Source organism: Streptomyces sp. NPDC034111, from assembly GCF_055575375.1.
Window position 1 is genome coordinate 57,672 of record NZ_JBVIST010000002.1, and the last position, 55,558, is coordinate 113,229.

At 71.6% G+C, this 55,558-nt stretch carries 54 protein-coding genes and 1 pseudogene (2 of these 55 only partly in view); 32 read left to right on the plus strand and 23 right to left on the minus strand.

Annotated elements, in window-relative coordinates:
- On the plus strand, window positions 1-449 hold the 3' end of the coding sequence (locus ACZ55A_RS05995) for a flavin monoamine oxidase family protein (protein WP_468834901.1). Its footprint begins 1,216 nt before the window's first position; 449 of the gene's 1,665 nt are visible here — the last part of the coding sequence; the start codon falls outside the window, past its left edge; its stop codon occupies window positions 447-449.
- A 114-nt stretch (window positions 450-563) separates the two neighbouring features.
- On the opposite strand, the gene ACZ55A_RS06000 is transcribed toward ACZ55A_RS05995, so the two are convergent.
- Window positions 564-2,285, minus strand: a complete 1,722-nt coding sequence (locus ACZ55A_RS06000; protein WP_468834904.1) for an acyl-CoA dehydrogenase family protein — start codon at window positions 2,283-2,285, stop codon at window positions 564-566.
- A gap of 277 nt (window positions 2,286-2,562) precedes the next feature.
- Window positions 2,563-4,104 (minus strand): hypothetical protein, encoded by a 1,542-nt coding sequence (locus ACZ55A_RS06005; RefSeq protein WP_468834907.1) that lies wholly within the window; start codon window positions 4,102-4,104, stop codon window positions 2,563-2,565.
- Window positions 4,105-4,294: 190 nt separating this feature from the next.
- Between ACZ55A_RS06005 and ACZ55A_RS06010 the strand changes: the two genes are divergently transcribed.
- Both ACZ55A_RS06010 and ACZ55A_RS06015 read left to right on the plus strand, forming a co-directional pair.
- Window positions 4,295-5,575: a PucR family transcriptional regulator gene (locus ACZ55A_RS06010; RefSeq protein ID WP_468834912.1), complete on the plus strand. Its 1,281-nt coding sequence runs from the start codon at window positions 4,295-4,297 to the stop codon at window positions 5,573-5,575.
- 310 nt (window positions 5,576-5,885) lie between these two features.
- On the plus strand, window positions 5,886-6,314 hold the full coding sequence (locus ACZ55A_RS06015) for a DUF779 domain-containing protein (RefSeq protein WP_468834917.1): 429 nt from the start codon (window positions 5,886-5,888) through the stop codon (window positions 6,312-6,314).
- Between the two features lie 168 nt (window positions 6,315-6,482).
- Here ACZ55A_RS06015 and ACZ55A_RS06020 read toward each other — a convergent pair whose 3' ends face one another.
- From ACZ55A_RS06020 to ACZ55A_RS06030, 3 genes are all read right to left on the minus strand, one after another.
- Complete coding sequence (locus ACZ55A_RS06020) at window positions 6,483-7,430, minus strand: hypothetical protein (RefSeq protein ID WP_468834920.1); 948 nt, start codon at window positions 7,428-7,430, stop codon at window positions 6,483-6,485.
- Window positions 7,431-7,617: 187 nt separating this feature from the next.
- Window positions 7,618-8,136 (minus strand): lytic polysaccharide monooxygenase auxiliary activity family 9 protein, encoded by a 519-nt coding sequence (locus tag ACZ55A_RS06025; protein ID WP_468834924.1) that lies wholly within the window; start codon window positions 8,134-8,136, stop codon window positions 7,618-7,620.
- Window positions 8,137-8,340: 204 nt separating this feature from the next.
- On the minus strand, window positions 8,341-9,348 hold the full coding sequence (locus tag ACZ55A_RS06030) for a LacI family DNA-binding transcriptional regulator (protein WP_468834927.1): 1,008 nt from the start codon (window positions 9,346-9,348) through the stop codon (window positions 8,341-8,343).
- A gap of 242 nt (window positions 9,349-9,590) precedes the next feature.
- On the opposite strand from ACZ55A_RS06030, the gene uriH reads away from it, so the two are divergent.
- Both uriH and uriT read left to right on the plus strand, forming a co-directional pair.
- The gene (gene uriH / locus ACZ55A_RS06035) at window positions 9,591-10,538 is read left to right on the plus strand and encodes a uridine-preferring nucleoside hydrolase UriH (RefSeq protein WP_468834930.1); all 948 of its coding nucleotides are present in this window, start codon (window positions 9,591-9,593) and stop codon (window positions 10,536-10,538) included.
- 38 nt (window positions 10,539-10,576) lie between these two features.
- A complete protein-coding gene (gene uriT / locus ACZ55A_RS06040) occupies window positions 10,577-12,040 on the plus strand; it encodes a uridine transporter UriT (RefSeq protein ID WP_468836567.1) in 1,464 nt (487 codons plus the stop codon).
- A gap of 76 nt (window positions 12,041-12,116) precedes the next feature.
- On the opposite strand, the gene ACZ55A_RS06045 is transcribed toward uriT, so the two are convergent.
- Together ACZ55A_RS06045 and ACZ55A_RS06050 are read right to left on the minus strand one after the other, a co-directional pair.
- Window positions 12,117-12,245, minus strand: a complete 129-nt coding sequence (locus ACZ55A_RS06045; protein ID WP_468834936.1) for an LPFR motif small protein — start codon at window positions 12,243-12,245, stop codon at window positions 12,117-12,119.
- 50 nt (window positions 12,246-12,295) lie between these two features.
- On the minus strand, window positions 12,296-13,438 hold the full coding sequence (locus ACZ55A_RS06050; RefSeq protein WP_468834942.1) for a baeRF2 domain-containing protein: 1,143 nt from the start codon (window positions 13,436-13,438) through the stop codon (window positions 12,296-12,298).
- A 278-nt stretch (window positions 13,439-13,716) separates the two neighbouring features.
- Here ACZ55A_RS06050 and ACZ55A_RS06055 point away from each other — a divergent pair, with 278 nt between their 5' ends.
- Together ACZ55A_RS06055 and ACZ55A_RS06060 are read left to right on the plus strand one after the other, a co-directional pair.
- Window positions 13,717-14,127, plus strand: coding sequence for a DUF2795 domain-containing protein (locus tag ACZ55A_RS06055; protein ID WP_468834946.1), 411 nt, complete (start codon window positions 13,717-13,719; stop codon window positions 14,125-14,127).
- 118 nt (window positions 14,128-14,245) lie between these two features.
- Window positions 14,246-14,725: a DUF5709 domain-containing protein gene (locus tag ACZ55A_RS06060; RefSeq protein WP_468834949.1), complete on the plus strand. Its 480-nt coding sequence runs from the start codon at window positions 14,246-14,248 to the stop codon at window positions 14,723-14,725.
- Between the two features lie 226 nt (window positions 14,726-14,951).
- On the opposite strand, the gene ligD is transcribed toward ACZ55A_RS06060, so the two are convergent.
- Both ligD and ACZ55A_RS06070 read right to left on the minus strand, forming a co-directional pair.
- Window positions 14,952-15,974: a non-homologous end-joining DNA ligase gene (gene ligD, locus ACZ55A_RS06065; protein ID WP_468834956.1), complete on the minus strand. Its 1,023-nt coding sequence runs from the start codon at window positions 15,972-15,974 to the stop codon at window positions 14,952-14,954.
- Window positions 15,971-16,600 carry a DNA polymerase ligase N-terminal domain-containing protein gene (locus ACZ55A_RS06070; RefSeq protein WP_468834960.1) on the minus strand — a complete coding sequence of 210 codons (630 nt, stop codon included), beginning with the start codon at window positions 16,598-16,600 and terminating at the stop codon, window positions 15,971-15,973. The genes ligD and ACZ55A_RS06070 overlap by 4 nt, the downstream gene beginning before the upstream one ends.
- A gap of 314 nt (window positions 16,601-16,914) precedes the next feature.
- On the opposite strand from ACZ55A_RS06070, the gene ACZ55A_RS06075 reads away from it, so the two are divergent.
- From ACZ55A_RS06075 to ACZ55A_RS06115, 9 genes and pseudogenes are all read left to right on the plus strand, one after another.
- On the plus strand, window positions 16,915-18,240 hold the full coding sequence (locus ACZ55A_RS06075; protein ID WP_468836569.1) for an NAD(P)/FAD-dependent oxidoreductase: 1,326 nt from the start codon (window positions 16,915-16,917) through the stop codon (window positions 18,238-18,240).
- A 176-nt stretch (window positions 18,241-18,416) separates the two neighbouring features.
- A pseudogene (locus tag ACZ55A_RS06080) lies at window positions 18,417-18,858 on the plus strand (Ku protein).
- A 122-nt stretch (window positions 18,859-18,980) separates the two neighbouring features.
- Complete coding sequence (locus tag ACZ55A_RS06085; protein ID WP_468834963.1) at window positions 18,981-19,154, plus strand: hypothetical protein; 174 nt, start codon at window positions 18,981-18,983, stop codon at window positions 19,152-19,154.
- Window positions 19,155-19,495: 341 nt separating this feature from the next.
- Window positions 19,496-20,704: a glycosyltransferase gene (locus ACZ55A_RS06090; protein ID WP_468836571.1), complete on the plus strand. Its 1,209-nt coding sequence runs from the start codon at window positions 19,496-19,498 to the stop codon at window positions 20,702-20,704.
- 228 nt (window positions 20,705-20,932) lie between these two features.
- Entirely contained in the window at window positions 20,933-21,208 is a 276-nt protein-coding gene (locus ACZ55A_RS06095) for a hypothetical protein (protein ID WP_468834966.1), read from the plus strand.
- Between the two features lie 43 nt (window positions 21,209-21,251).
- Window positions 21,252-21,617, plus strand: coding sequence for a DUF6479 family protein (locus tag ACZ55A_RS06100; RefSeq protein WP_468834969.1), 366 nt, complete (start codon window positions 21,252-21,254; stop codon window positions 21,615-21,617).
- Window positions 21,595-21,963, plus strand: a complete 369-nt coding sequence (locus ACZ55A_RS06105; RefSeq protein WP_468834972.1) for a low affinity iron permease family protein — start codon at window positions 21,595-21,597, stop codon at window positions 21,961-21,963. The genes ACZ55A_RS06100 and ACZ55A_RS06105 overlap by 23 nt, the downstream gene beginning before the upstream one ends.
- A gap of 70 nt (window positions 21,964-22,033) precedes the next feature.
- Window positions 22,034-22,678 carry a diguanylate cyclase gene (locus ACZ55A_RS06110; RefSeq protein ID WP_468834975.1) on the plus strand — a complete coding sequence of 215 codons (645 nt, stop codon included), beginning with the start codon at window positions 22,034-22,036 and terminating at the stop codon, window positions 22,676-22,678.
- A 59-nt stretch (window positions 22,679-22,737) separates the two neighbouring features.
- Window positions 22,738-23,712, plus strand: coding sequence for an SMP-30/gluconolactonase/LRE family protein (locus ACZ55A_RS06115; RefSeq protein WP_468836573.1), 975 nt, complete (start codon window positions 22,738-22,740; stop codon window positions 23,710-23,712).
- 74 nt (window positions 23,713-23,786) lie between these two features.
- Here ACZ55A_RS06115 and ACZ55A_RS06120 read toward each other — a convergent pair whose 3' ends face one another.
- A complete protein-coding gene (locus ACZ55A_RS06120; protein ID WP_468834978.1) occupies window positions 23,787-24,200 on the minus strand; it encodes an Asp23/Gls24 family envelope stress response protein in 414 nt (137 codons plus the stop codon).
- A 616-nt stretch (window positions 24,201-24,816) separates the two neighbouring features.
- Between ACZ55A_RS06120 and ACZ55A_RS06125 the strand changes: the two genes are divergently transcribed.
- Window positions 24,817-25,422, plus strand: coding sequence for a TetR/AcrR family transcriptional regulator (locus tag ACZ55A_RS06125; RefSeq protein WP_468834980.1), 606 nt, complete (start codon window positions 24,817-24,819; stop codon window positions 25,420-25,422).
- 34 nt (window positions 25,423-25,456) lie between these two features.
- On the opposite strand, the gene ACZ55A_RS06130 is transcribed toward ACZ55A_RS06125, so the two are convergent.
- Window positions 25,457-26,941: an LVIVD repeat-containing protein gene (locus ACZ55A_RS06130; protein WP_468834983.1), complete on the minus strand. Its 1,485-nt coding sequence runs from the start codon at window positions 26,939-26,941 to the stop codon at window positions 25,457-25,459.
- A 278-nt stretch (window positions 26,942-27,219) separates the two neighbouring features.
- On the opposite strand from ACZ55A_RS06130, the gene ACZ55A_RS06135 reads away from it, so the two are divergent.
- Entirely contained in the window at window positions 27,220-27,819 is a 600-nt protein-coding gene (locus ACZ55A_RS06135; protein WP_468836575.1) for a DUF305 domain-containing protein, read from the plus strand.
- 53 nt (window positions 27,820-27,872) lie between these two features.
- Here ACZ55A_RS06135 and ACZ55A_RS06140 read toward each other — a convergent pair whose 3' ends face one another.
- Window positions 27,873-28,910, minus strand: a complete 1,038-nt coding sequence (locus tag ACZ55A_RS06140) for a DUF6214 family protein (protein WP_468834986.1) — start codon at window positions 28,908-28,910, stop codon at window positions 27,873-27,875.
- Window positions 28,911-29,045: 135 nt separating this feature from the next.
- On the opposite strand from ACZ55A_RS06140, the gene ACZ55A_RS06145 reads away from it, so the two are divergent.
- A complete protein-coding gene (locus tag ACZ55A_RS06145) occupies window positions 29,046-30,416 on the plus strand; it encodes an FAD-dependent oxidoreductase (protein ID WP_468834989.1) in 1,371 nt (456 codons plus the stop codon).
- 61 nt (window positions 30,417-30,477) lie between these two features.
- Here ACZ55A_RS06145 and ACZ55A_RS06150 read toward each other — a convergent pair whose 3' ends face one another.
- Complete coding sequence (locus tag ACZ55A_RS06150; protein ID WP_468834992.1) at window positions 30,478-30,849, minus strand: ArsR/SmtB family transcription factor; 372 nt, start codon at window positions 30,847-30,849, stop codon at window positions 30,478-30,480.
- Window positions 30,850-31,025: 176 nt separating this feature from the next.
- Between ACZ55A_RS06150 and ACZ55A_RS06155 the strand changes: the two genes are divergently transcribed.
- From ACZ55A_RS06155 to ACZ55A_RS06185, 7 genes are all read left to right on the plus strand, one after another.
- The gene (locus tag ACZ55A_RS06155) at window positions 31,026-32,129 is read left to right on the plus strand and encodes an NADH:flavin oxidoreductase/NADH oxidase (protein ID WP_468834995.1); all 1,104 of its coding nucleotides are present in this window, start codon (window positions 31,026-31,028) and stop codon (window positions 32,127-32,129) included.
- Between the two features lie 160 nt (window positions 32,130-32,289).
- Window positions 32,290-33,375 carry a WD40/YVTN/BNR-like repeat-containing protein gene (locus ACZ55A_RS06160; RefSeq protein ID WP_468834998.1) on the plus strand — a complete coding sequence of 362 codons (1,086 nt, stop codon included), beginning with the start codon at window positions 32,290-32,292 and terminating at the stop codon, window positions 33,373-33,375.
- Window positions 33,376-33,484: 109 nt separating this feature from the next.
- A complete protein-coding gene (locus ACZ55A_RS06165; protein WP_468835001.1) occupies window positions 33,485-34,162 on the plus strand; it encodes a uracil-DNA glycosylase in 678 nt (225 codons plus the stop codon).
- 23 nt (window positions 34,163-34,185) lie between these two features.
- Window positions 34,186-35,286, plus strand: a complete 1,101-nt coding sequence (locus tag ACZ55A_RS06170; RefSeq protein ID WP_468835004.1) for an LURP-one-related family protein — start codon at window positions 34,186-34,188, stop codon at window positions 35,284-35,286.
- The gene (locus ACZ55A_RS06175) at window positions 35,267-36,298 is read left to right on the plus strand and encodes an N-acetylglucosamine kinase (protein WP_468835007.1); all 1,032 of its coding nucleotides are present in this window, start codon (window positions 35,267-35,269) and stop codon (window positions 36,296-36,298) included. Before ACZ55A_RS06170 ends, ACZ55A_RS06175 begins: the two co-directional genes overlap by 20 nt.
- 93 nt (window positions 36,299-36,391) lie before the next feature.
- The gene (locus ACZ55A_RS06180) at window positions 36,392-37,348 is read left to right on the plus strand and encodes a sirohydrochlorin chelatase (protein ID WP_468835011.1); all 957 of its coding nucleotides are present in this window, start codon (window positions 36,392-36,394) and stop codon (window positions 37,346-37,348) included.
- Window positions 37,349-37,595: 247 nt separating this feature from the next.
- Complete coding sequence (locus tag ACZ55A_RS06185) at window positions 37,596-37,937, plus strand: nuclear transport factor 2 family protein (RefSeq protein ID WP_468835015.1); 342 nt, start codon at window positions 37,596-37,598, stop codon at window positions 37,935-37,937.
- Window positions 37,938-37,954: 17 nt separating this feature from the next.
- On the opposite strand, the gene ACZ55A_RS06190 is transcribed toward ACZ55A_RS06185, so the two are convergent.
- The 3 genes from ACZ55A_RS06190 to ACZ55A_RS06200 all read right to left on the minus strand — a co-directional run bounded on the left by ACZ55A_RS06190 (window position 37,955) and on the right by ACZ55A_RS06200 (window position 41,380).
- Entirely contained in the window at window positions 37,955-39,004 is a 1,050-nt protein-coding gene (locus ACZ55A_RS06190) for a lactonase family protein (RefSeq protein ID WP_468835020.1), read from the minus strand.
- Between the two features lie 121 nt (window positions 39,005-39,125).
- Window positions 39,126-40,634 (minus strand): FUSC family protein, encoded by a 1,509-nt coding sequence (locus tag ACZ55A_RS06195; protein WP_468835023.1) that lies wholly within the window; start codon window positions 40,632-40,634, stop codon window positions 39,126-39,128.
- A 233-nt stretch (window positions 40,635-40,867) separates the two neighbouring features.
- On the minus strand, window positions 40,868-41,380 hold the full coding sequence (locus ACZ55A_RS06200; protein WP_468835026.1) for a hypothetical protein: 513 nt from the start codon (window positions 41,378-41,380) through the stop codon (window positions 40,868-40,870).
- Window positions 41,381-41,595: 215 nt separating this feature from the next.
- Here ACZ55A_RS06200 and ACZ55A_RS06205 point away from each other — a divergent pair, with 215 nt between their 5' ends.
- On the plus strand, window positions 41,596-42,075 hold the full coding sequence (locus ACZ55A_RS06205; protein WP_468835029.1) for an Lrp/AsnC family transcriptional regulator: 480 nt from the start codon (window positions 41,596-41,598) through the stop codon (window positions 42,073-42,075).
- Window positions 42,076-42,151: 76 nt separating this feature from the next.
- Window positions 42,152-42,874, plus strand: coding sequence for an HAD family hydrolase (locus ACZ55A_RS06210; RefSeq protein ID WP_468835032.1), 723 nt, complete (start codon window positions 42,152-42,154; stop codon window positions 42,872-42,874).
- 68 nt (window positions 42,875-42,942) lie between these two features.
- Here the strand turns inward: ACZ55A_RS06210 and ACZ55A_RS06215 are convergent, their stop codons facing one another.
- Complete coding sequence (locus ACZ55A_RS06215; RefSeq protein WP_468835035.1) at window positions 42,943-44,025, minus strand: sugar ABC transporter substrate-binding protein; 1,083 nt, start codon at window positions 44,023-44,025, stop codon at window positions 42,943-42,945.
- A 248-nt stretch (window positions 44,026-44,273) separates the two neighbouring features.
- On the opposite strand from ACZ55A_RS06215, the gene ACZ55A_RS06220 reads away from it, so the two are divergent.
- The 3 genes from ACZ55A_RS06220 (at window position 44,274) to ACZ55A_RS06230 (ending at window position 47,496) form a co-directional block, all read left to right on the plus strand.
- Window positions 44,274-45,161 carry a phenylalanine 4-monooxygenase gene (locus ACZ55A_RS06220; protein ID WP_468835038.1) on the plus strand — a complete coding sequence of 296 codons (888 nt, stop codon included), beginning with the start codon at window positions 44,274-44,276 and terminating at the stop codon, window positions 45,159-45,161.
- Between the two features lie 131 nt (window positions 45,162-45,292).
- On the plus strand, window positions 45,293-46,462 hold the full coding sequence (locus ACZ55A_RS06225; RefSeq protein ID WP_468835041.1) for a lactate 2-monooxygenase: 1,170 nt from the start codon (window positions 45,293-45,295) through the stop codon (window positions 46,460-46,462).
- Window positions 46,463-46,527: 65 nt separating this feature from the next.
- Entirely contained in the window at window positions 46,528-47,496 is a 969-nt protein-coding gene (locus ACZ55A_RS06230; RefSeq protein ID WP_468835044.1) for a 2-hydroxyacid dehydrogenase, read from the plus strand.
- 75 nt (window positions 47,497-47,571) lie between these two features.
- Here ACZ55A_RS06230 and ACZ55A_RS06235 read toward each other — a convergent pair whose 3' ends face one another.
- Complete coding sequence (locus tag ACZ55A_RS06235) at window positions 47,572-48,531, minus strand: oxidoreductase (RefSeq protein ID WP_468835046.1); 960 nt, start codon at window positions 48,529-48,531, stop codon at window positions 47,572-47,574.
- 81 nt (window positions 48,532-48,612) lie between these two features.
- On the opposite strand from ACZ55A_RS06235, the gene ACZ55A_RS06240 reads away from it, so the two are divergent.
- The gene (locus ACZ55A_RS06240) at window positions 48,613-49,281 is read left to right on the plus strand and encodes a TetR/AcrR family transcriptional regulator (RefSeq protein ID WP_468835049.1); all 669 of its coding nucleotides are present in this window, start codon (window positions 48,613-48,615) and stop codon (window positions 49,279-49,281) included.
- Between the two features lie 103 nt (window positions 49,282-49,384).
- On the opposite strand, the gene ACZ55A_RS06245 is transcribed toward ACZ55A_RS06240, so the two are convergent.
- The 5 genes from ACZ55A_RS06245 to ACZ55A_RS06265 form a co-directional block, all read right to left on the minus strand.
- Window positions 49,385-52,453, minus strand: coding sequence for a non-ribosomal peptide synthetase (locus ACZ55A_RS06245; protein ID WP_468835052.1), 3,069 nt, complete (start codon window positions 52,451-52,453; stop codon window positions 49,385-49,387).
- Between the two features lie 548 nt (window positions 52,454-53,001).
- Window positions 53,002-54,279, minus strand: coding sequence for a cytochrome P450 (locus tag ACZ55A_RS06250; RefSeq protein WP_468835054.1), 1,278 nt, complete (start codon window positions 54,277-54,279; stop codon window positions 53,002-53,004).
- The gene (locus ACZ55A_RS06255) at window positions 54,276-54,896 is read right to left on the minus strand and encodes a GTP-binding protein (protein WP_468835057.1); all 621 of its coding nucleotides are present in this window, start codon (window positions 54,894-54,896) and stop codon (window positions 54,276-54,278) included. The genes ACZ55A_RS06250 and ACZ55A_RS06255 overlap by 4 nt, the downstream gene beginning before the upstream one ends.
- Entirely contained in the window at window positions 54,877-55,230 is a 354-nt protein-coding gene (locus ACZ55A_RS06260; RefSeq protein WP_468835060.1) for a DUF742 domain-containing protein, read from the minus strand. Before ACZ55A_RS06260 ends, ACZ55A_RS06255 begins: the two co-directional genes overlap by 20 nt.
- Window positions 55,227-55,558, minus strand: partial view of a roadblock/LC7 domain-containing protein gene (locus ACZ55A_RS06265; RefSeq protein WP_468835062.1) — the 3' portion only. The gene runs 73 nt beyond the window's last position; the window shows 332 of its 405 coding nt (coding positions 74-405); its start codon lies off the right edge, out of view; its stop codon occupies window positions 55,227-55,229. Before ACZ55A_RS06265 ends, ACZ55A_RS06260 begins: the two co-directional genes overlap by 4 nt.

The window sequence follows — 55,558 nt, forward strand, 5'->3', positions numbered from 1 at the left end:
ATTTCTCGGACAAGGGGACGCTGACCGGCGCCTACAACTTCGGGAGCGCCGCCGACACCCTCGGGAAGCTGCCGCCGGCCAAGCGCCTGGAGTTGGCCCGCGAGGGTGCCGCACAGCTGCACCCGGAGTTCAAGGACCGCTCCGTCGTCCCCGACAAGAAGGGGCTCTCCATCGCCTGGCACAAGGTGCCGTACCAGCTGGGCGGTTGGGCGGCGTGGAAGCCCCAGAAGGAGGAGCACAAGAAGGCCTACAAGCAGCTCCTCCAGCCGGAGGGCACCGACGCGTTCTTCGTCACCGGCGATCAGATCTCGCCGCTGCCCGGCTGGCAGGAGGGCGCGATGATGTCGGCCCACTACGTCATCCAGCAGATCCAGGGCATCATGCCCCTGAGCGCACCCGAGGAGGTCGCCGTACCGGACTCGGTCGCCCTGACGCAGGGTCTGTTCTGAGGCCTCTGAGGTCTCCGAGCCGGTACCGAGTCCGTTCTGAGCGGTCCCCGCAGGGGCCGGGTCGGCGTCGGCCGGCCCGGCCCCTGCCCGTGTGTGGGGCCCGCTGTTCCCTCGTTACGGCGCCATCTCGTACGCCCCGGCCAGGGCCTCGACCCGCTCCCAGACGCGCGCCGAGCGGGCGTCGTCGACCACCGGGCGCCGGACCGCGCCCAGGGCCCAGCTCTGCTGGTCGGCGGTGGCGGAGTCCTTGCCGTGCAGCTCGACGGCGTGCGCGGAGAAGTCCCGTACGAGGACCGCGAACAGCTCGTCGAGCACATCCTGCTCCAGGCCGGTCAGCTGCGCCTGCTCCAGGATCAGCTGGCCGTGCACCACCAGCGCGAACAGCTGGCCGACGGCGAGCAGCAGGTCGAGATCGCGGCTCTGCTCCTCGTCGGGGGCGGCGGTGGTGACGAACTCGCACAGGGCGTCCGCCTGCTCGCGGAAGCGGGCGACATTGGGCACATGGGCGTAGCCGTCGTAGGCGGTGCGCCAGTCGTGGAAGCGGATGGCACCCAGACCGCGGGCCGGTCCCTGGCGGAAGAGGAACGCGTCGTCGGCGGCGTCGAGCCGGGTCGGCACCGGCGGGTACTCGGCCGGGTTCAGCAGGTGGTTGCCCATGAACTTGAGGATCAGCGCGAGATTGACGTGGACCGTGCCCTCCAGTTTCGGCAGGCCGCGGATCTCGGTGGCGGCCTGGGCGAAGTAGGTGTCCTTCTCGAAGCCCTTGGCGGCGATGACGTCCCACATGAGGTCGATGACCTTCTCGCCCTCGGTGGTCACCTTCATCTTCGTCATCGGGTTGAAGAGGAGGTAGCGGCGGTCGTCGGGGCCGGCGGAGCGGAAGTAGTCGACGGCGCGGTCGCTGAACAGCTTCATCCCGACGAGGCGGACATAGGCGTCGGTCAGCTCGCGGCGTACGTGCGGGAAGGCGGTGACCGGGCGGCCGTAGAGGATGCGGTTCTGCGCGTGGGTGACGGCCTCGTACATCGCGTGCTCGCAGATGCCGATCGCGCCGGTGCAGAGGTTGAACTTGCCGACGTTGACGGTGTTGAGGGCGGCGTCGAAGGCGGCCCGGCCGGTGTGCAGGATGTCGCCGGCGGCGACCGGGTAGTCCTCCAGACGGAACTCGCTGACGTACTTGGAAGAGTCGACGACGTTCTTCACCAGGTGGTACGCCGGGTGGCGGCTGTCGGCGGCGAAGAAGACATAGCCGTCCGGGCCCTCGACGTCGGTACGGCGGCCGAAGACGGAGACCAGCCCGGCGGCGTTGCCGTTGCCGATGTAGTACTTGGAGCCGCTGGCCCGGAAGCCGCCGTCGCCGTCGGGCTCCAGCAGCATGTCGGTGGAGTAGATGTCGGCGCCATGGGCCTTTTCGGACAGTCCGAAGGCGAACACCTCGCCCTGGGCGAGCAGTTCCGCCGCGCGGGCGCGCACATCGGCGTTGTCGCTCTGCCAGACCGGGCCGAGACCGAGGATGGTGACCTGCCAGGCGTACCAGTAGTCGAGCCCGTAGAACCCGAAGATCTCGTTGAGCGCGGCGATCCGGGCGGTGTCCCAGCGCTTGTCCTGCTGTCCGTCGGCGGCGGAGGCCGGCGTGAGGAAGGTCGCGAACAGCCCTTCCTTGGCGGAGAACGCGAGGAAGTCGGCCAGCCAGGCACGGGAGCGGTAGTCCTCGATCAGCCGGCGCTTGCCACGGTCCTCGAACCAGTCGACGGTGGCGCGCAACAGCCTGCGGGTCTCGGCATCGAAGTGTGCCGGGTCGTAGGTGCGCGGGTTGAACAGCAGCGGGTCGGCCACGGTGCTGCGCCTCTCTGGCTCGGGTGTTGAGGTTGTGGCGCGGAATCTTCACGGCGAGTGGTGCCGGACGCTCTCGAGCGCCATACCCCGATCCTTCTATGCAACGAGTTGCATAAACAAGGTGCGCCGCCCGGGTGAGACGTGGCTCACCCGGCCGTGCGACGACATCCGGTCACCGACCGGCCGGGTGAGCGCACACGGGTCCGCACCCTCCCGCCCGGACGGCGGGAGGGTGCGGTGACCGGCCGGCTTCTCCGGCCGTCGTGGAACCGCCGGCTCAGGCCGGCGGCAGCTTCCCGTGGCCGAAGAGCTTGCGCTCGTCGTGCAGGGCGAACGGTGTGGTCCTGAGGTCGACGATCTGGATGCCGAAGATCTTCAGTTGCAGCATCAGTTGCGTCTTCAGGTCGTAGCCCGCGCTGAGCGCCCACGCCGGGGCGCCGCCGCCGGTGGCCGCCGCGGCCCGTCCGGTGAGGTGGACGGAGAGGTCTCCGCCGACGCCCGCGGTGTCGTAGAGGAACACCTGGGCGTGCGCGCCGACGCTGGCCGTCGCGGAGGCCGCGCCCTCGACCCGGGGAGCGGCGCCCTTGGTCTGCTGGCGCGCCTCATGGAGCGGCTGCCAGCCGTGCCCGCGGTCGTACTTCGCGCCGACGGCGAACGAGCCGGAAGTGCGCTGGTCGGCGTCGAGCACGATGCGCCCGCCTGCGGTGAAGCGGTAGGTGAAGGTGACCTCGGTGCTGACGACGACGGGGACCGGGCCGACCCAGAAGACATGCCGGCCGGTGACCGCCGCGAGCGGCACCGCGACCTGTCCGGTGTCGGCGGTGCCGCGCACCTTGCCGTGCACCTGCCACCCGTAGGAGTACGAGCCGCCGAGCCCGACGGCCGCGCGCTCCGGCAGCAGGTTCAGCCCGCCGCGCTTGTCGTACTGGAAGATCAGCTCAGGCCGGAACGTCACCTCGCCGGAGAGCCGGGCGGGAGACTTACCGGTGGCTTCCACGCCCTTGGGCAGCGGCACATTGACGCCCAGCCGCAGGGTGGTGAGCCCCTTGCGCGCATCGGGCGGCAGCGTACTTCCCGGGGAGGTGGCGGCCGGGTGCTTCGTGCCGGTGAGCCCGCTGCGCGGCGCCCCGGAGGCGGAGGCCGACGGGCTCGGGGAGGCTCCGGCCGAGGCGTCCTGGCCGTCGCCGGCGGGCGTGCTCGGCCCGCCGGACGGTGCGCTCGCACCGTCGGACGGCGTGGCCGGGCCGGTGCCGCCCTGGCCCTGGCCGGCCGACGGGGTGCGCACGGAGACGCCGGACGAGAGCGGCTTGACGGTGAGTTCGCCGGCCCGCAGCGCCGCGCGCTGGTCGACCTTCCGGTCGCCGAGCAGCTCCGAGAGCGTGGCGGGGACGGTGGTCACCCGGACCTCGCCGCCACGGGAGCCGGTGACCTTGCCCACCTTGAACAGCGCGCCCGCGGGCGCGTGCCGGTTGGGCGCGGCGGCGATGACGTCCCCGGTGCGCACGGTCTTGCCGGCGGACGGCTTGAGCACCGCCTGCTTGCGCTGGACGTCGTACGACGAGAGCTGTACGGAGACCGAACGGCCGGAGCCGGCGGGCGCGCCGGACGGCTTGGCGACGACGGCGCCCTCCGGTCCGGAAGCTCCGGCACCGTCGTCCGGCACGCTGTCCGGGTCCGCGGATTCGGCGGCCCGTATACCGGCCGGGGACGAGCCGGGGTCGCCGGAGCCGGAGAGCAGGGCGTGGGCGCCGAGGGCCGCGGGGACGAGTACGCCGACCGCAGCGGCGGGCACCGCGATACGGCGCCAGGAAACAGCCATGGAATTCCTTGGGGTGCGGGGGGTCTTGGGGTGAAGCGGGGCCGCCCGCCGGCGCCACGGACGGATCCTGACGACGGCACACATGTCGTCCCGGATCGAACGTCTGTAGGGATTCGGGCGGCTTCCTCGTAGCATGGCGACGAATGATCGCTTTCGCCATGGGGAAAGACACCGAGTCGGGAGGGGACGGGTGGAGACTTCCACAAGGGTGCCGGGGGCCGTTGCCGCTCTGCACGCCGGGATCGACGCCCTCACCGACGAGGTCATCCACGCCCTCCGGGCGCAACTCCCCTCCTACGCGGCGGTGTCGGCGGACCAGCTCCGGCCGCGGGTGACCGCCTCGCTGCGCAACGGCCTGTCGCTGGTGCAGCGCTGGTCCGGCGAGCAGCAGCGGTCACCGCGGGACACCGGGGACGGCGGCGGCCCGGCGTACGACCTCCCGGCCACCCATCTCGACGAGGTGACCGCGCTGGCCCGCTCCGTGCCCGTCGAGGACATCATCTCGGCGTACCGGATCGGCTCGGACATCGTCTGGCGGCGGTTCGGCGAGGAGATGGCGGCCCGGCAGGGCACCGCCGAAGAGCTGCTGCCGATCGCCGAGACGCTCCGGGCCTGGGCGGCCGCCACCACCTTGCGCATCATCCGCAGCTGTCGCGCCGACCTCCAGCGAAGAACGGTGACCGACCGCCGGCGGGCGGCGCTGGTGCGCGCGCTGCTGCTCGGCGAGACGCGGTGGGGCGAGCACCGGGCCGACGGCCACGCCGATGCGGGGGAGCTGGACGGCGCCTACGACCACAGCGCGCTCCGCCTCCCGTTCCGGGCCCGGCTGCCCGGCCCTCCCGGGGCCGACGGCACGTACGGCGCCCCGCACCCCGCCCCACGGGTTCCCGGCAGCGACTCCACCGACGCCGCCCTCGCCCGCACCATCGATCTGCTGCGCCCCTGGCTCGCCCTGGACGCCTCCGGGAAGCCGCTGGTCACGACGGTGGACGGGGACGCGGCGGGGTTGCTGGCCGGGCGTCCGGAGGGACTGTGCCGGGGTCTGGTGGTGGGGCTGGGCGCCCCGGCGCCCGCGTCCGGGCTCGCCACGGAGTTCATCCGGGCCACCCAGGCCCTGCGCGCCGCGGTCGGCTCCGGCCTCGTCGGGGTGTTCACCCATGAGGAACTGGGGCTGCGGGCCACGGTCGTGGCGATGCCGGCCGTGGGCGAACAACTCGTACGGCTGCGCCTGGCTCCGCTGGCCGAACGGGGCGAGGACGGCAGCCAGTTGGAGGAGGCCGTGGCCGCCTACCTACGGCAGGGCATGCGTCTGGAGGCCGCCGCGCGCGTGCTGTACGTCCACCCCAATACGCTGCGCAACCGGCTCCGGCGCTTCGAGGAGATCACCGGAACCAACCTGCGCGACCCGGCCGATCTGGCCGAGGTGTGGTGGGCGCTGACCCACCGCAGGATCCACGGCCCGGCAAGCTGAGGCAAGCGCCTCCGGCCCCCTGCCGGTCACCGCGTGCCCGTAACGCCCCCACCGGGTCCGGCGGAACGAGGCTCCGCCCTCCGGGTGAACCGGCCCTGACGTGCAACCATCGTGCAACCTCCCGTCGGTTGACTGGGACATCGCCGCCCGGTCGGCCCGTTGGCCTTGCTCCGGGGGCCTCCTGGGCCGACCCGGCGGCATCCCGCACCATGCGTGCACGTTGCCGGTCAGGATTGGGGTCACAGGTGTACCGACAGCAGAGCGAAAGGCCGCAGATCAGCTGCCGCACGACGAAGCCGGGCCGCTGCTGATGGCGGGCGGCGACGGGTGGGACGCGGCCGCCGTGCACACGACGGCACCGGAGGCCGCCTCGCGGATCGGGCTCACCGCGGCGGCCACCGAACTGCTGCGCCTGCTGCGCGATCAGCACGGCCCGCTGATGTTCCACCAGTCGGGCGGCTGCTGTGACGGCAGCGCCCCCATGTGCTACCCCGCCGGGGAGTTCCGTACGGGATCGTCGGACGTGCTGCTGGCACGGCTGAGGGTGACCGGGGTGCCGGAGCCGGTGGACTTCTGGATGGCGGCGGACCAGTTCGCGCGCTGGCAGCACACCCATCTGACCGTCGATGTCGTACCGGGGCGGGGCAGCGGCTTCTCCCTGGAGGCGCCCGAGGGCGTCCGCTTCCTGATCCGCTCCCGGCTGCTGACCGACGAGGAACGGGCCCGGCTCGGAGACTGAGCGGCGGCGAGAACACGCACCGGGCAGTGGTGAGGCCCCACGCACGGGGGAGAGCGTGGGGCCTCACTTATAGAAACGGGTGCGGGACGCCGCAGGTTCCCCCACCGTGGAGATTCGGCAAGAAAATCTTGTGCGGACGGCGCGCGGCAGGTGCACGGTGCCCGGTGCTCAGGTCTCGTCCTGCACCAGCCGCTCCAGCAACCGCTGGAACTCCCCGTCCACCACCACCCGTAGCCCCTCACCGTCCGGCTCGCTCAACGGGGTCATCATGCCCCGGCGCCACCAGAACACCCGGGGGCTGATGGCGCCCGCCGCATCCTCGTGACCGGCCGCCGCGAACTGCGCCATGGCCTGCAACGCCGGGATGACCTGGGCGTCATGGATGCGGTGGAAGGCCAGCTGGTGCCGGAAGGGCAGGGCGACCAGCGCCCCGTCCGCGGTGAGCCCGGTGCCCATGATCCGCTGCACCAGCTCGTCGAGCACCAGCACCCGGCTCGCGGTGAAGAAGGAGTCGCCGAGCAGCACCTCGAACGCCGAGCCGTCGCCGCGCCGGACGGTCTCGTGCCCCTCGACGGGCAGTGCGCGCAGATTGTTCATCGCCCTGATCCGCAGTTCGGCCAGGTCACCGAAGTCGGTCAGCGAGTCCTCGCTCAGCATCTGCACCGCCTCGGGCAGATCGAGCGCAAGTACCTCCCGCAGCCCGGGCGCAGGCTCGCGTCCGTACCGGAAGGAGTCCGAGGCCGGCAGCGTCTCCTGGGCGACGACCCGGGGGTAGAGACAGGCCCGGATCTCGTCCTCGCTGAGGATCTCCAGAGGCTGCGGGCCGTCCATGGTCCGCAGCACCTTGCCGACGTGGTCCCGGATCAGCGCGGGCCAGCTGCGCTCACCGCGCCGGTCACGGTGGCAGACCGCAGCGAGGTTGCCGAGGCCGAACTGCCGGCCCGAGGAGTCGGTCACCACCCCCGGATACGCGATGACTTCCAGGCCCTGTTCCGCGAAGGCCTGCCGGACCTGTGATCTGAAGACGCCGCCCTCGCGCTCGGAGAAGAAGCTGAACTCCCCATCGCGTGCCAGGTCGCGGGAATCCCGCTTCGGTCCTCGGCGGAACAGGCCCATCACTTTCCTCCCGGCAGCGGCCACGATCAACGGCCTCGAATGGGCCCGATCGTAACGGGTGCGCCCCGCCGCCCTCGTCGCCCTGTTGAGGCTGCTCACCGCAGTGACCGGCCGGGGCGACGAGGTGGCGGGGACGGGACGGACGCGTTCGACGAGGGGACGGTCTGCGGGGCGGGCGGTCTGCCCCCTAGCCTCCGATGTTGACGTCGATGCAGGCGTAGAAGGCGTTCGCTGTATCGGCGACGTTCCAGACCGCGAGGATCTTCTGCTTGCCCGTGATGCCGCCGAAGTTGACGGTGTGCGTCACGGTCTCCGGGGGCCGCGCCCCGCCGTCGTTGAACTCGGCGACCTTCTTTCCGCCGACGAAGTACTGCCAGGTGCTGGTCGCATGACGGGCCGTCAGTCGCCAGCTGAAGGCCTGCGAGCTGCCGACCGGGGTGACCTTCCAGCCCTTCGCATCATCGTCGAGATCGGCGAACTGGCTGTTTCCGCCGCTGCAACTGGTCAGGCCCTTGGGGCCCTCGACGCTCTGTGGCTCCCACTTGATCGGACCGCACTCGACGGTGCCGGCCGCGCACTGCGCCTGACGACTGGGCGGCGAGGACACATAGCCGTGCGCACTGGCCGGGCTCGCCGGCATGGTGACGACGAGGAGCGGGGCGATACCCGCTCCGAGGGCAAGGGCCAGCCTTCTCTTCCTGTTCATGTCAACCCTTTCGCGAGGGGGGGTGGGGTGACGCGAGGGTGAGGGGATTGGTCTAGACTTTACTCTCTGACCGCGTACGGTCAAGAGGTCCGGCCAGCGGCACTCTCCTGCCGGGTGCTTCCCGGAACGGAGGGGCCTGGCCGAGCAGGCAAGCGATTTGACGGTCCGTCAGGCTACGTTGCCGGACCGGTGGACAGCGTCCGGTCAGTGCGCGGAGACCGTACCGGCGCGCACGCTGGAGGCCCGTACGACGAGCTCCGGCGTGAGGCGGACCGTGCGCCGGGACGCCGGTGGTTGCCGGGACAGCAGACGGGCGGCCTCGGCGGCCAGTTCGGCGAGCGGCTGGCGGACGGTGGTCAGCGCCGGGTCGGCCAGGCCGGCGAGCGGGATGTCGTCGAAGCCGGTGACCGCTACCTCGCCCGGGACGTCCGCGCCCAGTTGCCGCAGCCGTTGCAGGGCACCGGCCGCGATCAGGTCGTTGGCGCAGATCACGGCGTCCGGGCGGGACGGCCAGAGGTGGTCGACGGCGGCCCGGCCCCACTCCACCGAGAAGTCCCCGAGTGCGCTGCGCCCGGGAGCGGCGGGGTCGAGGGCGGCGGCTCCCGCCTCGTAGGCCGCGCGGCGCTCGACGGCCGCGGACGCGGTGCCGGCCGCCCCGATGAAGCAGGGCCGGCGGCGGCCGGTGGCGGCCAGATGCGCGAGGACCAGCGACATACCGGCCGCGTTGTCGACGGCCACCGAGTCGGCGACGCCCGGGCCGCAGCCGCGGTCGAGCAGGACCAGCGGCACGCGTTCGGCCGCGCTCGCCACCGCCTCCCGGCTGCGCCGTTCGTCGACCGGTATCAGCAGCAGCGCATCGACCTGCCGGGCGAGCAGTGCGTTGATCCGGGCCGCCTCGGTGACCGGGTCGTCGTCGCAGTCGGCGAGCAGCACCGCCCGGCCCTCGGCGTGCAGCGCGTGCTCCAGCTCGCGGACGAGCGAGGGGAAGAAGGGGTTGGTGATCTGCGGCAGCACGAGTCCTACGGTGCCGGTGGAGCGGCTGCGCAGCGCGCGGGCCACATGGTTGGGCCGGTAGCCCAGACGCTCGGCCGCCGCGCGGACGGTCCGGGCGGTCTCGGCGCCGACCGGGCGGGTGCCGGCGAGCACGCGGGAGACCGTGGCGATGGAGCAGCCGGACGCCAGCGCGACGTCCTTCAAGGTCACTTCGGCCACGGTGGTGCGCCCCTTTTGTCGAGCCGTACCGGATGAGGGCGGCAAACGTTATCACCGCTCACGGACCGTATCGGCGCCATGGCGCAACCGGTCGTACGCCGCACACTCCTTTGACATTCGACGGCACGGTGAGCGAAATTCTCGGAGAACGTTTTCCAGCGGCAGCAGCCCCCTGCGGCGCTCCCAGAGACTTCACCCGCACCCCCCGCACCACCGTTCCGCAGAGCAAAGGGGCTCTTCCGTTGGCCAGAAAGATCATCCTCGACTGCGACCCGGGGCATGACGATGCGATCGCCATGCTCCTGGCCCATGGCAATCCCGAGGTCGAGCTGGTCGCCGTGACGACCGTGGTCGGGAACGCGTCGGTCGAGAAGGTGACCCGCAATGCGCTGTCCGTGGCGCGGATCGCCGGGATCACCGGCGTGCCCTTCGCCGCCGGCTGCCCCCGCCCCCTCGTACGGGACATCGAGACGGCGCCGGACATCCACGGCGAGACGGGTCTGGACGGCCCTGACCTGCCCGAGCCGGTCCTTGAGCTGGACCGCCGGCACGCCGTGGACCTGATCATCGACACCGTGATGGCGCATGAGCCCGGTGAGATCACCCTCGTCCCGACGGCCGGTCTGACCAATATCGCGCTCGCCGCGCGCAAGGAGCCGCGCATCGTCGAGCGGGTCCGTGAGGTCGTGCTGATGGGCGGCGGCTACCACGAGGGCAACTGGAGCGCGGTCGCCGAGTTCAACATCATCATCGACCCCGAGGCCGCGCACATCGTCTTCAACGAGAAGTGGCCGGTAACCATGGTCGGCCTGGACCTCACCCACCAGGCGCTGGCCACCCCCGCGGTCGAGGAGCGGATCGCCGCGGTCGGCACCCGGCCCGCCACCTTCGTCCTGGAGCTGCTGGACTTCTTCCGTGAGGCCTACCGGGAGAACCAGGGCTTCGAGTACCCCCCGGTGCACGACCCGTGCGCGGTCGCGTATGTGATCGACCCGGACGTGATGACCGTACGCAAGGCCCCGGTGGACATCGAGCTGCGCGGCGCGCTGACGGTCGGGATGACCGTCACGGACTTCCGCGCACCCGCCCCCGACGACTGCACCACCCAGGTCGCGGTCTCCCTCGACCACGAGCGGTTCTGGAACCTCGTCGTGGACGCGCTGGAGCGGATCGGTGACGTCGAGGCATGAACGTGTCCCCTGAAACCTCCACCGACCTCTCCACGGATATGCGTACCACCACCCAGCGCCCTGCCGAGGTGTCCGGCGGCGCCCCCGGCGTCCGGATAGGTGTCCTGCTCACCGCGCTGCTCGCGGCGTGCTTCGCCTTCCAGCTCAACGCCAGCATGCTCAGCCCCGCGCTGAAGAACATCGAGGACAGCCTCGGCGCCACCTCCGCCGAGATCGGCCTCACCCAGACCGCGTTCTTCACCTCGGCAGCCCTGTTCTCCCTGTTCCTGCCGCGGCTGGGCGATGTCATCGGGCGCCGCAAGGTGCTGGCCGGGATGCTCGGCCTGATGGTCGTCGGCTGTGTGGTCGCCGCGCTGGCGACCAGCGTGCCGATGCTCTTCGCCGGCCGTGTCATCCAGGGCATCTGCGGTCCGGTCGTCCCGCTGTGTCTGATCATGCTGCGGGTGGAGGTGCGGGAGCCCAAGCGGTACGGCACCCTGCTCGGCGTGATCACCGCGGTCAACGGCGGTATCGCCGGTGTCGACTCGCTCGCCGGGGGCTACCTCGCCGACCGGCACGGCTTCGGTTCGGTCTTCTGGGCGATGGCCGTCGTCGCGGCCCTCGCCGCCGTCCTGGTCGCCGCCCTGACCCCCGAGTCCAGGGCACCGGTTCTGGACCCCGCCTCGGGGATGCCGGGCGCCCGCCGGATGGACTGGCCGGGCGTCGCCCTGCTCGTGCTCTCCGTCGGCTCGCTGCTGACCGCGCTCAACGAGGCGGGCAAGCTCGCCGCCGCCAACTGGCCGCTGGTCGCCGGTCTCGCCGTGGTGGCCGCGGCCGCCTTCGCGCTGTTCTGGCGCACCGAGAACCGCAGCGGGCACCCGCTGGTCGCGACGCGGCACCTCAAGCAGCGCGCCACCTGGGCCACGCTGCTGACCACCGTGCTCACCATGACCGGTGTGTTCGCCGTGATGAACGGGCTGATCCCGGCCTTCGCCCAGGACGCCCAGGCCGGTCTGGGGATGAGCGCCGAGCAGTCCGCGTGGTGGACGCTGTCCCCGTACGCGCTCGCCGGGCTGGCCATGGGCCCGCTGGCGGGCCGGCTGGCCGCCACCTTCGGCTACGGGCGGATCCTGCGGCTGGGCCTGGCCGGCTCGGTGGCCACGGTCGTGCTGATGCTGCTGACGATGCACAGCCACTCGCAGATCCTGCTGCTGGCGACCTCCATCCTGGTGGGCATCGCCTACGCGGGGGTGGCGAACATCGTGCTCAACGGGCTCGGCATCGTGCTCTCCCCCAGCGAGAACCCGGGCTTCCTGCCGGGCCTGAACGCCGGCGCGTTCAACCTCGGTGCGGGGCTGAGCTTTGCGGTCCTGTACGCGGTGAAGACCGCCGCCACCCCGGCGGATCCGGCGTCGTCCGGCGGCTACACCGCCGGCATGATCGCGGGCGTGGTCATCCTGGCCGCGGCCATCGCCACCTCCTTCCTGATCCCCAAGCCGGTGGCGGCCGAAGCGCGCGACTGAGCCGGGGACCACGTACGACGGGGCCGCCCGCCGACCGGATGCACCGGCCGGCGGGCGGCCCCGTCCGGGTCCGTGCTCAGTGACGTCCGTGTGCGGTGTCCGAGGCACCGCCGAAGAGCCGGGCCACGGCCCGGAACGGCAGGGTGACGACGGTGGCGAGGGCGCCGCCGATCGACCTCAGCACATCTGCGATCGCCTTCAACATGACGGGCCTCCCTTACTGCCGCGGGGACTGCGGTCCGGCGGTGCGGTACCTCACTTGGGGTTCTCCTCCTCGGTCCAGCGCAGAATGGCGCCCAGTCCGCCGGCCGGTGCCTGCTCGGGGTCGCGGACGACCACGACCTCGGCACCGCTGGCGGCGGCGGAGCGCACCAGTGCGTCATCGGCCCGGGCGGCGGCCGGATGCTCCTCGCCCAGGTACTGCAACTCGGTGCCGCGGACGGCGAGTTGGTCGGCGTCATCGCCCACCCAGACCTGGCGTGCGGTGTCCGGGCCGTGCGTGCTGACCAGCAGGGTGTCGATACGGTGTTCCCGCGCCGCCTCGATCAGGGCCGGGATGCCGGCCGCGGCGTGCGGGGCGCTCTTGCCACCGGGACCGGAGCCGGCCCGGAAACGGTCCGCCACCTCGGTGACGTGTTCGCGTTCCTGTACGGCCCTGACCTGGGCGATGTCCCGCTCGACCAGGTCGGTCTCGGCACCGGGTGCGCGGCCGCCGTGCTCGCTCTCGTACGTGACGGCGCGCAGCTGCTCGGGCAGCTTCTCGTGCACCAGGTGGCGTTCACGGACATCGCCGATCAGGACGATGGCCTCGGCGCCGCAGCTGTCATAGGCCTCGCGCACCGCGTCGGCGATCTCCTCGGCGTTGCGCTCCCAGGTGTTCTCCACCTTGGCCTGGAAATGCCGTTCGGACCAGTCGGCCGAGGCGGTCCGGTGGATCGGCCAGTCGGCGCCGCTGACCTGGCCGGCGTCCTCGGTGGCCCGTTCACCACCGAGGAGGGTGAAGTCCGCGCCCTTCCGGTCCAGGCGGACCACGAGGCAGACCGGGTCGTCGCCGACCGCGGCCAGCAAGGGGGTGACCCGGGGCACCGGCCCCCAGGCGGCGAACGGGACGGCAGGGGGCCCGGGGAGCGGGGCGTCGAGCACGACGACGCCGTGGGCGGCGAAGAGCACATGTCCGCCGTACGCCGTGGGTTCGCCCTCGCGCCGGGCGAGCAGCGCCTCGTGCACGGCGCCACAGGTGGCCTCGTCCGCGCCCTGCGCGAACAGCTGCGCACTGATGGCGCTGGCCGTCAACTCTTCTTGTTTCTCCGCGTCCTCGGTACCGTGCGAAATATCGGCATAGACGGATGCCCAGGGGCCTGGCCGATCGATGACCGGTCGAAGGAGCGAGAGTCGCATGGCGCTGCCTCCTCGGATTGCTCGGATTCTCCCGGCATGCGGTGGGCTGCCTTCGGGATGATGCAGTTGGCTCTCATACGAATTCCCGTTCCCGAAAGGCGTAAGCATGACGGGCATATGCCCTGCTTCCGGCCCGGTCACCTTCCGTGTACATCCCGGCGATTTCCGTGCCCGGGCTTGAAACGACCGCCGTCAGGTTGTTAGGGCGGAGGGACCAGGGAAACTGGGAGAGACGCGTCGGGTCTGTACGACACGTAGAGCCGGAGGCACCCATGGTCATGGAACACGGAACCGACAAGACCGGCCCCGCCCGGGACGACGTGATGAAGCGGCAACTGCGCGCCGAACTGACCGCGGAGCGCTCACTGCGCACGGACGAGGTGCATGAACTCCAGCCGGCGGGTGAGGACCAGCCGGTGGCCGCCTGGTCCCCCGACAGCACCTTCCGGGGCGGTACGCCGAGCGGTATGACCGAACAGGATGTCGGGCTGCGCTCCGAGCTCGCCCAGCACCTCGGCCGGAGCATCTACCCGGCCGACAAGAACACGATCATCGAGACCCTGCGGCGCAACAATGCCCCGGACCGGCTGGTCGGCATGGCCGAGCGGCTGCCCGCCCATGAGCGTTTCGGCAACGTCCAGAGCATCGCCGAGGCCGTCGGAATCCATACCGAACACCGGCGCGCCTGAGGTCAGCGCCCTGCGCCCGGCCTGACGGTGCCGCTCGGCGCCAGGAGGCGGACAATCAGAGGTAACGGCACCCGCCGCGGCCCGCGGTGGGAAGCGGATGGGAAGAGGGTGGGTGATTGTGTCCGACGACGCGATGGGCGACGAGGTCTATCAGCCGCCCAGAACCGATCCCCAGGACAACCCCAACGACCTGGACATGGAGGACGCCCTTGACGAGCCCGACCTCGACGAGACGCTGAACACCGGGTACTCGCCGCCGGAGCGGCCGTTCGTGGTGAATCACGAGGGGACCACGGCACGGGAGCTGCACGACCGCGAAACCCTCGACCACCGGCTGTCCGTGGAGGTACCGGACGTCAGCGCGCCCGACGGCGACGACATCGGCGATCTGCCGGGCGGGGTGGGCGAGCCGATGGACTCCCAGTGCGGCGATGAGCGGGCCGGCCGGCTCGTGGGCTCCGACGAGGGGTTCTGGCGCGGAGGCAGCAATGACATCTCCGCCCGGGACGTCGGCATCGACGGCGGCGCGGCATCGGCGGAGGAGGCGGCCGTGCACATTACCCGCGACAACGCGGGGGACGGGGAGTCGGAGGGTTGAGGGGGCCGGCGGCCCAATTCCCGTATGCGTCCCGTATGCGGTATGCCGTAAGCGCGTCAGCTCGTAAGCCGTCAGAAAATTAAATTTGTCGTCGGCGGTGCGAAAAAGCGGGCCTGCATAGTGCGCTCCCACATGCGCAGCGCGGTCTTCGCGAGGTCCCGATGAATAGGGGCGCAGGAGTCCTCGACGACGGTGACGCGGAAATGCCGGTCAGGGGCGTCGAAATTCAGCCGGAGGCCGGCCGCTCCCTGACCACCTCTTCGGCCCGCTTGTCATCGCGCAGGCCGACGAAGCGCGGATGGCGCAGCATGCCGTCCCGGGTCCACTCGGTGAAGTCGATCTGGGCGACGAGTTCGGGACGGGCCCAGCGGGCGCCGCGCTCGCGGACCGGGCCGTCGAAGGGCGAGCGGCCGGTGCTGCGTTCATCGAGGAGCCGGCGCAGACGGCGCAGCGTGTCCCGGTCGAAGCCGGTGCCCACCTTGCCCGCGTAGCGCAGCCTGCCACCCTCGTAGTAGCCGAGCAGCAGGGCGCCCAGCCCGACCCGGCTCCCCGCCGGTTCGGTGCAGCCGCCGATGACGAACTCCTGGCCCTGGGCGCATTTGAGCTTGAGCCAGTCCGAGGAACGGCGGGGCAGATAGCGGCCGTCGGCCCGCTTGGCGATCAGACCCTCCCAGCCGCGGGCGCAGGCCTGGTCCAGCTCCCGCCGGCCACCGCGGTTGCGGTGCGGGGTGAACCGCAGCGGGCGTTCGAAATCGAGGGCCCGGCGCAGCAGGGACTTGCGGGTGCGCAGCGGCAGCCGCGTCAGGTCGCGGCCGTCGAGCCGCAGCAGGTCGAAGAGGTAGAAGGTGACCGCGACGCCGCTGGCGCGGGCCTGTTCCGGGTCGGCGAGCTGCATCCGCTGCTGGAGGCGGGCGAAGTCGGTACGGCCGCGGGCGAAGGCGACGATCTCACCGTCGACGGTGAAGTCCGGGCAGCGCTGGCGGGCCAGCGCCTCGGTGATCTCGGGGTAGCTGTGGTGGATCGCCCGGCCGGTGCGGGACAGCAGCCGGGTGCGACGGTGCGCGCGGACCCCCAGCGCCCGGACACCATCGAGCTTGCGTTCGAATATCCAGTCGGCGGTGAACTCCCGCCGGTCGCTGAGTACGGCGAGCATCGGACACACCGCGTAGTCGTCCCCCGCCGGGGCGTCGGCCAGCAGCTTCCGCTGCGCGGCCGGCAGCCCGGCCAAGAGCGCGCGGGCCTGGCTCATCGGCCGTCATCCCGCCCCGTGACCGCGTCGGCGGCCACCTGCTTCAGGGTCCGCCCGCTGCGTACCGAGCGGGCCCGCCGGGGATCGGGCGTGCCGCCCTGCCCGGCCCGCTCGTCGTTCTCCTTCACCAGCAGCCAGGCCTCCCGTTCGCCGGAGCCTTCGCCGGTACGGAACCGGGTGAGCGCATAGCCGCCGCGCAGCTTGTGGCCGTCGAGCCAGAACGAGGCGTGACCGTCCGCCAGCGACTCGCTGAAGGAGCGGGTGCGGCCCTTCTTCTTGCGGGGCAGCGGGCGGTAGCCGCCCTCTTCCCAGACGATGACGGTGCCCCCGCCGTACTCCCCCTCCGGGATGACGCCTTCGAAGTCCCGGTACTCCAGCGGATGGTCCTCGGTGGGCATCGCCAGCCGCTTGTCGTGCGGGTCGGTGGAGGGTCCCTTGGGCACGGACCAGGACTTCAGTACGCCGTCGACCTCCAGCCGGAAGTCGAAGTGCAGGGTGCTGGCGTCATGGATCTGCACGACGAAGCAGGGCGTGTCCTCCGGGGAGGGCTGCGCGCCCTCCGGCTCACGGGTCCGGTCGAAGTGTCGTTTGGCGCGGTAGGCCGCCAGTCCGTTCTTGCTGCTCACCTCACCCGCCTGCCTTCCTGAGGAGGGTCGCCTCTCTCACTGTGGCGCGCGGCGGCCGGCCCCGCATGTGCGGCCCTGCCGGCCGGTGCCGCGGCCTTCGCATGCCCGGTGGGGCGAGTAACAAGCCCACCAGGGGGCACGCGACAGCCGCGGGAGCGAGGCTGGCGGAGTACGAGGAGTACCGCGCAGGAGGCCCGTACTCGGCCGTACCGGCAACGCGCCGCCCGGCCCCGGCCCCGTCAAAGACCTGAGCACCGTCAAGGACCGACCGCCGTCAGATGGATTCGCCCTCGACCGCAGGAGGCCACGTGACACTGCGTCGCCCTCGGATCGTGATCGTCGGAGCCGGCTTCGCCGGCTACACCTGTGCCCGCGCGCTCTCCCGGCAGGCCCGGGGAGCCGCCGAGATCGTACTGATCAACCCGCACGACTACTTCCTGTACGTTCCGCTGCTGCCGCAGGTGGCGGCCGGAATCCTCGAACCCCGCCGGGTCTCGGTATCCCTCACCGGGACGCTGCCGGGCGTCCGGCTCGTCCTCGGACAGGCCCATGACATCGACCTCGATGCCCGTCGGGTGGCGTACACCGACCCCGAGGACCGCGAGGGCTCGCTGGCGTACGACCGGCTGGTGCTCACCGTCGGCAGCGTCAACAAGCTGCTGCCCGTGCCGGGCGTCGCCGAGCACGCCCATGGCTTCCGCGGGATGCCCGAAGCGCTCTACCTGCGCGACCACATGGTCCGCCAGGTCGAACTCGCCGGCGCCACCGACGACGCTGCCGAACGGTCCGCCCGCACCACCTTCGTGGTCGTCGGCGCCGGCTACACCGGCACCGAAGTCGCCGCCCAGGGCACGCTGTTCACCGATGCCCTGGCCCGGCAGAACGCCGGACTGCGGGACGGCCCACGCCCCCGCTGGCTGCTGCTGGACATCGCCGACCGGCTGCTGCCCGAGCTCGACCAGCGGCTGTCGCGCACCGCCGAGCGGGTGCTGCGCGCCCGCGGGGTCGATGTGCGCACCGGGACCTCCGTCAAGGAAGCGACCTCGGACGGGGTACTGCTCGACGACGGCGAGTTCGTCGGCAGCCGCTCGCTGATCTGGTGCGTGGGGGTACGTCCCGATCCGCTGGTCGCGTCAATGGGGCTGCCCACCGACCGGGGGCGGCTGTGCGTCGACGAGTACCTGGGGGTGCCCGGCCGGCCCGAGGTGTTCGCCTGCGGTGATGCCGCGGCCGTACCGGATCTGACCCGCCCCGGCGAGGTGACGCCGATGACCGCGCAGCACGCCCAGCGGCAGGGCAAGGTCGCGGCGCGCAATGTGGCGGCCTCCTGCGGCCGGGGCGCCCCGCGCGCCTATGAGCACCACGACCTCGGCTTCATGGTCGACCTCGGCGGGGCCCAGGCCGCCGCCAACCCCCTCCACATCCCGCTCTCCGGACCGCTCGCCGGCGCCCTCACCCGCGGCTACCACCTGCTGGCCATGCCCGGGAACCGCATCCGGGTCGCCGCCGACTGGCTCCTGGACGCCGCACTCCCCCGCCAGGGCGTCCAGCTGGGCCTGGTCCGCTCCTGGTCGGTGCCGCTGGACACCGCCTCGCCCGAGGTGGCCCGGGTACCACGCGGCGGGCCGGGGACGCCGTAGAGCGCCACCTGGGCGGGAGCGTGCCGCTGGGATGCGATCACCGGCGATCGGACGTGCCATGGAGGGGTTACGGAGCAGGTACGACCTGGCACGTCCGGCAGGGGGAGGTGCGTCCCATGGCACGCCCGGTCCGGACCGGATCTCTGACGTTCGGCCTGGTCACGCTGCCGGTACGGATGTACCCGGCGCGGACAGCCACACCCTCCACTTCCACCAGATGCCAGCGCGGCACCGCCGACCGGATCCGCAACCAGCGGGTCAATGAACGCACCGGCGACGAGGTCGCGGCCGAGGACATCGTCAAGGGCCTGGACGCGGGCGAGGAGTATGTGCTGGTCGAGCCGGAGGAACTGGACGACATCGCACCGGGCCGGTCCAGGGCCCTGGAGATCAGCGGCTTCGTCGACCTGGCCGAGGTCGCACCGGTCTTCCGACCGGACCTACTACCTCGGGCCGAAGGGCAAGGAGTACGGCAAGGTGTACGCCCTGCTGCACAAGGCGCTCGACCGGTCCGGCAAGGCCGGTATCGCCACCTTCGTGATGCGCAACCGTGCCTACCTGGTCGTGGTCAAGGCCGAGGACGACATCCTCGCGCTGCACACCCTAGGAACGGCCTGAGCTGTGTGGGCAGGCGGGTGAAGAAGCCTTGCGGCGCCTGGACTTCCGTGCCCTGCCGGATCGTCATCCGGTGATCGTGGACGAGCATATGCGCCCGGTGGAACCGGCACGGGCGGTTCTGCGTGGGACCGCGAGGCATCGGTTACCGCCGCGAGAACGTGCTCCGCTTCGGCGACTACACCACCGACCAACTCCACATACCCCCGCCTGCCTACAACCCAACTCTCCACACCACCACCGAGGAAGCGGGCGGAGTCCGGCTGGACACCCATGACGAACTGGCGACAGTGGAGTAGGAGACCTCACCAGTACGAGACCCCGAACTCACGCATCCATGTATGAGAGGGCACTCCTGAAGGAGCCCGCTGCGTGCTGGCAGACCACCATTGTCGATGAACGTCTGGGGCTGCCTGGTCGGCCAGCGGCGGCAGGGCGGAGCGCAGCCTGTCATGCCGCCGGGGGCGGATGGGACCGCTCGCTGCACTCGGCATCGCCGTTCGGGACCCGAGGCGGGCAAGTCGCCCAATCTATCTCCCGTTTAACGGTATATCGCATGGGGGATCTTGCCGCAAGCCCCCCATATCGGGCGAAGATGGCCCTCCGCGTCACGAGGCGCGGCAAGAGTATGGGAGTGAACATGCGGGTGCTGTTGTCCACTATCGGATCGCGCGGAGAGGTCCAGCCGGTGATCGCTCTGGCCGTGCAGCTCAAGGAATTGGGACAGGAGGCCGTGGTGTGCGCACCTCCTGATTTCCAGGAGTGGGCCAAGTCGCTGGGGATCGCCTACGTCCCGGTCGGCCCGGAATTGCACGCCACAGCCAAGCGGCCGGCAGGGGCAGTGCCCACACCCGAGCAGCGGCGACAGATGATCGAGGGCACGGTTGCGGATCAGTTCGCGGCGGTGGGTTCGGCCGCCGAGGGATGCGGGATGATCGTGGGAGGCGGTGCTCTGGCGATCGCCGCCCACTCGGTGGCCGAGCAGCGAGGTATCGGCTACGTGTACGCCGCGTTCGCACCGATCACGTTGCCCTCGCCGCACCACGCGCCGCCCGTGTTCGGATTGCTGGGAGAAAAGCCGACGGACAGCCCCGTCGACAACCAGACCCTGTGGGCCCAGGACGCACAGCGCTGGAATGTCATGTGGAGCGCGGCAATCAACGCACAGCGAGAGGCTGCCGGGCTCGCCCCGGTGAGCGATGTAAGCCGTCATATCTTCACCGACACCCCGTGGCTGGCCGCCGATCCGACCCTGGCACCGTGGCCCGAGCCATCGGAGCTGAACGTGTTCCAGACCGGGGCGTGGACGCTGACGGATCACCGGCCGCTTTCGCCCGAGCTGGAACAGTTCCTCGACGCTGGCGAGCCACCGATCTACTTCGGATTCGGCAGCGTACGCGCCCCCGAAGGCATCGCCCGGAGGATGATCGCAGCCGCCCGCGCACTCGGCCGCCGCGCGATCCTCGCCCGCGGTTGGGCCGAGCTGTCTCTCGACGAAGCCGCGCCCGACTGCCTGGCAATCGGAGACGTGAACCAACAAGCGCTGTTCCAGCGGGTCGCCGCAGTCGTGCACCATGGTGGGGCGGGCACGACCACGACGGCCGCCGCAGCCGGGGCGCCCCAGGTGATCGTCCCGCAGATGTTCGATCAGTTCTACTTCGCCCGCCGCGTCGACCAGCTCGGAATCGGCAGCGCCCACGCGGTCAGCGACCCGACGGCCGACTCCCTCACCGCAGCGCTGGGCCGAGCCCTCGCCCCCCAGGTGGTCGAGACCGCACACACTCTGGCAGGGCGGGTGCGCACCGACGGTGCACTCACCGCAGCCCGCCGAATGATCGAGAGGCAGTAGCACCCGCTCGCGCCCGCCTTCTCCGGCCAGCAGCACTCTCGCCTCTATCATCACTGTCCGTATTCAACGGCGGCAAGACGCTTCGTAAACAGACCGCTGGGCTTTGGAGGAGATCTGCCCGGCAAGCCGAAGCTCACCGACCGCGAACTCCGGACCGCGAGCCAGCTGATCGAGGCGCTGTCCACCGAATGGGACCCCGAGGACTACCACGACACCTATCAGGAAAACGTGCGCAAGCTCATCGAGGCCAAACGCAAAGGTGAGACGGTCGAGAAGGCCGAACCGGCACCCGAATCCACCAATGTCATCAATCTGATGGACGCCCTCAACGCCAGCCTCGAAACGGCGAAGGGAAAGCGGAAAGGCCGCGCCAAACGCGCGCCCGCACGCTCCGAACTCGACGGCTACAGCAAGGCGGAGCTCTATGAGCTGGCCACCGAGGCCGATATCCGCGGCCGCTCGGCGATGAACCGCGAGGAGCTCATCGAGGACCTCTCCGCGTAGTCCTCGCCTCGTCGGGTAACCGGCGGGGATGGAGACTCTGTATATGGCTGCATCGACGTCTTTGGCCGCATCGACCCGTACTCTGCCCGGACAACTGGCGGTTCCCCATGGGACGAGCGGCGCCCTGCTCACTGTCGTCGGGATCGTGATCGTCGCCGTGCTGATCGCCGCCTTCGTCTGGGGACGCCGCATCAGGGCCCGCGAACCCGCCCCGCCCAGGCCTGAGGAGCAGCCCCGGCTGCCGGAGGACGGGCCGGTCGGCGATCTCGTGGAGCGCCGTGAGCCCGATGAACTCGCCCGTTCGGACCAACGGCGCACCCCCCACGAGCTCAGGGGCGAGGGCACGCGTCAGCGGAAGGGCGCGGAAGCGAAGGGCAGGGGACGCCATGGCGCTCCGCCATCCCGCTAGCCGGGGCGGCGACCAGCGGGGCCGGTTTGCCCAGCTGGCCCAGAAGTCGTCCCACTTCACCAGCTCCCCCGCCTTCTTCATCGTCTGCATCGCCCTGATCGCCCTTTTCCTCGCCGTGCACTTCGCCCATCTCTCACTTGAATGGCAGCTGCTGGCCGGCGACCTCATGACGGCGGTGACCCTGGTTCTCCTCGCCCTGCTCAAGAACTCCGAGCTGCGCGCGGAACACGCCATTCAGCGCAAGCTCGACGCCCTGGCGGCCGCCTTGCTGGAAGAGCGCGAGGGCAAGGGCGGTGAGGCCGCCGAAGATCTCAGGAAGGCAATCCGCATGGAGGAGGAGACATGACACAGTGACAGCCGGAAATACGGCTGCGGAAAGCCCGGAACGGCGACGATAGCGATCGTGGAGGCGAACGATGAATCTGCACCGTAGTCCGGTTTCCCGCGCCTGGCGGAATTGGCGCCGGCCCCCCGAACTCTCCGTGCCGCCCGCCGCGATGGATGTGGAGAGCGCCAACCGCCGCTTCCTGATGTACGGCGTGCTGCCGCTGTGGTTCGTACCGGCGGTGGCGGACTGGGTCATGCACCGGCGTACCCGTATCGAGGACACCACCGGGGTACGGGAGTCGGCGGTGCATGCGCTGATGATGACGCAGGCGGGGGTGCCGGTCGTGCTGGGGCTGCTGGCCCGGATCAATCCGCTGGTGCTGTCGGTGATGGGGGGTGCCGCGCTGGCCCACGGCGCCACCGCCCTGTGGGACGTGAGCATGGCGACCAAGGAGCGGGAGGTCCGCCCGGTGGAGCAGCACATCCACAGCTTCCTCGAAGTGCTGCCGCTCACGGCGCTGGCGTTCCTGGGCACGCTCCACCACGACCAGGTGCGCCGCGCGCTGCGCGGCGGCCGTCACGCCGACGACTGGAAGCTGCTGCCCAAGGAAGCCCCGCTGCCCGCACGGTACTTGGCCGGGATCGGCCTGGGTGTCGGCCTCAGCGTCGTGCTGCCGTACGCCGAGGAGATGACCCGCTGTATCAAGGCGGCCCGGCGCCGGAGCGCCCGGTGAACCGCCGGCCGACGGCCCGCGCCGGTGGCCACCAGGCCGGTCCGCTCCCGGCAGCCCGGATCGTCGCGCCCGAAATCGACGGCCCCGAGGATGTGATCGCCGACGCCGACGGCAGCATCCTCACCGGCGCCGCGGACGGCACCATCTGGCGGCTGCGTCTGCGGTCGGCGGGCAGGGAGGGGACGGCCGGAAACGGCACCGATGTCGGCGGGGCCACCGCCGACCGGGCCGAGGCCGTGGCACACACCGGCGGCCGACCGCTGGGCCTGCAACCCTTTCCTGACGGCACGCTGCTCGTCTGTGATGCCCAGCGCGGTCTGCTGCGCGTCACCCCGCAGGACGGCGCCGTACGGGTACTCGCCGACGAGGTGGACGGAGCGCCCCTGCGCTTTTGCAGCAATGTCACCGCCGCCGTGGACGGCACCCTCTACTTCACCGTCTCCAGCCGCCGCTACGGCCTCGACGAGTGGCCGGGCGACATCCTGGAGCACCTTCCCACCGGGCAGCTGCTGCGCCTGCGGCCGGGCGGAGAACCCGAAGTGCTGTTGTCGGAGTTGCAGTTCGCCAATGGAGTGGCCCTGGCGCCGGACGGTTCGTTCCTGGTCGTGGCCGAGACCGGTGCGCGCCGTCTGACCCGCTACCTGCTCACCGGCCCCCGGGCCGGCCACACCGACATCCTGGCCGGGGACCTCCCGGGCCACCCCGACAACATCTCCCTCGGCCCCGACGGAGCGTTCTGGGTGGCCCTGGCGGGACCGCGCCAGCCGGCGCTGGAGGTGCTGCACGGTATGCCGCTCGCCGTCCGCCGCACGGTCTGGAAGGCGACGCGGCGGATCCGCCCGCTCCCGCCGCCGCACCCGACGGTGCGGGTGCTGGCGGTCCGGCCCGACGGCGGTCTGGCCTGCGATCTGCGCGCCGCCAGGTCCCCGTACCGGATGGTCACCAGTGTCTGCCGGACGAAGGGCCGGCTGGTCATGGGCAGCGTCGCCGAACGCGGCGTCGCGGTCTGTGACCTCCCCGGCACGGAGCCCTGAGCGGCCGCCCCGTACTGGTGCCGCACATCGTCGACCGGCCGCGCTACGGGCCCGGCCTGGCCTGGTCCGGCCTGCTAGCGCACCCGTTCCTCCTGTTCCTCCTCCTCGTCGGGGAGCTTCACATCGCTGACCGCGATGTTCACCTCGACGACTTCGAGGCCGGTCATCCGCTCGATCGCGGCGATCACCTCCTCGCGGACCGCGCGCCCCACCTCGGGGATGACTTCGCCGTAATCGACGACGAGGTCCAGGTCAACGGCCGCCTGTCGCTCGCCGACCTCGACCTTGACGCCATGTGTGGCGGCCCCGCCTCCGGGGACCCGCCTGCGCAGCTCTCCCACGGATCGCGAGAACCCGCTGCCCAGGGCGTACACGCCGACCACGCCCCCGGCCGTCAGATAAGCGATCTTCGCGACCACGCCGTCGGCAATCGTGGTCCGTCCGAGGTTCCCCGTGTCCCGCGCCCCGCGCTGTGCCGGCTCGGTCATCGCGCATCACCCCTTCACTCCATTGCGGGGGAGTCTTCAGGAACTCTGGCCCGTCTCTTCACGCTATGGCGCGAGGGTTAAAGCCGCCTCTCTTCTTTTGCCGAACCGGCAAGGAAATTTTTCAGCCACGCCGTCCCGTAGGCGCCGCTCGCGAAGCAGCCGGAAGATCTTGCCGGCAATTACGCGACAACTCCCCACAGCAGGGCGGGGATGCGTGCACGAATACGTCAAGTACGGTGCATTCGGGGCCACTTGAATACTGATTCACCGTCAGCAGACCACGGGGACCGCTTATTTCCCGCTTCCCGTGCACCCCGATACCGCGCTGCACACAGCGGTACGCGCCCCAGCGCCGCCGCCGGCCCTGGCCGCTCGGGCGCTCGCGTCGCCGGCGCAGCCCCCGCCCGGCCCGGTCACCGGTTAACTCCTTCTGGTAACAGAAGGTGAAATGCGACGGCGAGATCGGACATCAGTACTAACAGGCGAACGAAGCCTGATTTGGGCGATCCCCCGCGTCGCCCAAATCAGGCAGCTTGACCGGATTCCGCCCGGTGCACGGACATCCGAAGTCATACTGAGTATATTGGCGCTCAGCCAGTCAACGCAGGAGTTAAGCATGTCCCCCCGCAGCGCATCGGTCAATGAAGAATTGCGGCGGCGCTCCCGCGAGCGGCTGTTGCAGGCGACGGTTGACCTGGTAGGGGAGCGCGGGTACGAGGCGACCACGCTCGGGGACATCGCCGAGCGGGCCGGAGTGGCGCGCGGGCTGATCTCGTACTACTTCCCCGGCAAGCGCGAGCTGTTGCAGTCCGCCGTCCACCGCCTGATGCATCTCACCCTGGAGGCGGCGCTGGAGCGGGCACCCCGGCCCACCGGGCCGGATGCCGGGCGGGAGCTGCTGGCCCGGGCCATCGACGCGATCCTGGGACTGGCCCACGACCGGCCGCTGCTGATGCGTACGCATATGGCGGGGATCCTGACGGCCGAGGGGTTCATCCAGTGCCCCGAGCAGCAGCGGCTGGCCCAGTTGCTGCGCGAGACGGTCGCGGCGTACGGCTCACCGGACCCCGACACCGACTATCCGCTGCTGCGGGCGCTGCTGATGGGGTCGGTGGTGCCGATGCTGCTTCCGGGGGCGCCGATGCCACGGGCCCGACTCCGGGCCGAACTGTTCCAACGCTACGGTCTGGACTGGGAGTTGGGGGTCCCGCCGGACGACTGAGCCGGCCGACGGGACCTCATGAGGGGCCGGTGCGTCAGCGGTAGTCGGGCTGGGTCTGGACGTTGAGCTCGCGCATCCGTACCGAGCGGGCGCTGTCCGTCCGGCGGTCGTCGATCGCCAGGACGTCGAAGCCCTTGGCGATGTCGTTGGAGTAGATGTGGCCGCGGTAGTAGTACGCGGACCAGGCTCCGCCGGTGACCAGGGTGTCCGCGGAGAGCGGGCCGCGCTCGAAGTAGCCGATCTCCTTGGGGTGCGCCGAGTCGGTGAAGTCCCAGATGGAGACGCCGCCTTGGTACCAGGCCTGGACCATGATGTCGCGGTTCTTGGCGGGGATCAGCGATCCGTTGTGGGCGACGCAGTTCTCGGTGTCGGCCTGGTGGCGGGGGATCTTGTAGTAGCTCTTGAAGACGAGCTTGCGATGGGTGCCGCGGCCGGCGATCTCGTAGATCCCGTCGGCGCCGCGCTGCGGGCCGGTCCGTTCATTGCAGGTGGCCGCGCCGCCACCGCCCAGCTCGTCGGTGAACACCACCTTGTTTCCACGCTCGTTGAAGGTCGCCGAGTGCCAGAACGCGAAGTTCACGTTGTCCTGGACCCGGTCGATGACCTTGGGCGCGGCAGGGTCCGAGAGGTCCATGAGGATGCCGTCGCCCATGCAGGCGCCCGCGGCCAGCTTCAGCTTCGGGAAAGCGGTGAGGTCATGGCAGCCGCTGGTCGGGGTCACGCCGGGGTTGGCGGGAGCGCCGGGGTTTCCGCCGTCCGGGAAGAGGACCGGGAAGTCGATGACCGCGGCCTTCTCGGGCGCGGCGCGTGGCACCTTCACGACGGAGATGCCGTCGTGCGGCGGCCGGCAGTCGGGGAAGCTGTCACTGGGCGAGTACGACGAGACGTAAATGTAGACGTTGCGGCGCTCGGGCATCAGCGTGTGGGTGTGCGAGCCGCAGGCGGTTTCGACGGCGGCGACGTACTCGGGGTGCGCCTTGTCGCTGATGTCGAAGATCTTGATGCCCTCCCAGGAGGACTTCTCCGTGGCCGGCTGTGCGGTGCTGTGGCAGGAGTTGTCGGTGCGCGAGGAGTCGGTGGACAGGAAGAGCAGGTTCCCCGAGACCGAGACATCGTTCTGGGAGCCGGGGCAGAGCACCTGGCTGACCGTCCTGGGGGCCTCAGGCCGGGAGATGTCGTAGATGACGAAGCCGTCGTAGTTGCCGGCGAAGGCGTACTTCCCCTGGAAGGCGAGGTCGGAGTTGGTGCCCTGGAGTGCCTGCTTGGGGATGTTGGTCAGATGGCGGACGTTGTCGCTGTGGACGACCTCGTCCACGCCGGGTATCTCGCCGTTCTCGATCGCGGCCCGGGTGGCGGCTTTCTGACGGTGGCTCATTTCCAAGGTGGCGGCGGGGTGCTCGCCGGGGTCGGGGGTCGCGGCCGCGGGCCCGGCCACGAGGAATGTGGCCGCGAGCCCGAGGGCGGCGGCCGCCGTGCCGAGGGATCTGCGCCGCACGCGGGGTCTGTGCAACGACGTCACAAGGGCCTCCCTTGGAGTCCGTTCCGGTGTGAACGGTGCCTGGCCCCGGTAGTATCGCGCTGTTCATGTACATATCAATAGAAGTCCGAGAAGAGGTAATACCCCAGCAGGGTGGCCAAGCGCCCGGCTGAAGAACGGCATCCAGCACCCAAGGGCCGGTTCGGCGGACAGGAGTGTGTGCGGTGACGCGTACCGGAAGAGAGAGCTCCACGAGAGGTGCCGGCCTGGTCCCGGCCGGAGCCGTCCTCACGGCCGGGGCCCTCGCCCTCTCCCTGGCAATGAGCGGCTGTTCACCCGACGAAGGCCCCAGGGCCGCCCAGGGCACCGGCGGACCCGCCGTGGTGGCGCCCGGCAAACCCGGTGAACCGGCAAAGACCCTCACCGCCGAGGAGGCCGGAAGGGCGCGCGGTGACGACTCCCCCAACGCGGCCGATTTCGGCTACGTCCAGATGATGATCCCGCACCATCAGCAGGCGTTGGTGATGACGGCGCTGGCCGAGCGGTATGCGCACACCGCGCAGGTCAGGCGGCTCGCGGCCCGGATCGCCGCGGCCCAGGAGCCCGAAATCGGAGCGATGAAAGGCTGGTTGAGCGGCCACGGCGCACCATCTGCCGGGAGCGGTCACGCTCATCACGGTGCGATGCCGGGGATGGCCACCGCCGCTCAGCTCGCCCAGCTGCGGGCGGCGCGCGGAGCGGAGTTCGACGCGCTCTTCCTGAGGTTGATGATCACGCACCACCGGGGCGCGGTCTCGATGGCCACCGAGGTGCTCTCCGCGGGCCGTAACACGCTCGTGGAGGAGATGGCGAATGAGGTCATCGCGCAGCAGAGTGCCGAGATCGGGCGGATGAAGCGCGTGCGGGCGACCGTGCGATAGCGGAGCCCCTGACCGAAGTCACCTTGCCGGGAGGTGAGTTGGGAAGTCGGGAGTCAGCGCTTGTTGTGGCGCGGTGTCAGCAGTCCCTCGTCGCGGGCACCTGCGATCAGTCGCAGGGATCTCCGGCGGTTGCGGCCGGTGGCGAGCATCACGGCGAGCACCGGATCGCGGCCCTCGCGCTGGGCCTTGCGGTACACGTTCGCGGCGAGCTTACGGCGCTCGGCGGCCCGCGACCGGGCGAGGAGGGCGGAGCGGGCGCGCTCCTCCGCCCCTTTCCCCGACGCCGCCTCACCCGTCGGCTCCCCCGATGCCGGCAGCGCCGCTTCCTCCACCGGATCCGCCTCCGCAGCGGCCTCCGTGTCCCCCGCCCCGGCGCTCGCTGCCCCCGCCCCGGTTCCCGTTGACTCCGTACCGGCTTCCGTCACCTGCGTCCCGCCACCCGACGGCCCCGTCCCCGGCACCGCCACGCCCGACGGCTCCGGCGCCGGGCCCACCACCGGTTCCGAGGTGCCACCGGCCGCAGGTTCCGCCGTCACACCGGCCGCCGGCTCGGGCACCCCCGGAGCCACCGGAGCCACCGCTTCCGCCGCCACTCCGGCCGTCGGCTCAGATGTCGGACCCACCGTGGCCTGCCGCGCCGGACCGGCCATCGGTCCGCCCTCCCGTTCCGGTGACGCGGCGGCCGGGCCCGGCTGCCGGGGCGCGGAGCGGGTCTTCCGCGGCCGCCCGGTGGCCGCGCGGAAGGCGTCGTCGAGCGGGCCCTCGATCCAGCGCGCCAGGTCGGCGAGGCCGTCCAGGGTCAGCGGCGGATCGGCCCGTACGTCCTCGACGGTGATGCGCTCGTCGGAGACCGTCACCAGGACATCGATCCGGGCGCCGTCGGCGAAGGTCAGCCGGGCGCTGCACCACGGGCCCAGCGGATCGAGCCGGGGCGGCTGGCAGCCCCGGCCGTCGGATCCGGCCGGCTCGTCGGGGGCGGCGGGAGCGGGCGCGGCCGAACCGTGCGCCTGGAGCTCCCACGTGGGCCACTCCCGTGGCGCGCCCTGGGCTTCATATCGGTGATTAACGGTATAAAAGTCACTTTCCGACACATTGAAAACCTAGCCTCCAGCTCACCCGGCCAAGTAGCGCGGCACGCTCATCCCACCGGGAGCAACCCCGATAGCGCATCTCCCGTCGCGCGCCCACCGGTGCGATCCTGGGGGTATCCCGCGGAAGGGGCCATCGTGCTTCGTGTCGCAGTGATCGGTTCCGGACCCAGCGGCGTCTACACCGCCCAGTCCCTGATCGAGCAGCAGACCGTCCCGGACATCGAGGTGTACGTCCTGGACCGGCTGCCGTGCCCGTACGGCCTGGTGCGCTACGGCGTCGCCCCGGACCACGAGAAGATCAAATCGCTGCAGAACAATCTGCGGACGGTGCTGGAACACCCGAGGGTGCACTTCCTGGGAAACGTGGAGGTGGGGGCGCCGGGGCTGGGCGTCGCGGAGCTACGGGAGATCTTCGATGCGGTGGTGTTCTGTGTGGGCGCCGCCACCGACCGGCATCTGGGCATCCCGGGTGAGGAGCTGCCCGGCAGCCATCCGGCCACTGAGTTCGTCGCCTGGTACAGCGCGCACCCCGATGCGGCCACGACCCGTTTCACCCTGGCGGCACGGTCCGCGATCGTGATCGGGGTGGGGAACGTGGCGGTGGACGTGGCGCGGATGCTCTCGCGCAGCGCCGCCGACCTGGCCGCCACCGATATGCCGCAGGGACCGCTCGGCGCGCTGGCGGACAGTCGTGTCGAGGACGTCTGGATGGTCGGCAGACGCGGGCCCTCGCAGGCCAAGTTCACCACCAAGGAGCTGCGGGAACTGGGCTCGCTGCCGGGTACGGAGGTGCTCGTACGGCCGGAGGAGCTGGCACTGGATCCGGCGTACCTGGATCCCGGCGGGCTGCCTGCGGTGGCGCGGCGGAACGTCGAGGTGCTGCGCGGCTGGGCGGAGCAGCCGCCGGCCGGGGAGCCTGCGGCGGGCGGCCGGCGCCGGATCCATCTGCGGTTCTTCCTGCGGCCGGTGGAGATGCTCGGGGATGCCACGGGTGTGCGCGCGGTACGGTTCGAGCGGACCGCGCCCGACGGCCGGGGCGGCATCACGGGCACCGGCGAATTCGAGGAGATCGAGGCGCAGTTGGTGCTGCGCTCGGTCGGCTACCGGGGGACGCCGCAGCCGGGGCTGCCGTTCGACGAGGCGACCGGGACGGTGCCGCACAAAGAGGGGCGGGTACTGCGGGACGGGACGCCGCTGCCCGGGGTGTACGTGGCGGGCTGGATCAAGCGCGGGCCGACGGGCGTGATCGGCACCAACCGGCCGTGCGCGAAGGAGACCGCGCTCGCCCTGCTGGCGGACGCCGGCACGCTGACGGAGCGCGCCACGGCCGACGACCCGGTGGCGGCGCTGACCCGGGCGGGACAGCGGCCGGTTCCCTGGCCGGGCTGGCTGGCCATCGAGGCGGCGGAGGCCGCGTTCGGCCACGGCCTGGGGCGGGGCACCGTCAAACTCCCCGACTGGGCGGGCCTGTTGGAGGCGGCGCGCGCGGCGGGCGTGCCCTGCTGATTCCGCGCCGCGCAGTGCGACGGCCCGGTGGCCTTGGACCAGAGCCCGCCGGGGAAGCGCGCTACTTCTCCCCCAGGCGGCGGGCCTGGAGGTCCGCCGCCCGCAGAACGCCGCTGATCAGGCCGGGGAAGAGCGCTTCCAGGTCGGCCTCGCGCAGTCGGTTCATCTTGGCCGTGCCCTGGTAGAGCTGCTGGATGACGCCGTGCTCGCGCAGCACCCGGAAGTGGTGGGTGCAGGTGGACTTGCTGACCGGGAGCTCGATGTCCGCGCAGTTCAGCTCTGATTCGGCGCAGGCGAGCGTACGGACGATGCGCAGCCGCATGGGGTCGGCGAGGGCGTGCAGTACGTCCGCCAGCCGGATGTCCGCACGGGACGGGTGTTCCAGTGCCCGGGAGCCCGATGGGGGGCCCGCTGCTGGCGTATCGGTCGGCATGGCGGCTCCTGACTCGGTCTGCGGGCTCGGGTCTGCGGGAATCCGGTCCGGCGTGGCGGCCTGTCCGCATGCCCATTGTACGAGGAGCATCGTAGTTTGACATCCACCGTAGTACGGTGTTTATCGTACGAGCAGGGTCCGCCCGGGACCCTCCCCCTCAGGTACAGGAGCCCGCCGTGAGCGCACTGTTCGAGCCCATCACCCTTCGCTCGCTGACCGTCCCGAACCGCCTGTGGATGGCGCCCATGTGCCAGTACTCCGCGGCACCCGAGGGCCCGGCGAAGGGAGCGCCCGGCGACTGGCACTTCCAGCACCTGGCCGCGCGGGCGGCGGGCGGCACCGGCCTGATCCTCACGGAGGCGACCGCGGTCAGCCCTGAGGGCCGGATCAGCCCGTACGACCTCGGGCTGTGGAACGACACCCAGACCGAGGCGTTCCGGCGGATCACCGGCTTCCTCAAGTCCCAGGGGACGGTGCCGGGAATCCAGATAGCGCACTCCGGCCGCAAGGGATCGACCGAGCGCACCTGGATCAACCGCGGCGCCCCGCTCCTCCCCGGGCAGCGGCACGGATGGGAGCCGGTCGGCCCGAGCCCGGTGCCGTTCGACGAGGGGTTCAGCACCCCCGCCGAGCTGTCCGTGGACGCGATCCAGGAGATCGTCGCGCAGTTCGGGGCGACCGCCCGCCGGGCGCTGGCGGCCGGCTTCGAGGTGGCCGAGGTCCATGGCGCCCACGGCTATCTGATCAATGAATTCCTCTCCCCGTTCACCAACCGGCGCACCGACGAGTACGGCGGCTCCTACGAGAACCGGACGCGGTTCGCACGGGAGGTCGTGGCCGCCGTACGGGCGGTGTGGCCCGACGAGCTGCCGGTCTTCTTCCGGATCTCGGCCACCGACTGGCTCACCGAGGACGAGAGCGACGACCGCGAGGGCTGGACCGCCGACGACACCGTGCGCTTCGCCCGCGATCTCCAGGAGCTCGGCATCGACCTGCTGGACACCTCCACGGGCGGCAACGCCCCGGACGCCAGGATCACCGTGGAGCCGGGCTACCAGGTGCCGTTCGCCGAGCGGGTCAAGAAGGAGACCGGACTCGCGGTGGGCGCCGTCGGACTGATCACCGAGGCGCGGCAGGCCGAGAAGATCATCGCGGAGGGCCAGGCCGACGCCGTACTGCTCGGTCGCGAGCTGCTGCGCTCCCCCAGCTTCGCGCAGCACGCGGCGCGGGAGCTGGGCGCCGGGATCCGGGTGCCGGAGCCGTACCACCGCGCGGTCTGAGGACCGTCACGGGGCGCGGCGGACGATGCCCGGCACTGCCCGGCCGGGTACCGCACCGCACCGTCCGACCTGCGCGGATACGCTCCGGGACGCCGTTGTCAGTGGTCGGGTGCAGACTTGCCCTTGTCTGAGACAACGGCGTCCCGGAGGTGTTCCGGCAATGACTGACGTACTACTCGCGGTGGGCACCCGCAAAGGGCTCTTCATCGGCCGGCGGCGGCACGGGGAGTGGGAGCTGAGCGGTCCGCACTTCCCCGCGCAGGCGGTGTACTCCCTCGGAATCGACACCCGCCGTGCGACCCCCCGGCTGCTGGCCGGCGCCGACAGCTCCCACTGGGGCCCGTCGGTGTTCCACTCCGACGACCTGGGCAAGACCTGGCAGGAGCCGTCCCGCCCCGCGGTCAAGTACCCGAAGGACACCGGGACTTCACTGGAGCGGGTGTGGCAGCTGCATCCCGCGGGCCCGGCCGCCCCCGAGGTGGTGTACGCGGGCACCGAGCCCGGCGGTCTGTTCCGCTCCGAGGACGGCGGGGAGACCTTCGAGCTCGTACGGGCCCTGTGGGACCACCCCAGCCGCGAGAAGTGGGTGCCGGGCGGCGGCGGACTCGCCGTCCACACGGTGATCACCGATCCGCGGGACGCCGATGCGGTCACCGTCGCGGTCTCCGCCGCCGGGGTCTTCCGCAGCCGTGACGGCGGCGCCAGCTGGGCCCCGTCCAACACGGGCGTCAAGGCGGTCTTCCTGCCCGACCAGCACCCGGAGTTCGGTCAGTGCGTCCACAAGATCGCGCAGGATCCGGTCGACCGCGACCGGCTGTACCTCCAGAACCACTGGGGCGTCTACCGCAGCGATGACGCCGGCGCCCGGTGGACCGACATCGGCAGCGGGCTCCCCTCGGACTTCGGCTTCGCCGTGGCCGCGCATCCGCGCACCGGCGATGTCGCCTACCTCTTCCCGATCACCGCGGACATCGACCGGGTGCCCGCCGAACACCGCTGCCGGGTCTACCGGACGAGCGACGCCGGCCGCAGCTGGGAGCCGCTGACCGACGGCCTGCCGGCGGAGGACCACTACGGCACGGTGCTCAGGGACGCGCTGTCCGTCGACAACGCAGAGCCGGCCGGGGTGTACTTCGGCAATCGCAACGGCGAGGTGTACGCCAGCGCGGACGACGGTGACAGCTGGCAGCAGCTCGCCGCCCACCTGCCCGATGTGCTGTGTGTACGGGCGGCCGCCCTGGCCTGAGCGGTCAAAGCGGCCGGACGGCGGGGAGGTTGGCCGGTTGCCGCGTTCGCGGAGGCGGGCCCGGGCCATCGATTGAAGCGGAGCGGGCCTGGGCCAGTAGGGTGATCCCGTGGCTGCACGACCTCTCCAAGACATTGTCGAACCAGGCTGGGCCAAGGCACTTGAGCCCGTTGCCGACCGGATCGCCGCGATGGGCGACTTCCTGCGGGCGGAGATCGCCGCGGGACGTACCTATCTGCCGGCCGGCAACAATGTGCTGCGCGCCTTCCAACAGCCCTTCGACGAGGTGCGGGTGCTCATCGTCGGACAGGACCCGTACCCCACCCCGGGGCATGCGGTCGGGCTCAGCTTCTCGGTGGCGCCGGACGTCCGTCCACTGCCCGGAAGCCTGGAGAACATCTTCCGCGAGCTGCACTCCGACCTCGGGCTGCCCCGGCCGTCGAACGGCGATCTGACGCCGTGGACGCGCCAGGGCGTCCTGCTGCTGAACAGAGCGCTGACGACCGCACCCCGTAAGCCCGCCGCGCACCGCGGCAAGGGCTGGGAAGAGGTCACCGAACAGGCCATCCGTGCGCTGGTGGCGCGCGGGCGCCCGCTGGTGGCGGTGCTGTGGGGACGCGATGCGCGCAATCTGCGGCCACTGCTCGGCGATCTGCCGGCCGTCGAGTCCGCACACCCCTCCCCCATGTCCGCCGACCGCGGCTTCTTCGGCTCGCGGCCCTTCAGCAGGGTGAATGACCTGCTGGTACGACAGGGCGCGCAGCCGGTCGACTGGAGGCTGCCCTGACACCGGGCGATAGTGTGCCTGGCATGACGAATGCGAACATCCCTGCGGGGTGGTATGCCGACCCGCAGGGCACCCCCCACCAACTGCGCTGGTGGGACGGGTCCCAGTGGACGGCGCACACCCACCAGGGACAACAGGCGGCCTCCGCCGGGGCCACGGCTCCCGCCCAGCACCAGGGCGCCCAGGCCAACCCCCAGCAGTCCGCGGGGCACCAGCCGGCCGGTCAGCAGGCCCAGCAGCAAGCCCCTCAGCAGTCCGCGCAGCAGCAGATGCCGCCGCAGTTCGCGCCGCAGCAGCAGCCGGCGCAGGGCCAGGCCCCCTATCCGGGCCAGCAGGGCAGCGCTCCGTACGGGCAGCCGGGCCCCGGCCACCCCCAGCAGGCTCCGGGCCACCCGATGCCCGGCCAGCCGATGCCGCAGGCTTACGGCCAGCAGCCGATGGCGGGGCAGCCGGGTATGCACCCGGGTGCCGTGCAGGAGCAGGTGCAGCAGCAGGCCGGGGTGACGCCCGGCGCGCAGGGCGGTGGCTCGCTCTTCACCGAGCCGGTGCTGGTGGTCAACCAGAAGGCCAAACTCATCGAGGTCACCAACGAGTACAGCGTCTTCGACCAGCACGGCAACACCCTCGGCGCGGTCGTCCAGATCGGCCAGAGCACGGCCAAGAAGGTGCTGCGGGTCGTCTCCAGCCTCGATCAGTACATGACCCACAAGCTGGAGATCCGGGACGCCTACGGCCAGCCTCAGCTGGTGCTGACCCGGCCCGCGAAGATCATCAAGTCCAAGGTGATCGTGCAGCGTCCGGACGGCTCGCCGGTCGGCGAGATCGTGCAGCAGAATGCGATCGGCAAGATCAACTTCGCGATGATGGTCAACGGCCAGCAGATCGGCGCCATCAAGGCCGAGAACTGGCGGGCCTGGAACTTCGCGATCGTGGACCACGCCGACACCGAGGTCGCCCGGATCACCAAGACCTGGGAAGGCCTGGCCAAGACGATGTTCACGACCGCGGACAACTACGTCCTCCAGATCCACCATCAGCTGCCCGACCCGCTGCTCAGCCTGGTCGTCGCCACCGCCCTGACCGTGGACACCGCCCTCAAGCAGGATGCCCGCGGCTTTGGGTGAGCCCGCCGGCCGCGGCGGTGTCCGCGGCCATGTCCTCGGCGTCGACTCGGGCGGCTCGGGACTGCGGATCGCCGTGGCGCGCGCCGGCTCTGCCGAGGCGCGGCCGCTGGCCTCGTACGCCTCGGCAGAGCCGGTGCGCACCGGCCCGGCCGGGATCGACGCCCGGCATCTGCTCTCCCAACTGCTGCCCGCGGCCGAGGAGTTGGGGCGCGAGGTCGGCGCGGAACGGTTCACGGCGGTGTGTGTGGGCGCGGCCGGCATGGCCTCGCTGGGGGACGATCTGCGTGCCCGGCTGCCCGGCGCGCTGGCCACCGCCTTCGGGGTACGCCGGCTGGCCCTCGCGGCGGATGCGGTGACCGCCTACGCCGGTGCGCTGGGCCAGCGGCCCGGTGCCGTGGTCGCCGCGGGCACCGGCATGATCGCCCTGGGCACCGATCTGACCCCGGCGGGCGGCTGGCGCCGGGCGGACGGCTGGGGCCATCTGCTCGGCGACTGCGGCAGCGGCGCCTGGATCGGCCGGGCCGGCCTGGAGGCCGCGATGCGCGCCTACGACGGACGGGCCGGGGGCTCGCCGGCTCTGCTGGCGCGCGCGGACGCGGTGTTCGGGCCGGTCGCCGGGCTGCCCGGCGCGCTCTATCCGCGCGCCGACCGGCCCGCCGTACTGGCCTCGTTCGCCCCGGAGGTCGCCCGCTGCGCGACGGAGGACGACGCGGTGGCGCGCGACATCCTGTGCGCCGCCGCGGGCCATATCGCCGATGCCGCGGCCGCGGTCTGCCCACCGGGCGCCGGCCGCGCGGTGGCGTACACGGGCGGGTTGTTCGGGATCGGTGAACCGCTGCTCGCTCCGCTGCGTACCGCCCTCGCCGAGCGGCTGCCCGGCGCCCGTCCGCAAGCCGCCGCCGGAAGCCCGCTCGACGGGGCGCTGACCATCGCCGCGGCGCTGGCCGACGACCGCCTGCTGCTGCCCCCGGACACGAAGTTGTTGCAGATCACACGGCCCGCGCCGGGGTAACCGCGATGACGCGCGGGATAAATCGGGACGGATACCTCTCCACCGAACCCTCCCTCCGCGCGAGGTCGGTCCGAGGCGTTAGCATGCGACGCCATGAGTTCCCCCACTGGGCCCGCACCTGGCTCGCCCCATTTCGACGCCGCCTCCCCGAGCCCGGAAGCCGCACCCGGCCTGCCGGTACGCATGCCGCGCGCGCGACGGTCCGGCCGCCACCGCAAGCCGGAGCCGCTCGCCGCACCCGAGGGCGCGCCCGTCCTGGTGCTGGCCGTGCCCGGCACCCCCGCCTCCGCCTCGCGCAGTCTGGCGGAGGAGGTCTCCAGCATCGCCCGCTCCGAACTCCCGGGCCTCGACGCCCGGATCGGCTATGTCGACGGCGGTGACGACGAGTTCCCGTCCCTGGAGGCCGTGCTGGCAGGCGCCGCCGCCGAGCAGAAGGCCCGGGAGGGCGCGGACGGCCGTCCCGACCCCGGCCCCGCCGCGGTGGTCGTACCGCTGCTCGCCGGACCGGACAGCGCGCTGCTGCGCCGGATACGCCAGGCCATGATGAACAGCGGTTCCGGTGCCGAGCTGACCGACGTCCTGGGCCCGCACCCGCTGCTCGCCGAGGCGCTGCACGTCCGGCTCTCCGAGGCCGGGCTGGCGCGCGCGGACCGCGCCCGGCTGTTCACGGTCGCCACGGCCGCGGACGGCATCATCCTCGCCACCGTGGGCGGCGAGGAGGCCGTGCAGGCCGCCGGGATCACCGGCATGCTGCTCTCCGCACGGCTCGCGGTGCCGGTGCTGGCCGCCGCGCTGGACGAGGAGGGCGCCATCTCCCGTACCGCCGAGCAGCTGCGCCACTCCGGTTCGCAGCAGCTGGCGCTGGCCCCGTACCTGATCGGCCCGGAGATCGCCGACGGCCTGGTGGGGGCGGCGGCGGAGGAGGCCGGCTGCGCCGCGGCGGAGGCGCTGGGCGCGTACGGCGCGGTGGGCCGGCTGGTCCTGTCGAACTACGCGGCGGCGGTGGGCATCACCCTGCCGACGCAGGCGCAGGGGGTACCGGTCCGGTAGGAGACCGCCCGGCGCAGCAGAGACCGCACCGAAGGGCCGTACCCGCGCAGCGCGCGGTGCGGCCCTTCGGCCTGTCCGGGCCGGTCACCGCGCCGGCGGCCTTCCGGCCGGCCGCCGAGGGCCCAGGTGCCCGTCAGAGCGCCTGGGAGAGCCCGGGCCGCGGCGAGGGCGGCCGGACGGCTCTAGGCTCGCGAGAGGAGCCCCCGAGCTCGCGAGAGCACCCCCAGAGCCTTCCGGAGGGATGTTCATGACGAACGTCGACATCGTCCGCAGTGCGTTCGCCGCCTACCTCGCGCAGGACCGCGAGGCCGTCGACCGGCTGCTCGCCGAGGATTTCGTCTTCACCAGCCCTCAGGACGACCACATCGGCAAGGCCGCCTTCCTGGAGGTCTGCTTCCCGACGGCGGACCGGCTGCGCCATCAGGAGATCCTCGACGCGGTGGCCCTCGACGACCACCAGGTCTGTGTCCGCTACGAGTACGAGCTGAAGACCGGTGAACGCCACCGCAATGTCGAGGTGCACACGGTGCGGGACTGCCGGATCACCGAGGTCGAGGTGTACTTCGGCGGCCGCTTCCCGCAGGGCTGAGCCGCGTCCGGTGCCGTTCAGACGAAGACCACGCACGAGGCGGCCGGCGCCCTGAGCGCACCGCGCCGCTCCGGGATGCCGGTCTCCGGGTCGACGGTGAACCAGGTGACGTCCCCGGAGCGCTCGTTGGCGGCGTAGAGGTGCCGGCCGTCGGGGTGCAGCGCCAGGTCGCGGGGCCAATGGCCGCCGCAGGGAACGGTGGTGACGAGGGTCGCGGTGTCGCCGGACGGGTCGAGGGCGAGGACGGAGAGGCTGTCGTGGCCACGGTTGGCGGCCCAGGCGAACCGGCCGTCCGGGGAGAGCGCCAGTCCGGAGGGGAAGGTACCGGCCGCCGCGACGCCGTCCGGAAGGAGCCGGGTCTCCCCCAGCGGCGTCAGCGCGCCCAGGTCGGGCTCCCACCGGCAGACCGTCACCGTCGGATCGAGTTCGTTGATGACATAGGCGCGGTCGCCGCGCGGGTGGAAGGCGAGGTGGCGCGGTCCGCTGCCGGGCCGCAGCGGAACCTCGGCGTGTACGGTCAGCGCCCCGCCGGCGGAGTCGAGGGCGTACACCCGGACCGCGTCGGTGCCCAGGTCGACGCTGAGCAGCCGGCGCCCGTCCGGAGCGGGCAGGACGGCATGGGCGTGCGGGCCCTCCTGACGGTCGGGCTGCGGACCGCTGCCTTCGTGGGCGAGTACTCCGGCCGGGCCGCCGAGCGAGCCGTCGGGCCGTACGGGGAGCGTACTGACGCTGCCCGAGCTGTAGTTGGCGATGACGAGGTGGCCGGCGACCAGGGCGAGGTGGGTGGGGTCGTCGCCCTCCACGGCGACGGCGGGGCCGAGCAGCGCGGGCCCCTCGGGCGTCAGGGCGAAGGCGGCCGCGGCGCCGTCCGGGGTCTCGCTGACCGCGTAGAGGTACCGGCCGTCTGGGCTCGCCGCCAGGTAGGAGGGGTTGGGGACAGCGTCGGTGGAGTGCAGCGCGGTCAGTGCGCCGGACTCCGGGTCGACGGCCGCGGTGGTGATGCCGAGGCCGCCGGCCGTGGTGAACGAACCGATGTACGCCCGCCGGCCGTTGTCGTTCGTCCCCACTGGTCCGCCCTTCGTCCGCCTGCCCGTTGAGGTACGCCGGCGACGCTAACAGCCGTGGGCGGGCCGTCCGCGGCGATGGCCGGATCCCGTCGTCCGCCCCGACCGCGTACGCCGCTGCCGGTCAGGCCCCGACGAGGGGCGAGGGGCGGGTGCTGCGCAGTGGCGCGGCCAGTTCGGCGAGGGTCTTCTCCAGGCCGTGCAGATGGGCGAGCGCGGGCTCGGGGGCCGGTGCCGGCGGGGCCGCGGCCACGGCTCCGTGGAGGTCACGCTTGCGGCCGGGGGTGGTCAGCGCCTCGACGGCGGCCTCCACCCGCCAGCAGGCGGCGGCGAGACGGTCGTCGTGCGAGGCCTCCGGGTCCGCGGCGATGGACGCCAGCCCCCGGACCTCACGGGCGCAGTCGTCGAGCAGTGCCAGGACGCGCCGGGCCTTCTCCTTGCGGGTCCGCAGCGGGCTCAGCGGGTGCACGAGCGGGGCGAGGGAGAGCCGCACCCGGCTGAGCAGCAGCTCCAGTTCGGCGATGCGCGGGGCGGGGTCGGCGGTGTCGGAGCCGGCGAGGCGTGCCGCCGCCTCGGCGGCACAGGCGTGTACGCAGCGCAGGGCGCGCTGGATCCAGGCGTCCGTGGTGGCGTGGGTGGTCACGGGCAGCACCAGCAGGACGGCGAGGGCCGCGCCGACCGCCCCGACGCCGGTCTCGGCGAGCCGGAGCGCGAGCAGCTGGGCGTCCAGGACCCCGAGGAGTCCGTAGAGCAGTCCGGCCATCAGCGTCACCGCGAACATCATCCAGGTGTAGGAGACGGCCGCCGTGTAGAAGATCCCGAAGATGCAGACCGCGACCAGGGCCACCGAGGGGACGGCCGCCCCGTGCAGCGGGAGCGCCACGACCGCGGCGACGGCGATGCCGAGCACCGTGCCGAGGATCCGCCGGAATCCGCGGACCAGCGTCTCGCCGCGGGAGGCGGTGTTCACGAAGATCCACCAGGTGGCGCCGACGGCCCAGTACCAGCGCTGGTCCGACAGCAGTTGCCCCGCCATCAGGGCAAAGCCGCCGCCCACCGTCGCCTGGACGGCCTGGCGGGTGGTCGTACGGGCGAGGCCGGTGCCGCCCGGCGCGACGGGCGCGACGACGGGCGGCAGACGGCGCTCGTAGCACCAGAGTCCGAAGCGGACGGTCGAGGAGACCAGGAGGGAGAGGAGGACGGCGGCGAACAGTTCGGGGAGCTGGCCGGGCACCGGGTGCAGGAACTGGGTCGCGAAGAAGGTCATGAACGCGAAGACGCCGAGGGCGTGGCCCCGGGGCCCCCAGCGCCGGGCGTAGACCCCGGTGCCCAGGACGGCGAGGAAGACCGCGTCGCGGACCACCGGGTGGTCGTGCAGGCCGGTGGCGAGGGCGAGCACCGGAAGTCCGGCGGCGGGCAGCAGGGCCGTGGTGAGCGCCTGGCCGCGGACCGTGGCGTCGGTGACGGTGAAGAGCGCGAGCAGCGCGGCGAGCCCGCCGGTGATCGCCGCGATCAGCGAGTGGCCGGCGAGACCGCAGGCCGCCACCGCCGACCCGATGCCGAGGACGGCCCGGGTGGCGCTGCGCAGCCGCAGTCCGCCCGGGTCCGGAGCCACGAACACCCTCTTCAGCACAGTTTCCCGCCCCTTCTCCGTACGGCATGAAAAAGGCGCCGCGGGGATCCGCAGCGCCATCGACGCCCCCATCACAGCACCTCTCCGGCTGATGGCTCAAGGGAGCCGGAAATCACTGGGCCATTGGCACAGTTCTGCGGGCCATGACCCTGCCGACAGGGAGCCAATGGCCGGGCCGAGGGCCTGCCGGGGCGGGACCGGGGCCGGCGGGGGTCCGTCGCCGCGGCGGGCGGTCAGTGCTCAAGTACGGTTTTGAAGCTCACGATGATCAGTCCGAGTACGAGGTTGGCCACACCGGCGGCCACCACCACACCGCGCGAGGCGCCGGCCCGCACGACGGCGGTGATCGCCCAGCCGACCTGCCCGGTCAGGGCGACCGCCAGGCCCAGCCAGGCCGCCCCCTCGTAGCTCAGTCCCAGCGCCCCGGCGATCGCCACGGCAGCGGCCGGCGGGACGGCCGCGCTCACGATCGGCCCCTCGTCGGCACACACCCGGAGGATCAACGCGCGGCTCAGGGGCTGGTACACCTCACGGCCCCCGAAGAGGCGGGCGAAGACATGCGCCGCCCAGAACACCGCGCCGGTGCAGAGCAGCAGGAGGGAGAGCTGTAGCCAGGGGCGTGCGCCGAGCGATCCGGCGCCGACCACCACGGACCCGGCGAGCAGTGACCCGTAGACCGCACCGCTGTAATCGATCTGGGCAGCGGTGCTCGGCGGTGTCTGCGGGGGCTGTGCGCGGCTGGTCACGCCTCCAGCGTCGCCGAGAAGATCGCCGGGCGCACGGGTACGGGGTCCGACGGGCGGGCGGGGTACCGGGCGGCGCCTCCGGGCACGGGCCACAGCGACGCCCCCGTCCGGGTGTCGTTCGGCAACGGCGGGCCGCTGGCCCAGCGAACGCCGTGCCCACTGGTCCATTGGTACAGTCGCGAGCACACCGCGCCGAACGTGAGGGGCTGTTGGACATGCCCGTGGATGCCCTGGACGCCAAGATTCTCCGGCTGCTGCTGGAGCAGCCGCGCACCAGCGTGCGGGAGTACGCGAGGCTGCTCGGGGTGGCCCGCGGCACCGTCCAGGCGCGGCTGGACCGGCTCGAACGGGACGGTGTGATCACCGCGTACAGCCCCCGCCTCTCCCCCGCCGCACTCGGTCACCCTGTGCTCGCCTTCATCCACATCGAGGTGACCCAGGGGCATCTGGAGGAGGTGGCCGCGGCGCTGGCGGAGGTGCCGCAGATCATCGAGGCGTTCTCGACGACCGGCGGCGGGGATCTGCTGGCCCGGGTGGTGGCGCGGGACGCGGCGCATCTGGAGGACGTCATCCAGCGGCTGATCAGCCTGCCGGGCGTGGTCCGTACGCGGACGGAGATGGCGCTGCGCGAGCGGGTGCCGCACCGGATGCTGCCGCTGGTGGAGGCAGTGGGCGGGACCGCGCAGCGGCGGTGAGGCGGCGCGGGCGACCGTGGGCCGGGCAGCGTTGCCAGGCAGGCCTGTCGGGGCGCGCCTTGGCATGCTGGAGGGCATGACCAGCTCCCCCGCCTCCCGGGTCACGCCCGCCACGGCCGCCCCGCCCACTCCGGTGATCTTCGATCTCGACGGAACGCTGGTGGACAGCGAGCCGAACTACTACGAGGCGGGGCGCCGGCTGCTGGCCGGCCATGGCGTGGCGGACTTCAGCTGGGAGCACCACACCCGCTTCATCGGTATCGGCACCCGGGAGACCCTGGAGATCCTCAGCCGGGAGTTCGGCCTCGACGCGCCGGTCGAGGAGCTGCTGGCCGGGAAGAACCGCGCGTATCTGGAGCTGGCTCGGGCGCACACCGAGGTCTTCCCGGAGATGCGGGCGCTGGTGGAGCGGCTGTCGGCGGCGGGGCATCCGATGGCGGTGGCGTCCGGTTCCTCACGGGCCGCGATCGAGGCGGTGCTGGCGGCCACGGGGCTCGATGCGCTGCTGACCACGCGCGTCTCGGCGGAGGAGGTGGCGCACGGCAAGCCGGAGCCGGATGTGTTCCTGGAGGCCGCGCGCCGGCTGGGCGCCGACCCCGCCGACTGCGTGGTGCTGGAGGACGCGCCGCCCGGGGCGCTCGCGGCACACCGGGCGGGGATGCGGTGCATCGCCGTCCCCTATGTGGCCGGCACCGCCGACGACCCGGCGTTCGCGCACGCCGGGCTGCTGTTCAAGGGCGGCCACGGGGAGTTCACGGCGCGGGCCGCGTACGACTGGCTGGGGCAGCCGGTGCACTGAACGGCCGGGCGGCCACGCTCCGGTGCGTCGGTGCATCGGAGCGTGGCCGCCTGCTCACTGAGGGCGCGTCAGTTCAGGTCCAGGGACTCACATGCGGCGGCGAGATCATCGGCGCACAGCAGGTCGGCCCGGACGACGCCGTCGCGGACGACGGTGTCCTTGACATTCTTCTTGGTGACAATCTGCGCCTTGAACAACCGGGCCGGGATACCGGACTTGGTGTTGTTACCGGCGGTTGTCGTCGTCAGCGCGTTGATGCTCTTCCCGCGCAGCAGCCGGAAGGCGATTTCGGCGGCGGTTTCGGCCTCCGGACGGACTTCCTTGTAAATGGTGAAGGACTGGGTGCCGGCGACCACCCGCTGGAGCGCGGTGAGTTCGGCGTCCTGGCCACCGAGCGGCACATTCTTGACGCCGGCCGCCTTGAGCGCCTCGGCGACACCGCCGGCCATACCGTCGTTTGCCGAATAGACCGCGTCGAATCCCTGTGCGCCACGGGAGTTGATGACGTCGGTCATCTTCTTCTTGGCGGTCGCCGGGGACCAGTCGGGGATGTCCTTCTCGTAAACGATCTTGTGGACCTTGCCGTCGAGGACGTCGTGGGCGCCCTTCTTGAAGGCCGGCGCGTTCGGGTCGGTCGGCGAGCCGTTCATCATGACGACGTCGGCGGAGGACGCCTCGGAGCCGAGCGCGGCGAGCAGGCCCTCTCCCTGGAGCCGGCCGATCTTCTCGTTGTCGTACGAGACATAGGCCGCGACATCACCCTCGGCGAGCCGGTCGTACGCGACGACCTGGACGCCCTTCTTGGCCGCCGAGTTCACCCAGCTCTTGGACGCCTGGGCGTCCACCGGGTCCAGAATGATGACCTTTACACCCTTCGCCACCAGGGCGTCGAACTGCCTTTTCTGAGTATCGACCTGCTGCTCGGCGTTGCTGTATTCGACCTTGCATTCGAGGCAGAGTGACGCAATCCGCGCCGAAATGATGCGGCGGTCGAACTTCTCATAGCGGGCCGCTTTGTTCTCCGGGAGGAGCAGGCCTATGGCGTCCTTGCCTGCGCCGGCATCCTGCTGATCTTTTCCACAGGCCGCCAACGGTGCCGCCAACGAAAGCGCCATTGCGCCTGTGAGGGCGCGCCGCATTATTGCATTCATTTTTTTCGGAACCTCCCACTGGGGCCGCCTGACCCGGCCCAGAACTGCTGTAGTGAACGTCACGGCTCACCTGATCGTCAAGAATCGAAGCAATAGCGATATGAAATCGAGCTGTGAGATGAGCCTCTGAACGGCGTTCACCCACCGGGCTTTCCGAATCGCTCACTTTATTGGCGAATTGCTGGATCGAGACGCGGATGCACCCTTCGCCCCCTCATGCGAAACTTGATCCAGACGTGGTGACCGATATGAGGACCGTGTGGCAGCAAACGCCCGTTTCCGCCGACGGCCGGCTGGGCGGACCGGCCCAGCACCCCGGCCTGAGCGACCCCGCCTACCTCCGGCGCCGTGCCGCGCTCGCCGCACCGGCCGACGGCCACCGGGTCGGGGCGCCGTACGCGGCCGTCGACTACACCGAGTCCGAACACCACACCTGGCGCGCGGCGCACCGCGCACTCGTTCCCGCGCACCGCGCCCACGCCTGCCGTGCCGTGCTGGAGGCCGGTGAGGACGCGCCCATCCCCGGCGAGCGGATCCCGCAGCACGCGGAGGTCAGCGCGCGCCTCGCCGCCCGTACGGGCTTCTCCTTCACCCTGGCCGGCGGCGTCGTACCCAACGAACGTTTCCTGGGGGCGATGGAGCACGGATACTTCCACGCCGTGCAGTTCGTCCGGCACCCCGCCGTCCCGCTCTACACACCCGAACCCGACGTTCTGCACGACGTGTTCGGGCACGGCGTCCATCTGTCGGACCCGCGCTTCGCCCGCCTCTACCGGCTCATCGGCCACACCGCCAACCGCGTCCGTACCGAGGAAGCCCTCGATGTCCTCAGCCGGGTGTACTGGTTCACCCTCGAATACGGGCTGATCACCGAGTCCGGCACGCCCAAGGCCTTCGGTGCTGCCCTGCTGTCGTCCTACGGCGAGATCGGTGCCCACGACCGCCGGGAGGTCCGCGCCCTCGACCTGCGCACCGCGGCCGCCACCCCCTACCGCATCTCCGGCTACCAGCCCGTCCTCTACGCCGCCCGTTCCCTGGAACACCTGGAGGACCTGCTCGGCGCCTTCTGCGCGGACTTCGACGACGACATCGCCTCCCGGCTGCGGCTCCCGGCGCTCTCCCGGGACCGGGCGTAGCGGGCAGACGGTTCCTCACAGGGTGACGAAGTGGGCCGCGCGGTGTGCGCGGGGCGGTGGACGGAACTTGTCACTGTCGCCAGGATCGCGGTGGAGCACGCGGTCTCAGCGACGAGAGGCAGGACGTACGGATGGCGAAGCACTGGGCGGACTTCCAGTACGAGATCTATCTCAACGGCATGACGGGCGCCGTGCCCCGGCTGCCGACCGATCTGACCCGGCTGGAGCAGCTCACGGAGCAGAAACTCGGCCCCGGCCCGGTCGGCTATGTGGCGGGCAGCGCGGGCACCGGCAGCACCGCCGACGCCAACCGGGCCGCACTGGACCGCCGGCGGATCGTCCCGCGCATGCTCCGTGATGTGCAGCAACGCGACCTGTCCGTCGAGGTGTTGGGCCGGACGCTGCCCGCACCGCTCGCGCTCGCACCGGTCGGGGTGCTGTCGATCATGCATCCGGACGCCGAACCGGCCGCCGCCCGGGCGGCCGCGGCGCAGGGCGTCCCGTACGTCCTCTCCTCCGCCTCCAGCACCCCCATGGAGCAGGTCGCCGAGGCGATGGGCGACGGTGAACGGTGGTTCCAGCTGTACTGGGCGAAGGACCGCGAGGTCACCAGGAGCTTTCTGACCAGAGCGCAGGCCGCCGGCTACCGCGCGCTGTTCGTCACCCTCGACACTCCGCTCCTCGCCTGGCGCCCCCGCGATCTCGACCAGGCGTATCTGCCGTTCCTGCACGGCGTGGGCACCGCCAACTACTTCACCGACCCCGCGTTCCAGGCCGGTCTGGCAAAGCCGGTCCACGAGGACCCCGAGGCGGCGGTGCGGCACTTCGTCGGGATGTTCGCCGACCCCGCGAAGACCTGGCCGGATCTGGCGTTCCTGCGCGAGAACTGGGACGGCCCGATCGTGCTCAAGGGCATCCTGCACCCTGACGACGCACTGCGCGCCGCGGACGCCGGTATGGACGGGGTGGTGGTCTCCAACCACGGCGGGCGCCAGGTCGCCGGCTCCGTCGCCGCCGCGGACGCGCTGCCCCGCGTCGTCGAGGAGGCCGGCGACCGGCTCACCGTCCTCTTCGACAGCGGGATCCGCACCGGCGACGACATGGTCAAGGCGCTGGCGCTGGGCGCGCAGGCGGTGCTGGTGGGACGCCCGTACGCCTATGGGCTCGGCCTGGAAGGACAGGCGGGCGTCGAGCACGTCATCCGCTGTCTGCTCGCCGAGTTCGACCTCACCCTGGCCCTGTCGGGCCACTCCCGTCCCGGCACGCTGAGCCCCGACGACCTCCTCATCCCGTCGGCATGACCGCCGCCCCCCACACCCCGACGGGCCGTCCGGCACAGCCCGGCACACACTCCGAGAGGCCTCCCATGAAGAACATCCTCGCCGTCGTCTCACCGCATGTGGGCGGACGCGCCGCAGGTGCCGCGCTCGCCACCGTCTTCCCCGACGCGGCCCGGGTCACGGTCGTCGAGACGGCCGACGAGAACCCCACGGCCCTGCGCGACGCGCAGATCATCATCACCGGCCTGGGCCCGGTCACCGCCGAACACCTCGCCGCCGCACCGGAGTTGGAACTCGTCCAGTGCGCCAGCCACGGCTTCGACTACATCGACCTGGACGCCGCCAGGGCCCGGGGAATCCCGGTCTGCAACATCGGCTCCAGCGGCGCCGAGAAGCAGAACGTGGCCGAGCAGACCTTCGCCCTGATGCTCGCCCTCGCCAAGCAACTGGTGCCGGCCCACACGGCGTTGACCGAGGCCGACTGGGCGCTGCCGCGTCTCCAGCAGTCCCTCACGGAGTTGTCCGGCAAGACCCTGGGCATCATCGGCCTCGGCCAGATCGGTGCGGAGGTGGCCCGCCGTGCGGTCGCGTTCGACATGGCCGTGGTCTACGCCGGGCCGAGGCCGGTCGCCCCGGAGACCGAGGCCCGTCTCGGCGGTGCGCGCCGTCTGAGCCTCGACGAACTGCTGCGCACCGCCGACTATGTCTCCCTGCACGCCCCGCTCACCGACGACACCCGGCACCTGCTCGACGCCGAGCGACTGGCCCTGCTCAAGCCCACCGCGTTCGTCATCAACACCGCACGCGGCGCCCTCATCGACCAGGACGCCCTCGCCGACGCGCTGGCCCGCGGCGCCCTGGCAGGCGCCGGCCTCGATGTCTTCGACCCCGAACCGCCGACCGCGGCCCTGCGTCTGCTCAAGGCGCCGAACGTCGTCCTCTCCCCGCACGTCGGGGGCGTCACCCGCGAAACCCTGGTCCGCATCGCCCTGGCCGCCGTCCAGAACGTCACCGACCACCTGGCGGGCAAGCCGCTGCGGGACATCGTGTCGTAACGGGTCCGGCGATCGGCCTTCCCAGCCCGGACAACCGCCGTACGGGTGCGCTGCCGGACGTCACGCTGCGCCGGACTACTCCCCGGCAGACGGGGCGGAAGTGGACCGCGGGCCGGCAGCCGGCAACGCCGGGAAGGTGACCCCGGTCAGCTCCTCGGACACGGTCCACAGCCGCTTGGCGCTCTCCGGGTCGCTGGCCGCGGGGGACCTGCCGACCAGGGTCGGGCCGCCGCGCATCTCGGCGAAGCCGTCGGGGCCGAGGTAGCCGGCGCCGGGCAGGTCCTGGGTCGCGGCGTAGAGCGTCGGCAGTGCGCCGGCCCTGTCGTCCTGGGCGACGACGCGGTTGGTCACCCGCATCGCGGCCCGCCGGACCGGGCTGACGTCATGGCTTTGCAGGTTGGTGGCGGCGTAGCCGGGGTGGGCGGCCAGGGCGCGTACCCGGGAGCCCTCCTCGGTGAGGCGGCGCTGAAGTTCGAGGGTGAACAGCAGATTGGCCAGCTTGGACTGGGAGTAGGCGCGGTAGGGCGTGTACTCACCGGCGAGGTCGAGGTTGTCGAAGTGGATGCGGGTCTCGGCGGGTGTCTTGTGCGCCATGGAGGCGACGGTGACCACGCGGTCGGTGAGGTGCGGCAGCAGCAGGTTGGTCAGCGCGAAGTGGCCGAGGTGGTTGGTGCCGAACTGCGTCTCGAAGCCGTCCTTGGTCCTGGACTCGGCGACGGCCATGACTCCGGCATTGTTGATCAGCACATCCAGTTCGCCCTGCCAGGACTCGGCGAATTCACGCACGGAGGCGAGGTCGGCCAGGTCGAGGCGGCGCACCTCAAGGCCGCCCTTGGCGCTCTTGACGGACTCGGCGGCCGCCTCGCCGCGCCGGACGTCGCGTACCGCGAGCACGACATGGGCGCCGGCCCGCGCCAGCGCGTCGACGGTGGCGAGGCCGAGGCCGCTGTTCGCCCCGGTCACCACAAAGGTCCGGCCGGTCTGATCCGGTATCTGCGTCGCATTCCATTTGGGCGCTTTACGAGTGAGAGCCATACCCTCAATGTAGGCGTCGACAACAATGCTGTCAATGACAACAATGTAGCCGGTGAATACATCGAAGGTAGGGTGGACGTCATGCAGACCCGTCGTTACCACCACGGAGACCTCCGCGCCGCGCTGCTGACCCGTGCCGAGCAGACCCTGCGCGAGCGGGGGCCGGGCGCGCTGTCGTTGCGGGAACTGGCCCGTGACCTCGGCGTCAGCCACGCCGCGCCGAGCCGGCATTTCAAGGACAAGCAGGCGCTGCTGGACGCGCTGGCGCTGGTCGGCTTCGACCGCCTGGTCGAGGAGTTGACCGCGGCGCGGGGCGCGGGCGCGTCGTTCGCCGACCGGCTCGGCGCGCTGGCCCGCGCCTACATGGGCTTCGCCACCGCCAATCCGGAACTGCTCGACCTCATGTACGCGGTCAAGCACGACCCGACGGCCTCCCAGGCGCTCCTGGCCGCCGTACACCGGGCGGTTGCGCTGGCGGAGGAGCTGATCGCCGAGGGCCAGCGGGCGGGAGAGGTACGGGAAGGGCCGGTGGACCGGATCAGCATGCCGGTCTTCACCACACTGCACGGCTTCGCCGGCATCGCCGTGAGCAGCATGTTCTCCGCCGAGGAGATCGAGGCCGGACTCGATGACGTCCTTGCGTACATGCTGCGCGGGTGTGCCCCGGAAGGGGGTGGGACGACGCTGCCCGAGCCGAGGCCCGGCCGCGGGTCGGGGCTGGGGTGCCTGGACCGGCGGAGGCCGACGTAAGCCGAACGGGAGCCCACGGAAGCCGATGTGAGGCGGCGTAAGGCGACGGACCGGCCCCAACAGGGGGGCCGGTCCCGGGTGTTGCGGGCGGACGGCGAGGGGGTCAGCCGCGGCCGAGGAGGAGACCGGCCCGCTTGAGGCAGCTGACGTAGCCGTCGAGCAGGGTGTCGTCCACCGGCGGGCAGCTGGTGCGCCACGACGGCCAGACCTGATCGGTGCGGGTACGCCGCACCTCGGGGAAGACCGTGTCGAAGTACATCTCCTTGACGGTGAAGTCGGCCTGCTTGGCCGACGTGAGGAACAGCGGGGTGAACGGGGCGATGGGCGAGGTGGGGTGGGCGTGCACATGGTCGACGAGGGCGTCGGTCCACTGCTCGTAGCTCACCTCGTCGATGCGGTGCCCGGCGGACCGCATCCGGTCGACCATGTCGCCGAGCAGCGCCGGCCGCGGATTGGTCAGGTGGACCACGCCGCCGAGGTGCGGAAGCCGGGTGGCGATGCCGACGATCGCGTCGGTGACGGCGTCCACCGGGACCAGATCGAGCGGCAGCGGGACCGCGGGTGCCATGCCCATCCGCACGATGGCGTCGAAGACCGCGCAGATGGCACTGGTGGTGTTCCAGGCGCCGGTGCCGCTGTGACCGGTGATCTCGTAGGGGCGGTGGATGGTGACCGGCAGCCCGGCGTCGGCGGCGTGGCCCAGCATGCGCTCGGCCACCCACTTCGTCTCGGGGTACCCCATGCTGAGCAGTTCGGGGTGGCTGAGCGGGGTGCTCTCGTCGACGTGCCGTACGCCGCCGACCCCGCTTCCGGCGAGCACGGCCGTGGTCGATACGTAGTGGAGCGGGATGCGGCGCGGCGCGGCCAGCTGGACCAGGGTGCGGACCGCTTCCACGTTCGCCTGCCGCAACTGGTGGTAGGGGTAGAGGAAGTTGACGTGCGCCGCGTTGTGCAGGACCAGGTCGACGGTGTCCGCGAGCCGGCCGAAGACGGCGGGGTCCATGCCCAGTGCGGGCCGGGCCAGTTCGGCGGGTATCGGGCGGATCCGGTCGGGGTCGGTGAGCCGGAGGCCGTAGCGGGCCATCGTCTCGTGGAGCCGCCGCCTCGCCTGGGGTCCGTCGGCCGCGCGCACCGGGCAGTGGAGGGTGGCGTCGGTGTCCCGCAGCAGCCGTTCGAGCAGGAACGCTCCGACGAAGCCGGTGGCGCCGGTGAGCAGGATGTGGCGGGGGCCGGCCGGCCCGGGTGCCGGGGCCTGGGCGACGGGCGGGAGCGGCGCGAGCCTGGCCTCCGCCTCGAAATCCGGTTCCGTACGGTCGTCGTGGACGGCCGGCGCGCTGCGGGTCGCCGCACGGAACGCGGCGAGGGTGGGGGTGGCGAGCAGGCCTTGCAGCAGCGGTGCGAAGCGCTCCGCCGGGAGGCCGAGGGCGGCGAGGGCGCGGGTGACCGCGTGGGCCGCCAGCAGGGAGTTGCCACCCTCGGCGAAGAAGTCGGTGCGGTCGGAGACCGGCACCCCCAGTACCTCGGCCCAGATCTCCGCGAGGGCGTCGCCGGCCGGGTGGGTGGTGTCCTGCTCGGCGGCGCGCGGGTCCGGGCCCGACTCCGCCAGCTCCCGCAGCGCCGCGTAGTCCGTCTTCCCGTTGGCCGTGAGGGGCAGGCGGTCCAGCCGGTGGAGCGGGGCGGGCAGGGCATGTGCGGGCAGGCGGCCGGACAGATGGCTGCGCAGTTCCGCGGGGTCCGGCGGTACGGTGGGGTTCGCCGGGGTGACGAAGGCGCAGATCCCCTTGCCGATACCGTCGTTGCCCCGGACCAGCACCGCGGCCTCGGCGACGTCGGGGTGCCCCCGCAACAGGCCCTCCACCGCCTCCAGTTCGATGCGGAAGCCGCGGATCTTGACCTGCCGGTCGGCCCGGCCGAGGAATTCGAGGGTGCCGTCGGGGCGCCGGCGTCCCAGATCGCCGCTGCGGTAGAGCCGAAGCGCTTCACCCGAGGCGGTTTCCCGGGTGACGAAGGCCTGGGCGGTTTCGGCGGGCCGGTCGAGGTATCCCAGGGCCAGGCCCGCCCCGCCTATATAGATCTCGGCTTCCTCGTCGAAGCCGGCCGGGCTGCCGTCGGCCCGCAGCAGTACGCAGCTGCTCTCGGCCACCGGCCGCCCTATGGGGATGGAGGAGGTGCCCGGCGCCACATGGTCGACGTCATGGGCGGTGACCATGATGCCGCCCTCGGTGGGCCCGTAACCGTTGATGAGGTGGCGCGGGCGCCCGGCCGCGCAGACCGCCGCCGTCAGGTCCGGGTCCATGGCCTCACCGCCGATCAGCACCATGTCCAGCGAGCCGAAGATGCCCGGATGGGTGCGTACCGCGTGGTGGAACAGGCTGGTGGTCAGAAAGGCATGGGTGAGGCGCTGCGTATGGATCATCGACCGCAGCCGGTCCGGGTCCAGCAGCACATCCCGTTCGGCGACGACGAGGCAGCCGCCGTTGATCAGGGTGGCCCAGGTCTCGAAGAGGGCGCCGTCGAAGGAGAGGCCGAAGGTCTGAAGAACCCGCTTGCCCGGGCCGGCGCACCAGGGGTTCGCCCCGGCCGCGAGCCGGGCCACCGCGCGGTGCGGGAAGACCACCGGCTTGGGACGTCCCGTGGTGCCCGAGGTGAACAGGATGTACGCGCTGTCGTCGGCCCCTCGCTCCGCGACCGCCGGGCTGTCGTCGCAGGGGCCGGGCGCCTCCTTCAGCAGGATGTCGAAGGCGGCCCACTCGACCGCCGCGCCCTGGGCGGGCACCGCCGCGTCATGGCCGGGAAGCACCACGGCCAGCCGCACCCGGGCGTCCGCGAGCATTTCGGCCGAACGGGCCGAGGGGTAGTGGGCGTCCACCGGGACGCAGACCGCGCCGGTCTTCAGGATGCCGGCCATGGTCACCGTCGCCTCCCACGAGCGCACGCCCAGGACGGCGACGGCCTCCCCTCTGCGTATGCCCCGGGCGCGCAGGGCCCTTGATATGGACTGCGACCAGTCGTCGAGTTCCCGGTAGGAGTAGCACCGGTCGCCGTCCTGCACCGCCGGGGTCATCGGCGTACGCGCCGTCCGGCGGGCGAGCAGGGCGGGGAGGGAAGCGCCCGGCGGAGAGTCGACCACGGAGAGGTTCCAGGCGTCGGCAACGGGCGTGCTGGTGTTCATCAAAGCTCCACACGGGGGGAAAGGGGCTGATGCGGACGGGACGGCAGAGCGCCGGGGCAGCGGCTTTGGGCACACCGGAGGCGTCAAGGGCAGGCGAGTTGGGGGCCGCCGGGGGGCGGTGCCTGGCCAGGAGCCGGGTGTGGCGCGCGGCTGTCTCCGGGCTGCGGGGGAATCAGCTCACTCTCGCGCGACACCTTCGGGGCCGGCGTACGGGACCGTTGGCGCAGTGCGCCGCGTCCGCAGGGCCTAACCCGCCAGGTGGGCTCGAGGGAAACACCAAGTGGTGCCCGCAGGCTCGGTCCAGGTGCTCTTCGTCAGACAAGGGCACGTGATGCCTTCCTCTACGGGAGCCGCGGTGAGCTGTCCTTGCCCACACGCCCCATTGGTGCTCCTCGGCATCACTGCCCACGTCAGCATCACTTTAAGACAGGGTTGCCGTCCTGTCGTGGCTCATCGATGTCGCCTTGCTCACGGCCCGTTGGTCCTCTTGCGGTGCCGGCCCGCCCGTCGGTCCGGACCGGCACCGTGACCACAAAAAAGGTCCGCGGCTATCGGCGCGCTGGTGTGAACTGCACGGGCAGCGCCACCAGGTGGCGGTACATCAGCGAGGTGGACCACTGAAGTTCCGTCTCCGGCACGGCCAGCCGGAGGTCGGGGAGCCGGGTGAGCAGCGTGTCGACGGCCGTATCGGCGATCGCGCGGCCGATGTGCTGGCCCGGGCACTCGTGCGAACCGCTGCTGAAGGCGAGATGCGAACGGTTGCCCTGGACGGGTGCGGACAGGTCGGGGCGGATCGCGGGGTCCGCGTTGGCCGCCCGCAGGCCGAGGAGCAGCATGTCCCCCGCCCTGATGGTCTGTTCGCCCAGCTGGGTATCACTGGTCGCCCAGCGCCCCAGCAGCGTCATCATCGGCGGCTCGTCCCACATGACCTGTTCCAGCGCATCGGGCAGCGTCATATGGCCGCCGGTGAGATGCGCGCGGAAGCGCGGGTCGGTGAGCACCATCCGCAGGGCGTTGGCGATGAGGTTGACCGTGGTCTCGTTCGCCGCGGTGAGGATGAGCCGCAGATGTTCGCGGATCTCGTCGTCGCTGAGGCGCGACGGGTGCTCGATCAGCTTGGAGGGGAAGTCGTGGCCGGGGTGGGCGCGCTTCCGCTCGACCAGTTGCTGAAGGGTCTCGGTGATGTAGTTGTTGCTGGCCACCGCGGTCTGCGTGCCGTTGAGCACGTCCTGGACGGCGGCCGCCAGGCTCGGTCCGAAGTCGTCCGGCATGCCGAACAGCTGGGTCATCACCCGCAGTGGGAGCTGGGCGGCGAACTCGCTCACGAGGTCGGCCCGGCCCGTGCCGGCGAAGTCGTCGACGAGTTGGTGGGTGAAGCGGGTGACATGACGCCGGATGCCGCGGGACTCGAAGCGCCCCAGACTGTCGGTGACCGCACCGCGGAGCCGTTTGTGGTCCTCGCCGTCGACGAAGACGCACAGCGGCTGCCAGGTCGTGACCGGCGCCAGCGGATGGTCGGCCGGCACCCGGCCCCGGGCCATGTCCGCCCAGTGCCGTGAGTCGCGGGAGAAGACGCTCGGGGTGCGCAGCACCTCCAGGTTCTCGCGGTGACCGAGGACCAGCCACGCCGGGAGGTTGCCATGGACCAGTACCGGTGCGACAGGCCCGTGCTCGGCGCGCAGTTTCTCGTACACCGCCACGAGGTCGTCCTGGATCCCGGCGTCGTGCAGCCGGTAGAGGCCGTCGGGGGCGCTGCCGTGGGCCGGGCAGCCCGGCGGTGGGGCGAGGTGGTAATCGGCGTACTGCTCGGGGTGGTTCGCGGTCACGAGTGCTCCGGGGTCTGGACGAAGTCGCGCAGATGGCGCATCAGTGTGATCAGGACGTCCCGGCTCGACGTCCGCTGACGGGCGTCGCAGACCACGATCGGGACCTGCTCCGGCAGGTCCAGTGCGCTGCGCAGCTCCTCGGTGGGGTACGAGACCGCGTCGGGGAAGGCGTTGACGGCGATCACGAAGGGGACGTCGGCCTCTTCGAGACGGCCGATCACATCGAAGCTGACTTCGAGCCGCCGGGTGTCGACCAGGACGATGGCGCCGAGGGCCCCTTCGAAGAGGCCGTTCCACAGGAACCAGAACCGCTGCTGGCCGGGCGTACCGAAGAGGTAGAGGACCAGTTCCTCGTTCAGGCTGATCCGGCCGAAGTCCATGGCCACGGTGGTCGCCGTCTTGCGCTCCACACCGGAGAGGTCGTCGACCTCGGCGCTGGCCTCGGTCATCGTCTCCTCGGTGGTGAGCGGCCGGATCTCACTCACCGAGCGGACGAGCGTGGTCTTGCCGACGCCGAACCCGCCGACGATCACGATCTTGACGGCCGAGGAGGCCGAGGACGGCAACTGGTCCTCGCGCCGCGGCTCCATGACCGTGTCAGAGCTTCTGGAGACCATCGATAACCGCCTCAATCAGTGCTATGTCGGGGAGATGCGAGACCGGTGCGCGGGCCTCCACCCGCCCGTCGGCCAGGAGATCAGTGAGCAGCACGCCGATCACGCTCGCGGGCAGGGCTAAATGCGCGGAGATCTCCGCGACGGACAGCGGCGAACGGCAGACCCGGAGGATGGCGGCGTGTTCGGGCTGCATGCCCGGTTGCGATTCCTCCAGGGAGACGATCAGCGTGACGAGGTCGAGCGCGGCCTGTTCCTCCGCGCCGGCCCGACCCCCCGTGATCACGTACAACCGCTCAGGACCACCCGCGTCCCAGTCCTGGTCGGATTCGCTCACGCCGTCCGCCCGTCGACGCGCGGCGGGCTGGTGAGATGGGCGCCTATTCGGGCCACCAGGTCGCGCATGCACTGGCCGACGAGCCCGGCGTCCACGCCTTCGTCGGCGAGCACGGCCAGATGGGCACCGGCGCCGGCGGCCATCAGGTACATGAAGCCGCCGCTGACCTCGATGACGACCATCCGCATCCGGCCGTCGCTGTGCGGGAATTCGGTGGCAACCGCCCCGGACAGGCTCTGGAGTCCGGAACCGATGGCGGCGATCCGGTCTGCGGTGTCCGGGCTGGTGTCGTACCGGGCCATGCACAGGCCGTCCGACGACAACACCA

What these genes read in the sequence shown, in the direction of transcription:
- ACZ55A_RS06005 (WP_468834907.1), bottom strand. Translation starts at nt 4,104, where the DNA reads ATGGCTGTTTCCTGGCGCCGTATCGCGGTGCCCGCCGCTGCGGTCGGC.
- ACZ55A_RS06015 (WP_468834917.1), top strand. Translation starts at nt 5,886, where the DNA reads ATGGCGGGCGGCGACGGGTGGGACGCGGCCGCCGTGCACACGACGGCA.
- ACZ55A_RS06020 (WP_468834920.1), bottom strand. Translation starts at nt 7,430, where the DNA reads ATGGGCCTGTTCCGCCGAGGACCGAAGCGGGATTCCCGCGACCTGGCA.
- ACZ55A_RS06025 (WP_468834924.1), bottom strand. Translation starts at nt 8,136, where the DNA reads ATGAACAGGAAGAGAAGGCTGGCCCTTGCCCTCGGAGCGGGTATCGCC.
- uriT (WP_468836567.1), top strand. Translation starts at nt 10,577, where the DNA reads ATGCGTACCACCACCCAGCGCCCTGCCGAGGTGTCCGGCGGCGCCCCC.
- ACZ55A_RS06045 (WP_468834936.1), bottom strand. Translation starts at nt 12,245, where the DNA reads ATGTTGAAGGCGATCGCAGATGTGCTGAGGTCGATCGGCGGCGCCCTC.
- ACZ55A_RS06050 (WP_468834942.1), bottom strand. Translation starts at nt 13,438, where the DNA reads ATGCGACTCTCGCTCCTTCGACCGGTCATCGATCGGCCAGGCCCCTGG.
- ACZ55A_RS06055 (WP_468834946.1), top strand. Translation starts at nt 13,717, where the DNA reads ATGGAACACGGAACCGACAAGACCGGCCCCGCCCGGGACGACGTGATG.
- ligD (WP_468834956.1), bottom strand. Translation starts at nt 15,974, where the DNA reads ATGAGCCAGGCCCGCGCGCTCTTGGCCGGGCTGCCGGCCGCGCAGCGG.
- ACZ55A_RS06090 (WP_468836571.1), top strand. Translation starts at nt 19,496, where the DNA reads ATGCGGGTGCTGTTGTCCACTATCGGATCGCGCGGAGAGGTCCAGCCG.
- ACZ55A_RS06100 (WP_468834969.1), top strand. Translation starts at nt 21,252, where the DNA reads ATGGCTGCATCGACGTCTTTGGCCGCATCGACCCGTACTCTGCCCGGA.
- ACZ55A_RS06105 (WP_468834972.1), top strand. Translation starts at nt 21,595, where the DNA reads ATGGCGCTCCGCCATCCCGCTAGCCGGGGCGGCGACCAGCGGGGCCGG.
- ACZ55A_RS06110 (WP_468834975.1), top strand. Translation starts at nt 22,034, where the DNA reads ATGAATCTGCACCGTAGTCCGGTTTCCCGCGCCTGGCGGAATTGGCGC.
- ACZ55A_RS06120 (WP_468834978.1), bottom strand. Translation starts at nt 24,200, where the DNA reads ATGACCGAGCCGGCACAGCGCGGGGCGCGGGACACGGGGAACCTCGGA.
- ACZ55A_RS06125 (WP_468834980.1), top strand. Translation starts at nt 24,817, where the DNA reads ATGTCCCCCCGCAGCGCATCGGTCAATGAAGAATTGCGGCGGCGCTCC.
- ACZ55A_RS06135 (WP_468836575.1), top strand. Translation starts at nt 27,220, where the DNA reads ATGAGCGGCTGTTCACCCGACGAAGGCCCCAGGGCCGCCCAGGGCACC.
- ACZ55A_RS06150 (WP_468834992.1), bottom strand. Translation starts at nt 30,849, where the DNA reads ATGCCGACCGATACGCCAGCAGCGGGCCCCCCATCGGGCTCCCGGGCA.
- ACZ55A_RS06160 (WP_468834998.1), top strand. Translation starts at nt 32,290, where the DNA reads ATGACTGACGTACTACTCGCGGTGGGCACCCGCAAAGGGCTCTTCATC.
- ACZ55A_RS06170 (WP_468835004.1), top strand. Translation starts at nt 34,186, where the DNA reads ATGACGAATGCGAACATCCCTGCGGGGTGGTATGCCGACCCGCAGGGC.
- ACZ55A_RS06175 (WP_468835007.1), top strand. Translation starts at nt 35,267, where the DNA reads ATGCCCGCGGCTTTGGGTGAGCCCGCCGGCCGCGGCGGTGTCCGCGGC.
- ACZ55A_RS06180 (WP_468835011.1), top strand. Translation starts at nt 36,392, where the DNA reads ATGAGTTCCCCCACTGGGCCCGCACCTGGCTCGCCCCATTTCGACGCC.
- ACZ55A_RS06185 (WP_468835015.1), top strand. Translation starts at nt 37,596, where the DNA reads ATGACGAACGTCGACATCGTCCGCAGTGCGTTCGCCGCCTACCTCGCG.
- ACZ55A_RS06205 (WP_468835029.1), top strand. Translation starts at nt 41,596, where the DNA reads ATGCCCGTGGATGCCCTGGACGCCAAGATTCTCCGGCTGCTGCTGGAG.
- ACZ55A_RS06210 (WP_468835032.1), top strand. Translation starts at nt 42,152, where the DNA reads ATGACCAGCTCCCCCGCCTCCCGGGTCACGCCCGCCACGGCCGCCCCG.
- ACZ55A_RS06215 (WP_468835035.1), bottom strand. Translation starts at nt 44,025, where the DNA reads ATGAATGCAATAATGCGGCGCGCCCTCACAGGCGCAATGGCGCTTTCG.
- ACZ55A_RS06220 (WP_468835038.1), top strand. Translation starts at nt 44,274, where the DNA reads ATGAGGACCGTGTGGCAGCAAACGCCCGTTTCCGCCGACGGCCGGCTG.
- ACZ55A_RS06225 (WP_468835041.1), top strand. Translation starts at nt 45,293, where the DNA reads ATGGCGAAGCACTGGGCGGACTTCCAGTACGAGATCTATCTCAACGGC.
- ACZ55A_RS06230 (WP_468835044.1), top strand. Translation starts at nt 46,528, where the DNA reads ATGAAGAACATCCTCGCCGTCGTCTCACCGCATGTGGGCGGACGCGCC.
- ACZ55A_RS06235 (WP_468835046.1), bottom strand. Translation starts at nt 48,531, where the DNA reads ATGGCTCTCACTCGTAAAGCGCCCAAATGGAATGCGACGCAGATACCG.
- ACZ55A_RS06240 (WP_468835049.1), top strand. Translation starts at nt 48,613, where the DNA reads ATGCAGACCCGTCGTTACCACCACGGAGACCTCCGCGCCGCGCTGCTG.
- ACZ55A_RS06245 (WP_468835052.1), bottom strand. Translation starts at nt 52,453, where the DNA reads ATGAACACCAGCACGCCCGTTGCCGACGCCTGGAACCTCTCCGTGGTC.
- ACZ55A_RS06255 (WP_468835057.1), bottom strand. Translation starts at nt 54,896, where the DNA reads ATGGTCTCCAGAAGCTCTGACACGGTCATGGAGCCGCGGCGCGAGGAC.